The following is a 55,410-nucleotide window of genomic DNA, read 5'->3' on the forward strand; positions in this document are numbered from 1 at the left end:
CCTTCGGCTATCCACGCGAACAGCTCGCGGCTGGCACCCAGCAGCCGGTCGCGGGTCGCGACGTGGTCGAGCACAACCGGCTTGGTCAGCAGAATTTGGCCTTCATTTCGAATCCACTTCCCAGGTAACGTCCTCATGTGTCTGAATTTCGAACTGACTTCTAGCCTTACGAATCAGCTTTTGTGTAGCATGTGCACGGTGCCCCTGCTTCCAGCGGTGCGGCAGCACCCCTGACTCGCAGAACGGAAGTGGACATGAGAGACGCGGTCATCGTTGAGGCTGTGCGCACGCCGATCGGCAAGCGTGCCGGCGCCTTGTCCAGCATCCATCCGGCCGACCTGTCCGCGACGGTGCTCGAAGCCATCGCCGACAGAACCGCCATCGATCCCTCGCTCGTCGACGACGTTGTCTGGGGCTGTGTGAGCCAGGTTGGAGAGCAGACATTCGACATCGCCCGCACCGCGGTGTTGTCGGCCGGCTGGCCCGAGTCCGTGCCCGGCACCACGGTGGACCGGCAGTGTGGGTCGTCGCAGCAGGCCGTCCACTTCGCCGCCGCCGGGGTCATCGCCGGCCACTACGACCTCGTGGTCGCGGGCGGCGTCGAGTCGATGAGCCGCGTGCCCATGGGGTCGGCCGTCGGCAGCCAGTCGCCGCTCGGCGCGAAGTACGCCGCGCGCTACTCACCACAGTTCCCGAGCCAGGGCCTAGGTGCCGAGACGATCGCCGAGCGGTGGGGGCTGAGTCGCACGCAACTCGACGATTTCGCGCTGCTCTCCCACGAGCGCGCGGCCGCCGCCACCGACTCCGGTGCCTACAAGAACGAGCTCATCGAGGTCGTCCTCGCCAACGGCGAGAGGGTCACGACAGACGAGGGCATCCGTCGCGGCGGGACGATCGAGAAGCTGGCCACACTGGCGACGCCGTTCAAGGAAGACGGTGTGATTCACGCGGGCAACGCGTCCCAGATCAGCGACGGAGCGGCCGCGCTGCTCATCACGACCTCCGAGAACGCCGCACGCCTGGGGTTGACCCCGATCGCGCGGGTGCACTCGGTCGCCGTCGCGGGCAGTGAGCCCAACATCATGCTCACCGGCCCGATCCCGGCGACCGAGAAGGTGCTCCGCCGGGCCGGCCTGAAGGTCTCCGACATCGGTGTCTTCGAGGTCAACGAGGCCTTCGCCTCGGTCGTCCTCGCCTGGCTCGCCGAGACCGGCGCCGACCCCGCGTTGGTCAACCCGCTAGGAGGCTCGATCGCCCTCGGCCACCCGCTGGGTGCCTCCGGCGCGCGCCTGATGGCCACGATGGTGCATCACCTGCGGGCCAACGGAGTTCGCTACGGCTTGCAGACCATGTGCGAAGGCGGCGGCCAGGCCAACGCCACCATTCTCGAGATCATCTGAAGGAGCCAACGTGTCCGTGCCGAGTTCGCATGACGAGCGCCGTGAGGCGGCATCGCCCGAGCCCGCCTCGACCTCTGGCTGGTCTGAGTTGGTGGTGTCGGACGTGGTGTCGGTGGATGGAGGTGGACCGGCGAACGCGTTGCTGGAGTTGGAGCACGTACGGCGCGCCGGCGCGGACGTCGCGTTGGTGCGCTTCAATCGCCCGGAGTCATTGAACCCTATCGACAAAGACACTATCGCGGCGTTGGCGTGGCTGCTAGAGACATTCATGTCTCTCGACGCCGCCCTGGTGCCGGACGCGGTCGTGCTGACCGGCAAGGGCCGGGCGTTCTCGGCGGGCGGCGACCTGAAGGGGTATCAGACCTTGTATCGCGATCCAGAACGGTTCCGTCGGTTCATGGACGATTTTGAGACCGTGTGCGCGCTGCTGGAGACGATGTCCTCGGTGACGGTGGCCATGGTCAATGGCCCGTGCGTGGCAGGCGGGTTGGAGCTGGCCCTGGCGTGCGACCTGGTGACGATCGCCGACTCGGCCGGCATCGGAGATGGCCACCTGAACTTCGCGCAGTTGCCGGGCGCGGGGAGCAGCCAGCGCTTGGTGAAGGCGATCGGCAGTGCATGGGCGACGCAGTGGTTGCTGACGGGGCGGTTGTACTCGGCGGAGGAGGCCGAGCGGACCGGTCTGATCGCGTTGCGGGCGCCCGACGAGGAGCTGCTCGAGCGAACTCTGACCATGGTTGCCGATATCGCGCGGCACACGCCCCTGGGTCGGGAGAAGATGAAAAAGCTGATCTCGATCGCGGATAACTCCCCGCTCGAGGACGGTCTCAAGCTCGAGAAAGACCTGGTCTTCGACTACGCGACCACCTCCCACGACGTGGTCGAAGGACTCAACGCCTTCGCCGAGAAGCGACCCGCCAACTACCTTGGTCGATGAGTGAGTGGGTGCGATGAGCGGCTCTGCGCGGATACGTCGGTTCACGCTCCGCGTCGCGGACTCGCTGCTCGACGACCCGCCGGGCTCGAGGTGTGGGGGACGTCGCGCCCCTGGGACCTCTTCGAGGCGGCCCGGCAGGCGTTGGTGCCGCACGACCAGCCGCGCTTGCTGGAGTTCGAACGGAAGGCGGCGTCGCACGTCGCCGTTCATGTGCTCGATCCGTTGACGCTCGCGCACGGACTGGTCGACTCACCGGTCGGACTCTGCTCGTGGCTCATCGAGCGTCGGCGAGCCTGGAGGGACTGCGGCGGCGATCTCGAGTCGGTCTACACCAAGGACGACCTCATCACCACGACGATGCTCGACTGGATGGGCGACTCGGTGGCGAGCAGCTGTGTTTCTACCCGCCCGCGGTGGAACGTCCCTGGCGGCCGTCGCGCAAACCTGGACCCAGGGCCGTCAGCGCGCCGACGGGCCTGTCGACCTTCGAACACCACGCGCGCAAGCCCGGCCCGTGGGTAGAGGAGTACTACAACCTCAGATGGCGAGCGTCCCATCGCACCGGCGGCCACTTCTCGCCGGGAGCGACCAGAGCAGGTCGCGGCCGACCTCCAGCCAGCTTCGCCGCCTTCGCCTGACAACGCCCGCCTCAGCGGCGGGCCAGCACCACCGTGTCCGCGACGCAGACGGGGTTCTGCGCGGTGTCGATCTCACCGTGTGCGCTCAGCACGAGGCGCAGCCCGTGTGCGGTGGCTTCCGACGTGGCGATGCGAGCGCGGGCCCGCAGCTGCGACCCGGCCGGCACCGGCGCGATGAAGCGGACCCGGTCGAGCCCGTAGTTCACCAGCACCACGTCCGGCTCGACGTCCAGCAACTCCCCGACCAGGGTCCCCACGAGCGACAGCGTGAGATAGCCGTGGCTGATCGTGATCCCGAACGGTCCATCAGCGGCGCGCTCGGTGTCGACATGAATCCACTGGCGGTCCTCGCTCACGTCCGCGAACCGATCGATGCGGCCCTGGTCGACGAACAGCCATCGACTCACGCCGAGGTCATGGTCCTTCGCCGCCGCCAGCTGGTCAAACGACAACTTCCGCGACATGGGGTCGGGCTCCTCCGCAGATTGGATTGGGCGCTCATGACTGAATCGGATGCTGACTGCTATGATCCAGCAGCCAAAATCTGGAATTCCATTCTATCCTGCCGGATACGTTCTGTGGAGGGCACATGGGCGAAGACTTCTTGGGGCTGCGCGACGCGCCCGTCCTGCTGGCCGGCGTGGGGCCCGGCCTCGGCTCCTCCATTGCCCGCGCGCTCGCCCGAGCCGGCGCGAAGGTCACCGTTGTCGCCCGTCGGCGCGAGTCGGTCGAGCAGGCGCTCGACGCGATCGCGGGCGACGGCGGGAAAGCCACCGGCATCCAGGCAGACCTGACGTCGGCCGCCGACCGGTCACGAGTCGTCGAGCAACTTACGGGCCTGGACGTCCTCGTCTACAACGCGGCATCAATCGGTGCCAGCGCCGACATCGCCGATGCCAGCATCGACGACTGGCGCGCCCTCGCCGAGGTGAACGTCTGGAGCCCGATCGCGCTCGTCCAGCAGACGCTTCCCCTCCTGCGCACGTCCGAGCGGGCGGCCGTGGTCATGGTGAGCGCGATGACCACCCGGATGGTGTCCGCGCGGGGTCGCGGAGGCTACGCGATCACCAAGGCCGCCCTCAACCAGGCCGTCCGCACCCTGGCGTTCGAGCTCGGGCCGGAGCAGATCCGCGTCAACGCCGTTGTGCCGGGCTGGATGGAGACATCGCAGGTCCATCAGTGGCGCGACGACCCCGCCCGGCTGCCCTACATCGAGAAGGCGCTCTCCGAGATCCCCCTCGGCGCCATTCCCCACCCCGACGACGTCGCGGGGTCCGTGCTCTTCCTTGCCTCACGACTGTCCGCCTCCGTGACCGGCGAGCTGCTGGACGCCAACGGCGGCCAGTACATGCGGGGGTGACCGGGCCCAATGACCGGCTTTGAGTTCTTCACCTGATTTCTCCCAGGAGGCCCCGTCCTTCAGGACTCCGTTGGGAAAGGGACGAATTGCTGGCCGGGGGGTCACTTTGACTCACGGCCCCGCAGGTCAAGTGATCCACTCACAGCCAGAGTGCGAGCCAGAATGTCCGCCCGTCCTTTTGCCAACGGAGTCCTTCAGGGCGGGGAGGAATGGGTCCTTGGCGCGGAGCCGCGAAGCGGCGGAGTTCTCTGCATGTCCGTCGTGACCTGTGCTTTCGGCTGTTTGTCAGTGGTGGTGGTTAGGTTGATGGGGTGAAGGTCGTGGTGCAGGTGAAGCTGTTGCAGTCGCCCGAGGTGGCGGCGGCTTTGGCGGCGACCCTGCCCGTGTGCAACCGGGCGGCTGATGCCGTATCGGTGGTGGCGTACGAGCGGGGCATCACGTCCCGCAACGAGTTGCAAAAGCTCGTCTACGCCCGCCTCAAGGCCGAGTTCGGGCTCGCTGCGCAGCCGGCTGTGCGCACGGTGAAGAAGGTGGTGGATGCCTACGCCACGTTACGGGCGAACATTCGGGCGGGGAACCTTGGTCCGGCCGGGTCGAGGCGGCGCAGCCGGGCGGAGTCCAAGCCGATCGTCTTCCGCTCCGATGCGGCCCAGCCGTATGACGACCGGATCTTGTCGTGGCAGCACGACGCGCGGACGGTCAGTATCTGGACCGTGGCCGGGCGGATCAAGAACGTGCCGTACACGGGCCATCCGGGCCGGTTGGCGATGCTGGCGAAGTACCGGCGGGGCGAGTCGGATCTTGTGCACCGTGACGGCATGTGGTTCCTGGTCGCCACCTGCGAGGTGCCCGAAGCGCCGCTCAATGCCGATCCGGTGGACTGGATCGGTGTGGACCGGGGGATCGCCAACCTCGCCACCACGTCCGACGGGGACAACTACCAGGGCCGCCGTCTTGGCCGCTACCGGCGCTGGCACGCCCGCAAGCGCGCCGAACTCCAGGCGAAGCAGACCCGCTCCGCTACCCGGCGGGCCAAGCGCCGGGCGAAGAGAGAAGCCCGGCACGCCACCCACGTCAACCACAAGATCAGCAAGGAGATCGTGGCCGTCGCACAACGCACCGGACGCGGTATCGCCCTCGAAGAACTGAGTGGCATCCGTGACCGGGTACGGCCCTCCCGTGACCAGCGGGCCACGCTCTCCTCCTGGCCGTTCCACCAGCTCGAAGAACACATCCGGTACAAGGCCCGGCGGGCCGGGGTGCCGGTGATCTGGGTGGACGCCCATTACACCTCGCAGATGTGCCCAAGATGCGGGCACACGGCGAGGAACAACCGTCCCACCCGGGACGCCTTCTGCTGTCGTCGGTGCGGGCTCGCTGGCCTGGCCGACCACGTCGCCGGGGTCAACGTGCGCAACCGCGGACGCTCGGCGTGGGTTCTCGTCAACGGACCCGTACCACAAAGGACCTGAACACCTCCCTTTGCTGGTAGATGCGACCCGTGGCCGTCCTGTCGTAGGGGACAGCCGGGAGCGCGACAAGGCGTAGAAGACCGAGTCAACAAGCTCGGTCGTTCTACGGCCGAGAAGTTGACCGTGGGAACAGAGCGTCTCGTCGCGACCGTCACCATGCGTCGGCGACCGGTGAACGCCCTCACCGTCGCGATGTATGAGGAGATGAAGGCGGTCCTCGAATCCGTCGAGAAGCTCGCGCCGCGCGCCCGCGTGGTCACGGACAACAGCCTGGAGCAGGCCGCCGACGACCTGGCCCACCGCATCGCACGCCACAGCCCCGTGGAGATCAGGTTCGCCAAACGAAGCCTGACCACCATCGAGTACCTCGACCTCAACTCCGGCTACGAGTTCGAGCAGGGCGTGACCGGCGAGCTTTCGGCGTATGACGACGCCAAAAAGCCGTCCGGGCGTTCTTCGAGCGAAGGCCGCCCGAATACACGGGTCGATAACAGCCGAAGGCCGCGACAATGCTCGGCGCGGCCCCCAGCGCTGCTGAGCGTCAGCGCGACTGGCGGAAGAACGCGCGGATGTCGCGCACGACAACCCCTGGTTCCTCGGCGGCAGCGAAGTGCCCACCCGTCGGCGACTCGGTGACCTGCCGCAGGTTGAAGTAGTCGCCCATCCAGCTCATGGACGCGCCGGGCGGCAGATCCTTGGCGAACACGGTCACGGCGGTAGGCGCCTCCACCACGGGTGTGCGGTCATGGGACGGATGCCAGCCGTGCTCGGCGTTCTCGTGATAGAGCCGGGCGGTGTTGACGAACGACTCGGTGACCCAGTAGATCGTGAAGCTCGTCAGCAGGTCGTCCCGGGTGAAGGCCGACTCCACGTCGCCGTCGCAGCCGCTCCACGACCGTCGACGCTCCAGCAGCCACGCGGCCAGGCCCGCGGGCGAGTCGTGCAGCGCGTACGCGAGGGTCTGCGGATCCAGCACGTGGGCCACCACATGCCCGACCTTGCGTCGTTCATATTCGACGAACGTCTTGCGGTCACCCACCCCGGACGGAATGGCATTGGCGAACAGGTCCGCCCAGGGACGGTCGGTGTTGAACGAGTGGAGCGGCAAGGGCCGCGGCGCGAAGTGCAGGCCGAGCATGTGCTCGGCGAACTTGTGCCCCAACTGCGCGGTGACCATGACCCCGTAGTCGCCGCCGTGCGCGGCGAACTTCTCATAGCCCAGAACGTCGACCATCAGGGTCTTCCAGACGTCGGCGACCTCCCAGATGGTCATGCCCGTGCGGGTGAACGGCGTCGAGAATCCGAAGCCCGGCAACGACGGAACAATGACGTCGAAGCTGTCGTTCGGGTCGCCGCCATGGGCGAGCGGGTCGGTCAGCGGGCCGATGACGTCGTGGAAGTCCCAGAAGGTCCACGGCCAGCCGTGGGTCAGGATGATCGGAATCGGGTTGGGTCCCGTGCCCCGTTGATGGATGAAGTGGATCGGCAGTCCATCGATCTCCGTCTTGTAGTGGGAGAACTGGTTGATCCGACGTTCCTGCTCCCGCCAGTCGAACTCGCCGCGCCAGTAGCGCACCAGCTCGTTGAGGTATGCCCCGTTGACGCCGTACTTCCAGTCGTCGTTGTCGAGGTCCGGGGCGAGGCGCGTGCGGCTCAGCCGCTCACGCAGGTCGTCGAGCACCTCCTGGCTGACGTGCACGGTGAACGGCTCGGCCGGCTTCCAGGGCAACGACGCGGAACTCGCGCTCATCTGTGTCTCACCACTCACCTCACCGAACGACCATGGAACCGGCGTCAACGGCCAGAGTCGATCCCGTCATCAGGATCGCGGCGTCACTCGCGGCGAAGGCGACCACCCGCGCGATATCGTCCGGTACGGCGATGCGCCCCAGCGGCAGGTGGCGGAAGGCATCGGGATTGCCCAGCTCGACCGTTCTGCCCGCCTCGGCGGCCTTGGCGCGACTGCGTTCCCGCAGATCGGCCAAGCCCGGTGTCTCTACGACCGTCGGCGCGATGTCGAGCACCCGGATCCCGGCAGGGCCGAGTTCCACCGCCAGACCTTTGGTGATGGCGTTCACGGCCTGCTTGGAGGTCGTGTAGACGAGGGTGCCAGGGTTCGGGTAGCGGTAGGTGGCGGTGGAGGCCATGTTGATGATGACCCCCCGCCGTTCCGCGGCGACCATCAACGGTGCGACGACCCGGCTGACGTTGAGCGCGCCACGCACGTTGACCGCCATCGTGCGGTCGAAGTCCTCGTCGAGGATCTCGTCGTAGGGGGCGGGCACGGCGAGCAGCCCAGCGTTGTTGACGAGGATGTCGATCTCGCCGAGCTCGGCGCGGATCGCCTCGACGGCTGCGCGCGTGGACCGCGGCGATGTGACGTCCATCGTCACCGGCATCGCCGTCGCCCCGCCGGCGGTGAGCTTTGCCGTCGTGTGCTCCGCCGTGGACTCGTCGATGTCGGCGACCGCGACCGCGGCCCCCGCCTCGGCCAGGCGAGAGGCGATGGCCACGCCGATACCCCGCCCTCCACCGGTGACGACGGCGACTCGGCCGGCGAGCGAGTACAGGTCGGCAAGGGATCGATTCGATACGTCCGCCGCAATGACCATGGATAACTCCCCTTAGGGTCAGCTCGAGCGCGGCGCGCGCGAGTCAGTTCGTTCGAAGCCCAGCAGCGTCGAGCCGGACACCTTGTAGACGTAAGCCCTGGCCCGCGTGTCCTCGTCGAGCGGGCCGTTTTCGATCCGGCCGAAGAGCCGGACTCCTTCGGCCTCCAGCTCCACCGCCACGACGGTGTAGGGCGTGTGCCCCTTGAAGGTTTCGTCGAGTGGGTGGTGGGCGACAATCCACGAGTAGACCCGACCCTCGCCGGTGGAGACGCTGGAGTCGATGTCGGTGCTACCGCAGTGCGCGCACGCCGGGATCGGCGGGAAGAAGTGGCGCTCGCATGCCCGGCAGTGTGGGATCCTCAGCTCCCCCGCCTCCAGCGCCTCCCACCACCAGGCGGTGTCGGGGTCGAAGTCGGGAGCGACCGTGACCTCTTGCAGTGGCTGGGACACTAGGAATCCTTCCTGAGCACGATGGCGGATCCGTCAACGAGAACACCGGAGGTGGCGACGGCCGTCGCGGCACCGGACACCTGGCGGGCGCCGGCTCGACCCTGGATCTGATACACGGCCTCCGTCACCGTGTTCATGCCGTGCACGTATCCCTCGTTGAGCAGGCCGCCGTGGGTGTTGGTCGGCAGCCGGCCGCCGAGCCTCGTGTTGCCTTCCCGGATGAACGCGCCGGCTCCGCCTCGTTCGACGAATCCAAGGGCCTCCAGGCCATAGAGAACGGCCGGGCTGAAACAGTCATAGATCTCGGCGACATCGATGTCCTGGGGGCCGAGACCGGCCGAGGCCCACAACCGGTCGGCCAGCATGTGCTGGCAGTTGCGACTGAGGTCGGGCCAGTAGTGGACATCGGCAATGTCGAGCCCCGACCCGCGCCCGGTGACCCAGGCTCCTCCTTCGAGCACCGCCGGCGGGACCTTGAGATCACGCGCCCGCTCCAGTGAGGTGACGACGACCGCGACCGCAGCGTCGACCTCGACCGTGCAGTCGACCGCCCGGAACGGCTCGACGACATAGCCTCGCGCGAAGTACTGGTCCTCGGTGAGGAGGTTCCGGCGGACCGCTCGCTCGTTGAGGGCGGAGTACTCGCGCTGGGCGATGACGACGCCGGCCAGGTCCGCCTCTGTCGCCCCGGTCTCAATCATGAAGCGTCGGGACCACATGGCGATGTAGTACGGGTAGGACGAGAACCCGATCGGGTATCTGAACTGGCCGCTGGGCGACTCGAAGTGCGTCGATCCAACCTTCTTGCCCGTACGGCCGTTCAAGGCACGGTAGACGATCACCGTATTCGCCAACCCCGAGGCGACGGCCATGGCCGCGTTCATGACGGCGAATCCCGGTTGGGAGCCGCCGTTGTTCAGGTCGAGCACGTAGCTCAGGTCACCGCACCCCAGGCCGGTCGCGACCGCCTGGCTGGATACCGAGTCGTTGAACAGACTGTAGGTGATGACGCCGTCGACATCGGCCGGCGTGAGGCCACAGTCCGCCAACGCGGCTCGGGACGCCTCGAGCGCGAGACTGAGAACCGACCGGCCGCCGGACGCGGTCAGATCGGTGTACCCGACGCCTGAAAGCGCGGTCTTGCCGACGAATGCGGGACGCGTACCACAACCGCTGGTCATGTCAGGAGCTCCTTGGGTCAGAGGGAATCGGGGCCATCGCGCAGCAACTCCAGACCGTCGTCCAGCAGCCCGCATGCCGTGTGTTGGAGTGACTCGTAGATCGGGTCGTGCTTCTTGCCCCGACGGTGCAGGTTCAGGTTGTAGCCGAGGATCGCCGCGTACTTGTAGCAGGAGGCGGCGACGTGCCACGCGAACCGCGTCGGATCGACGCCGTAGATCTCCGCAAGGTCGGGCAACGAGACCTCGACGCTCCCGGTGGGGTTCGGGTCGGGTGCGTAGCGCCGGCGCATCGACGCGACGGCAAGGCAGGCGAGGTCGGTCACGGGATGCCCAACCGTCGCGATCTCCCAGTCGAGCACCGTGACAACCGACGTGTCGTCGAACAGAAGGTTGCCGTAGTGGAAGTCGCCGTGCACCACGACCGGGCTCGTCACGGCACCGGCGTCGCCCACGCGCGCCGTGAGCTCGGTCGCCAGTGCCATGCCGGGCTGGTGAAGCTCCTCCTGCGAACGGTCGATCAACGGCCCCCAACGCCTGACCTCGAACGCCGGGTCCTCCTCGTAGGGATCGCCGGACAGGCTTGTCGCGGTCACGGGCACGGCCTGGATCGCCTTCAACGCGGCAACCGCCGCCTGGGCGGTGGCGACGTCGCCAGCGACCTCGCGGAAGGTCGACCACGCGCGGCCCTCGACCAGCTCCATGACGGCGAAGGCACGCCCCGCCAGTGCCGGCTCGCTGCTGCTCGCGATGACCCGTGGCGCGGGAGCCCCGGCGGCGCTGAGCGAAGCCATGATCCTGCCCTGGCGTCCCACATCGGCCGGCCCCTTGGGTGCCACCCCGAACGGCGAGAGTCGAAGGACCATCTGCCGGCGAGACGAGTCCGTGGTCACGACGAAGGAGTACGTGTCTCCCGAGTGGCCATCGCCGTACCGCGCCAGGTCGGACACATCGACCACGGGCGTGGCGAGCGCGTCCCGTAGCACCGGCACGAGTGCGGCGGCGATGTCGGTTGTACGGAGTGTCACTGGTTCCCTCTCATCAAGGCCATTGGCCGCCAGGCCTGTTTTCTCTCCACGCGCCAGGTCAGGGGTTCGCCGGGCGCCAGGCCCTGCTTGTCCGCGACGACCGCCGCGAACTCCTCCACCGCCTCCAGGTGCGCGGCCGGTGAGTCGAGGCCCTGGCCGATGGTCCGGAAGGCGACCCGGTCGACGCCGAGTGCCGCGAGGTGATCGAGTACCGCCACGCCGAACCCGGACCTGTCACGCCCGCGCTCCTCCAGCAGTGCCGTCAACCGCCGCATGGCCAAGTCGCCCCGCTCCCCCCGGGGCAGGGTGGATGAGCCCGTCGCCGAGCCGGACGGCCCGTGCGTAGGCCCGTTCGGAACCGCCGTCGAACCAGATGCGCGGGGCACGGCCGGTCGGGGCGCGATCGACACTCGGTCGACCGGGTGGCGCTTGGTCCGCGCCGAGAGCAGCGGCGCAGGCGCCCATAGCCGGCCCGGTCGGCGAGGGTCTCAAAACCTATAACCTCCGCAGCGGAGCCCGGCAGCTCCGTTTGCGGCAGCACCACATCGATACGCATCAGGCGTACCCGCGCGGCCCGAGGATCTGGTTGATCAGTACGTTCTTCTGGACCTTGCCGGTGCTCGTCGTCGGCAGCACGTCGACGATGACCAACTGCTCGGGAAGCTTGAACGCCGCGAGGCCGAAGGCCCGCAGCGCGTCGGTCAGCTCCCGCAGTGCAAGCGTGGCTCCGGGGTGAAGTACGACGCAGGCACACGCGACCTCCCCGAGACGTTCGTGCGGCACCGGTACCACGGCGCAGGAGGCGACCTGGGGAAGCTTGACGATCAGCTCCTCGATCTCGCGAGGCGCGATGTTCAGGCCACCCCGGATGATGATCTCCTTCATCCTGCCCACGATGGTGAGGTATCCGTCCTCGTCAAGAACGCCGAGGTCGCCCGACTCGACCCAGCCGTCCGGGTCGAAGGTCTTCGCGGTGCGCTCGGGGTCGTTGAAGAATCCAACACAGGCGCTGGGGCTTCGGACGTAGATGACACCCGGCTCACCCACCACGGGCTTGCCGTCGCGGCGCACCTCGAGCTCGACGCTGTCGAACGGCAGGCCGTCGGTCTCGGTCCGCTTGACCTCGGGGCTCTCCGGACGGTTCCAGGAGCCGATGAGCACCTCGGTCGACCCGTAGAGGCGCAGCACCGTCACTCCCCGTGTGGCCGCCTTCCTGACCAGATGCGGCGGCACGGCGGCACCACCACAGGAGAACTTCCGCATCGACGACAGGTCGGCACCGACCCGTTCCGCCTCGTTGAGGAGGTCGGAGAGGAACGTGGTCGCGGCGACGGTGTAGGTGCAACGCTCGTTCTGGATGGTGCGCACCGCTTCGGCGGGATCCCACCGATCCTGCAGGCACAGCGTGAGGCCGTGATGGATCGCCATCCGCAGGCCATAGTTGAACCCGGTCGAGTGGCCCACCGGTGACGGCATCCACACAGTGTCGTCACCGGTCAGCCCGAGCGCCTCGGCGGCGGCGCGCACGCCCGACTCGGTGGTGCACTCCGTGTGCATGATCGCCTTGGGCGTCGACTCCGTGCCAGAGGTGAAGAGAAGCTCCGAGACCGCCTGGGGCTCGGTGTTGGGCGGATATGGCGTCGCCTCGTAGCCCGCGATCATGCGTGCGAACGCCGTCGGGTCCGTCGGGTCCGGCACCACGAGGTGCGCGTTGAGCTCCGGCAGCTCGGAGACGAGCTGTGCGGCCAGACCCGCGTGATCGAACTGGCGGTAGACGCCGGGCGTCACCAGAAGCTTGGTGCCCGCCGTCGAGAGCATGTGGCGCATCTCCTTGCCGCGGTAGATCGGCAACATGGTGTTGAGCACGGCGCCACGAGCGAGCACCGCCAGGTCGACCACCACCGCCTCGTACCAGTTCGGCAGTTGCACGGCCACGACGTCACCGGGCTGTACGTTCAGCTCGACCAGTGCGCCCACCATGCGACACACATCCCGGTGCAGCTCCGCGTAGCTGCGCCGGCGGTCTCCCGCGAGATCAACCACTGCCGTCTTGTCGGGGTGGTCGGTAGCGTGCTGAGCCAAGCGGTCGGCGAGGGTGTCGGCGTTCCAGTAGCCGGCGGCCCGGTAGTACTCCCGCCGCTCCGGCGGCGTCACGGTGTCACGCGGCAGACGGACTGCCTCGGGAGTGGTTGCCATCCCCGGTCACCTCTCTGGGATTGAATCCGACTGACTGGCTATCTAGTGCTCAATTCTCGAATGCCATACGATCCAACCGTACGGCAATCAAAGTAGCTCGCGCAACGGCCTCGTGCGCCCCAACTCCGGCCCCTGGAGGGCAAACCATGACGTCCTCAAACGACTCGCCGCCCGTCACACCAGCGAGGATGCCCCACGACCTCACCGGCCGGAATGTCATCGTCACGGGAGGCAACGGCGGCATCGGCCTCGGCCTGGCCCGCGGTGTGGCCCGGGCGGGCGCCCGGGTGGCGATCTGGGGCCGCAGCGTCGAGAAAAACAAGGCCGCCCTCGCGCAGCTGCACGCAGCCGGCGCCGACGCGATCGCCATCTCCGCCGACATCCAGGACGAGGATCAGGTGCGGTCGGCGTTCGCCGAGAGTGTCTCGGCACTCGGCCGGGTGGACGCCTTCTTCGCCAACGCCGGCGTGCCCGGCGAGACGGTCGCCTTCGTTGACATGACACTGCGACAGTGGCGCGACGTTCTGTCGGTCAACCTCGACGGGACATTCCTGTGCCTGCGCGAGGCGGCCCGACACATGGTGGCCAACGGTGGGGGAGCCATCATCCCGGTCTCGTCGATCACGAACTTCTACGGTGGTGCCCGCAAAGAGCACTACGCGGCAAGTAAGGCGGGCATCGAGGCGCTGTCGCGTGCCCTTGCCGTCGAGCTCGCCACCGACGGGGTGCGCGTGAACGCGCTCGTTCCCGGGTGGACCGACACCGACCTGGTCGGCCCCGGCGCGGGATTCATCGAAGCCAAGAACTACGACAAGGTGCGCGAGTACACCCGCCGGCGCACCCCGGTCCAGCGGTGGGGCACCGGGGAGGACATGGCCGCCGTCGCCGCGTTCCTCGCCGATCCCACTCTGACCTTTCACACCGGCGACGCCCTGGTCGTCGATGGCGCCTACACCCGATTCTGAGCCAGACAGTGGATGGAAAACGGTTCGACTCAGCGCTTCTCGCCAGTTGATGTCTGGAATAGTCTCCAAGAACCGGGCGGCCGTTGTTCGAGCACAAGGAGCGCGCGCATGAAGACACATCTCCTCGCCTTCGGAGACCACCTCCCGGACCCGGTCACCGGTGCCTCGACCAGTGTCGCGGAGCGTCACCGCGCCGTGATCGAGTCAGGCGTCGCCGCCGAGGCCGCCGGCTTCGACGGCTTCAACGTCGGCGAGCACCACGCCGGTCCGTTCGTCAGCGTGAGCCCGCCCATCCTCCTCGCGGCCGTCGCCGCGCGCACCTCCACGCTGCGGCTCGGCACTGGCGTCACGCTGCTGGCCAACATCGACCCCCTCCGCGCCGCCGAGGACTACGCCGTCCTCGACCTTGTCTCCAACGGCCGGGCCGAGATCTGCGTCGGCCGCGGCAACTTGTTTGCCAAGACCTACGAGCTGTTCGGCCAGAAGCTCGACGACTCACGCCAGCTGTTCGAGGAGAACGTCGAGCTCCTCCTTCGGCTCTGGACCGAGGAGTCCGTGACCTGGAGCGGGCTGTCACGCCCAGACTTGAACAACGTCACCTTGCAGCCCAGGCCGATCCAGCGGCCGCACCCGCCCGTGTCGATCGGAGGCGGCGGGTCGGTGGAGACGGCGCATCTCGCCGCCCGGCTCGGGCTCCCGCTTGTCCTGCCCAGCGGCTTCAGCACACCGGACCGCTTCGTCCCGGTCGTGGCGGCGTACAAGGAGGCGTTCCAGAGCGTGAACGGAAGCCAGCCCAAGATTGGCGCGTGCTGGCACGTCAACGTCGCTCGGACCAGCCAGCAGGCTCGGGAGCGGTGGAAGCCGCGATTCGTCGCCTACCACGACTGGTTCGGCGCGCTCGTCCAGAGCCAGACGCCGGGCTTCAAGAGTGAGCCGCTGGACTTCGAATGGACGGTCACCCACGGCTCCGCCGTCGTGGGCTCGCCCGCTGAGGTAACCGAGCGCCTGCTGTTCCTGTCCGACACCCTCGGTGTCGACACGAACCTGCTCTACCTCGACTCCGGCGGCGCCCCGCTCGGCGAGGTGCTCGACATGATCGAGATCCTCGGCCACGAAGTGCTTCCGAAGCTCAAGTAACCACACCCATCGCACTCGGAGGAACCATGAAGATCGAGATTGACCTTGACCGCTGCTGCGGCGGGGGACAGTGCGTCCTCGCCGCACCGGACATCTTCGACCAGTCGGACGAGACTGGCTTGGTCATCCTCCTGGACTCCGAGCCGGCCCCGCAGTTCCACCAGGCAGTGCGCGATGCCGTCGTCGTCTGCCCGGCACAGTGCATCGCCCTCCACGAATAGCCGACGCCCGAGAATCGAGGTCAACTCATGCCGAAGACTGTCACGCGCTTCCCTATCCAGCGCACGCTCCCGTTTGACCCTCCAGCCGAGATCAGCGACCTGCGCGAGCACGACTCCATCGCTCAGGTCGAGCTGTTCGACGGCAAGCTCGCCTGGCTCATCACCCGGTTCGACGACGTCGCGGCCGTGTGCACGAACCCCGCGTTCAGCTCCGACACCACCAAGGACGGCTACCCGGAGGTGTTTCAGGGGCGGACCCGCAAGGAGGACAAGGAAAAGTCGCTGATCAGCATGGACCCGCCCGATCACGACAACCTCCGCCGGATGCTGACGATGTGGTTCACCGTGAAGCGGGCCGAGGAAATGCGACCGCGCATCCAGGCCCGCGTCGACGGTCTCATCGACGACATGCTCGCCAAGGACGGCCCGGTCGACCTGGTGCAGGACTTCGCGTTGCCCATTCCCACCTCGGTCATCTGCTGGCTCCTCGGCGTGCCGGAGGAAGACCACCTCTTCTTCCAGGAACGTTCGGCAACCAGGCTCGGGCTCGCCACGCCGGGCAAGGACGTCGCGTCGGCGACTACCGAGCTCCTCGCCTACCTCGACGACCTTGTCACCAAGAAGATCGACAACCCGGCCGACGACATCTTGAGCGACCTGGTGCACAACCACATGCTCACGGGGAACCTCGACCGGGTGACGCTGGTCGACCTCGGCCGGCAGCTGCTCATCGCCGGTCACGAGACCACGGCAAACATGATCACGCTGGCGACCATGCTGTTGCTGGAGCACCCCGATCAGTCCGAGGACCTCAGGGCCCACCCCGAGCTGTTTCCGACAGCCGTCGAAGAGGTCCTTCGCTACCTCACCATCGCCCAGACGCTCGTGGGTCGGGTGGCAACCAGGGACGTCACGATCGGGCAGCAGATCATCCGAGCCGGCGAAGGCGTGCGGGCGCTTCTCTACGCCGCCAACCGCGACCCGCGCGTCTTCCCCGAGCCCGACCGACTCGACATCCGACGCGGCAACGTCCGTCGGCACATGGCATTCGGGTTTGGCATCCATCAGTGCCTGGGCCAGGCCTACGCCCGGGTCGAGATGCACGTCGCGCTGCAAACACTCTTCCGCCGGTTGCCGAATCTCGCGATGGCGGTGCCGCTGGACGAGGTCAACTTCAAGTACGAGAGCTCCGTGCACGGCGTCCACTCACTTCCGATCACTTTCTGACGACGGCACGGAAGGCGCTGTGATGCTGCTTCGGCACGAGGACCTGTTCCACGTGGGCATCGTCGTGGACGATCTCCAAAAGGGAATGGAGCAGTATGGCGATTCGCCTGGCCTGGCCTGGCGGGAGTGCGCCTGTCCCACCCCCGATGTCCTCACCCCCCAGGGATGCCGGAAAATGCGGGCCGGGGCCGTCTACAGCGACAACGGCCCCCTCCACTACGAGCTGATCCAGCGCGACGACGACGGACTCTGGCAGCAGGTCGGCCTGCATGACCTGGGCTACTTCACCGACGACCTCGTCGGGGACATCGAGCGACTCGCCGAGCATGGGTTCGCCGAGGAGGGCGTGATGCACCGTGACGGTCTTCCGACGGCCGCCTACGTCACGCTCGCCGGGGCCATCCGGGTCGAACTGATACCACGGTCGTCCTGCCAACGGCTGATCGGCCGCGAAGCCTGATTCTCGACCGCCGAGAGGGGTCCTTCGCATGGTGCTGCTGGGCTACGAGACAATTCAATTCGCCCCGAAGTTCGCTCCCGATCCGCCGAGCCTGGAGCGCCAGGTAGGCGCCGCTTACGCGGCGGGCTTCTCGTGGATCGCCTTCGACCGGCACTCGCTCGAGGCGTGCGAGGCGCAACCGGGCGGTCTCGAACGGCTCGCGTCGATCTGCGACCGGGTGGGGCTGCCCTGTCGCGAGATCCAGTCCCTGCGCGTCCTCGCCGAGCGCGACGAGACGTTGGCCGGTGTGCGGGCGCTATGCCGGCGGGTCGCCGTCCTGAAGCCCGATGTCGTGCCGATCGTCTTCTTCGTGCCACCGACAGAGGACTGCGTCGCGCTGACGCGGGAGTTGATCGCGCTGGTCCGTGCGGCTCACGCCGAGGTGTCGTTTGCGATCGAGTTCAGCCCCCTGTTCCCCGTCGCCGATGTCACCGCCGCCCTGCACGTCGTGGAGCGCCTTGGCTGCGAGCGAGTCGGCCTTGCGGTGGACACCTGGCACGTGTTCAACGGGTCATCGTCGCTTCAGGACCTCGCCGGGCTCACCCCGGAGCAGGTGCCGCTCATCCAGTTCAACGATCATGGTCCGCTGGCCGGCGTACCCGTCGACGTCGCCAAGGACCACCGGCTTCTTCCCGGCGACGGCGTCTTTCCCCTGCGGGGCTTCGTCGATCTCATGCTCCGCAACGGGATCGACGGGCTGGTCGGGGTCGAGATCGTCTCGCGGAGCATGCGTGCCTGGAGCCCGGAAGAGTTCGCCGAGCGGGCTTTCCGATCCGCTGCGGCGTTCTGGTCGCCCGCCGGGTGCGAGCACTCCATTACCGACCAGGTGAGGGGAGCATCATGACCCAGATGGATGCCTACCGCATCATCGGCTGGGGCAAGGGCGCTTACCAGAGTGTGCCCGTCCCCGAACCTGGTGTCGGCGAGATTCTCCTCGAGGTGAAGGGAGCCGGGCTGTGCGCCAGCGACCTGCACTTCCTGCGCCTGCCGCCGGGCGGTTGGGGGTCGTCACCGCCGTGGACCCTTGGCCACGAGAACGCCGGTGTGGTCGCCGCCGTCGGGCCCGGCGCCACCCGCTTCGGCGTCGGCGACGCGGTTCTGGCCACCGGTATTCATAGCTGTGGCAGTTGTCGCTACTGCGTGCGTGGCCACGACAACCTGTGCCCCAAGGCCACCGGTGGACGGGGAGTCGGCATCGACGGCGGGTTCGCGCGCTATGTCGTCGTGCCGGACCGTGAGCTGGTCGGCTTGACCAACCTGGAGCCGCGCGTGGCGGCCCCCCTCGCCGACGCGGGCCACACCTCCTACGGCGCGGTCGCGCATGTCATCGAGCGGCTCGCGCCGGGCGCCACCGCGTTGGTCATCGGTGCCGGCGGCGTGGGTTCCTATGCCGTGCAGTACCTCAAGGTGCTGACCTCCGCCCGCGTCGTCGTCGCCGAGCCGTCCGCGGGGCGGCGCGAGTATGTCACGGAGCTGGGCGCGGACGTCGCGATCGAGTCCGGCCCCACGACGGTCGAGGCGGTGCGGGACCTCACCGGTGGCCGCGGCGCCGACGCGATCATCGACTTCGTGGGCAACGCGTCGTCGATCCAGACGGCGCTGGCCAGCGCCGCGCCCCTGGCCAAGATCGCACTGGTGGGGATGGGTGACGCCGACGTGCGCCTCTCCTGGTCCAAGGCGCCGGCCATCGGGGCCGAGGTCTCCTGGCGGATGGGTGCGACGGTCGGCCAGCTGGAGGAGGTCGTCTCGCTCGCGGAGCGCGGCCTGCTGCGCATCGACAACGAGTACTTCGCGTTCGACCAGATCGAACGCGCGATGGAACTGCTGGGCGCGGGCCAGCTCCGCGGCCGGGCCGTGATCGAGCCCGGTCGGCTGTCGGCCTCGTAGCCGCGGGAGAACGAAGAACGAGCTGTGGAAGGGGGCGTGGTGGTGTGGCTCTGCAATGCCGATCGGTCGTGACGGGCGAGGGCTGCTGGTCGGAGGCGACACGGATCGCGGTCGCTCAGGTTGAGTTCGCCAGCAGTCTGCCTGGGACGTCGGCGTACGAGATCTACGCCGACGCGACGGAGTCCGTGCTCGTGCAGCTCGCGACGTATGTCGACGTCGAGGCCTGGCTGCGGCACAGCCGGAGCACCCCGCTCGCCGCCAGCTACATGAGGGTGGTGACCGTGCCGGGCTCTCGAGGTCTATGGCGAGAGCACCCCGGAGCTCGACGAGGTCCTGGCGAACTATGGCGCGGTGAAGCAGTTCACGAGCATGCGACCGGCCGACGATAGGTGAAGGGTTACCCATGGCACAATTCGAATTCATCCAGGTAGTCAAGCGCGGAGCCGTCCTGGACTGCTGGCTCAACCGTCCCCAGGTCCGCAACGCCTTGTCGACCGCGGTCGAGGACGAGTGGGATGACGTCCTCGAGCTGGCCGCCGGCGACGACAGCATCAAGGTGGTCACCCTGCAGGGGCGTGGTCCCGTCTTCTCTGCGGGTGCGGACATGAAGGAGTTCGCGGCCACCTTTGAGGACGCCGCCCCATCGGGGGAGCCCGATGAGTCGGGGGCGGTGGAGATCACCGAAAGGCCGCGACGCCGTCACGGCGCGAGCAAGCGGCTGTGGCCACCGCCGGCGATGCACGAGCCATCGCTGCCTCGCTCGTGGTACTTCCACAAGACGCTCATCGCCGGGGTGCACGGCTTCGTCGGGCCGTACGCCCAGCGATTGCTGGCACCCTTCGACTTCGTCATCGCGGCGGAGGGCACGCGGTTCAGCTGGGAGCAGGCGCGGATGGGCAGTCAGAACCACCCGCTGGCGATCTACTCCTTCCAGCTTCCGATGCGTGTGATCAAGCAACTGCTGCTCATGGGCAGCTGGTTCGACGCCGACACCGCGCATCAGCTCAGCCTGGTTCAGCGGGTCGTGAGTCTGGATGAGCTGCCGGGCGAGGTCGCCCGCTGGGCGGAGTCGGCCTCGGGTCTCACGCTGGAGACGATCGCCGCCTACAAGGAGGGGATTCATCGGATGTACGAGATCATGGGACTGCACGGCATGATCGGGATAGGGAACAACGTCAACGCCCACGCGGCGGGCAGCCGTGGCGGCGACTTCCACGGGACCCTGCGCGACAGCGGCATGGCGGCGGCGCTGAAGCGGCGCAACGACGGCGTGGACCCGACGGTCACCCAGATCACCGTGGGCGGTGGGTCCGATGAGTGACGAGTCGCCCAACCCGCCGGCGGCGACCGCGCGGGCCGCGGCGGGTCCCCTGGCGGGGGTGCGGGTCCTCGACCTCACGCGGGTCATCGTCGGTCCCTATGCCACGCAGTTCCTGGGCGACATGGGCGCCGACGTGATCAAGGTCGAGAGTCCCGTTGGAGACCTGACGCGTTCGGTCGGGTCGCAGCGCAACCCCGACATGTCGGCCAACTTCCTCATCTTCAACCGGAACAAGAGAAGCATCGTCCTCGACTTGAAACGACCGGAGGGCCAGGAGGCGCTTCGTAAGCTGGTCGCCCAGGCCGATGTCTTCGTCGTCAACTACCGCCCGGCCGCCCTGGCTAAACTCAACATCACCTATGAGGACCTCAAGGAGATCAATCCCGAAATCGTCTACTGCCGGGTTGTCGGCTACGGGGAGGACAACCCCAATGCGGCGAAGCCGGCCATCGATGACGTGATCCAAGCGCTCACCGGGGCGGTGGCACTGCAGGGCGCACTGACGGGCACGCCGAGCTACGTCGGGCTTCCGATGGCGGACCTGACGTGCGGCCTTTTCGCCCTCGGCGGGATCTTGGCCGCGCTGTACCGCAAGAGCGTCACCGGCAAGGGCGACGAGGTGGAGGTCCGGATGTACGACGCCATGGCGTCGTTCAACCTCAGTCCACATCTGGCCGGCGAGTCGTTCGTCCCCGCGTTGGCTCCGGCGATCTACCCACGCAGTGTCTCGTCCAACCGCAAGCCGTTCGAGACGGCGGACGGCACCATCACGGTCGCGCCCTACACCGACCGGGCATGGCGCAGCTTTTTGAAACTGATCGATCGGGCAGACCTGCTCGACGACCCTCGCTATGCCACCGTCCACGCGCGCTCGGCACACCTGAACGAGCTCTACGAGATGATGATCCCCGTGATCAAGTCGAAGTCGTCCGAGGAATGGATGCGGCTTCTCGAAGCCGCGGACGTCCCGTGCAGCCGGGTGCAGACGACCCAGGATCTCGTCAACGACCCCGCCCTGTACGACGCCGGGCTGCTCACCGAACATGACCATCCCACCGAGGGACGCATACGGTTGCTCAACAACCCGGTCCGCTTCACCAACGCTCCGAACTCGATCCGCCGACTTCCGGCCAACCTGGGCGCGCACACCCGCGAGGTCCTGCTCGAGCTCGGCTACGACAGCGCCGAGGTTGAGGCCCTGACGCAGGCGGGTGCGGCCCGGGAGCCGTAGGGTCGGCCAGAGGTGGCTCACTCCGTGGCGGGCGGAGGCACCCTCGTTCGCCGCCGCGTCGGGGACCACGCCGGGCGGGGGAGGAGTCAACGCCCCCGCGGGCACCCCGGCCTCCCGCATCAGGTTCTCGAAGCCGGCCGGCGCCGAGATCATCAGCCACCGGGCGCACTCGCTCTCCCGATGGAGTCGGCGGCTGGCTGGTGGACCATGTCGTCGAGGGTGGTGAAGGAGTCGCCCGGTCCGAGCACGACCGACACGTCGGCCGTGTGGACGCTGAGCGTGCCTTCGAGGACGTAGAACGTCTCACTTTCCCGGCTGTGGACGTGCATCGGGCCCTGAAAGCTCTCGGCCTGCATCCTCGGTCAGGGCGAACGCTCTCCCGCTGTCCTCGCCGTCGACGAGGACAGCGGGAGAGGTAGTGCGCGAAACCACGGGATACGGGCGCGCCGTACCCATGGCACCTTCCTCAGAACTCGTCCGGGCGCATGCACAGCGCTGGTGAATGGTTGGCCGCCAGCAGGTCCAGCTGGACCCGCGCGTGCGGAAGCTCGTGCAGGAAGAAGTGGGAGGCCGCGGCCAGCTTGCCACGGTGGAACGGGTCGGTGCCGCTGGCCGCGACCAGAGCCTGATCGAGCCACATCCACGCGATGACGAGGTGACCGGTGGCTTCCAGGTAGACCGACGCGTTCGCCAGCCGGGCCGCCACGTCCGGCACCGCGCGCAGACTCTCCGTCGTGCGCAGCAACCGGTCCCAGTCACCGGCCAGCGCGTCGCCCATGGCGCGCAGCTCGGGCAGCGGCGACTTCTGGGCGCGGCTGGCCGATTCGCCCACGAGCCCGGCGAGCATGCGCAGGCCTTCGGCCCCGTCACCGAGCACCTTGCGGTTGAGCAGGTCGAGCGCTTGGATGCCGTGGGTTCCCTCGTGGATCGGGTTGAGGCGGTTGTCCCGGTAGTGCTGTTCCACGTCGTAGTCGCGGGTGTAGCCGTAGCCGCCGTGCACCTGGATGGCCAGCTCGTTGGCGCGCAGGCACCACTGGGCCGGCCAGCTCTTGGCGATCGGGGTGAGCAGGCCGAGCAGGGTCGCGGCTCGCGCGCGCGCCTCGAGGTCGGTAGCCGTCTTGTGCTCGTCGAGAAGCCAGCCGCAGTAGAGCACGAGCGCGAGCGCGCCCTCGGCATAGGACTTCTGGGTCAGGAGCATCCTGCGCACGTCGGCGTGCTCGATCAGCGGCACCTGCGGGCGGTCGGGGTTGCGCTCCCCGACCGGGCGTCCCTGAGGCCGTGACTTCGCGTAGGCGAGCGACTTGAGGTAGCTCGTGTAACCGAGCGAGACGGCGCTCAGACCGACACCCACCCGGGCTTCGTTCATCATGTGGAACATGTACGCCAGCCCCTGGTGCTCCTCGCCGACGAGGTAGCCGACCGCACCGGGCCGGCCCGCGGGCGAGTGGGTGCCGTCGCCGAGGGCGAAGACGGTGTTGACGGTCGCCCGAGCCCCCATCTTGTGGTTGAGTCCGGCCACGGCGACGTCGTTGTGCTCGCCGAGGGTGCCGTCAGGATTGACCAGGAACTTGGGCACGATGAACAGGGAGATGCCCTTCGCACCTGGTCCTCCGCCGGGAGCCTTGGCCAGCACCAGGTGGACGATGTTCTCGCCCATCTGGTGGTCGGCGCCGGATATCCACATCTTGGTGCCGAAAAGGCGATAGGTGCCATCGGGCTGCGGCTCGGCGCGGGTGGTGATGTCGGCGAGGCTCGACCCGGCCTGCGGCTCGGAGAGCGCCATCGTCCCGAAGTACCGGCCCTCGACCATCGGCACGACGAAGGTCGCGACCTGCTCCGGCGTGCCGTGGGCGAGGAGCAGGTTCGCGTTGCCGATCGTCAGGAGGTTGTAGGCCGCCGTCGACATGTTGGCCGCGTAGAACCAGGCCGTGCAGCCGTTGAAGACCGACTGCGGAAGCTGGAAGCCCCCCACCGACGAGTCCATGGTCGCACCGATCAGGCCGGCGTCGGCGTACGCGCGAAGCGCGGGCTCGATCTCGGGCAGCACGTGGACTTCGCCGGCGACCAGGCGCGGCTCCTCGAGGTCGCCCTTGCGATTGTGGGGCGCGAAGTGCTCGGTCGCGATCTGCTCGCTCAGCGCCAAGACGTCCTTGAAGGTCGCGACGGAGTGCTCCGCGAATCGTTTGCGGCCGACCAGCGACCCGACGTCCAGCCACTCGAAGAGCATGAAGTCAAGGTCACGCCTGGAGATGATGGTCTCTGTCATAGCTGCCGTTCCCATTGATGTAGACATTTAATGATCTGATGGTCAGGCGACCACGGTTGCTGGCCGGATGCCGCATGTTCGTGGCAGGAGCAGGCTGGTGACCGCCGTGAGCGCCGCAGCGACAAGCAGGAGGACGAGCGCCGCCCAGAAGGAGGTGGCCGTGCGCTGTCCGCCGTCCGACGCGCTCGCGTTAAGGGCGAGCAGTGTCGCCTGAATGCCCAACGTGCCGCCCACGATGCGAATGTTGGCGTTCATACCGACCGCGGCACCCGTGTCGGCCGGGCTGACCGAGGCGATGACGAGTGCGGTGATCGCCGACTGTCCGAGACCGAAGCCCACCCCCAGCGCCGCGCACACGACGACGAAGTGCCAGCGTTGCGTGTGCAATCCGAGGAGCGCGACCAAGGAGAGCACCAGGATGGCCGAGCCGCCGATCACCGGCACGCGTGGCCCTATCCTGCGGATGATCGGGCCGGCGCAGGCCCCGAAGGCGAACATGCACATGGGCATGGGCAGGCTCAGCAGCCCCGACTCGGCGAGGGATGCGCCGAGGCCGGATCCCGTCGCGCCGGGGGCAGACTGGAGGACGACCGGCACGAAGGCGAATACACCGAACAACGCCGCGCCGAAGAAGAAGGTGGTCATGTTCGCCTGCCAGACACCGTCGGTCCGAAGGATCCGCGGGCTGATCATGGGGCTCGGCGAGTTCCGCTCCACCAGAAGCCACACCGTCACCAGCGGGAGGACGGCGGCGGCGCAGACGAGCGTCGCGGGCGAGGTCCAGCCCCATCGCCCGCCTTCCGCCGCGGCGAGCAGGATCGCGGTGATCCAGGCGACCAGAAGCAGAGCGCCAACGTACTCGATGCGGCCGGGGGCGACCGTGCCGGCCTCGGGCACCACCAGCGTGAGGATCGCCACGGAGACGGCGGTGAGGATCAGCGGGACGAGGAAGACCCACGCATAGCCGAGGTGCTCGGTGACGGGCCCGGCGAGCACCAGCCCGACCGCGGCCCCGCCGGTGGTCGTCGCGGTGAAGCTCCCGACCGCGGGCACGACCGATGGGGCCGGGAGGTGCTCACGCAGCAGCACGACGACCAGGGGGAAGATCGCGGCCGAGGTGCCCTGCAGTGTCCGGCCCGCGACCAGGACCTCGAGCGTCGGTGCGAACGCCGATGTCGCCAGCCCGACCATCAGCGCGCCCAGGGCCCAGAGCAGGACCCGTTTGCTGCCTTTGATGCCGCCGAGCCGACCACCGATGGCGGTGGTCGCGGCCGAGACGAGCAGGAAACTCGTCAGCACCCAGGAGGTCGCGCTCGGCGAGCTGTCGAACCGCTCTTCGGTGGCCAGCAGCAGTGGCGCCATCACCGACTGCAGGAAGGCGAAGGCGAAGGCCGGCATCGCGAGCGACGCCTGGAGCGCGAGCGACCGCCGTCGGGTGTGCGCCCAGGGCAGCGACTCAGCCGGAGGTGTCGACATGCGCTCGGACGTGTTCCTTTGCCTCGTCCAGCCAGCCTCGGCTGTCGGCGAAGGCGAGCATGGCGTCGAACTCTGCGTTGAGCCAGGCGCGCTCGCCGACGCTGGCTGCCCGCAGCCAGGCAGTGCGCAGGTAGGCATGGGCGCCGGCCGGGTCGGCGTAGTCGGCGTGCCAGGCGCGCAGCGCGGCGTCGAGCTCGGACCGCACCGGCTCGGGGACGCGAACCGACAGCGAACGGAAGTCGTCGGGCTGCTCGATGGCCACGGCGGGTAGCCCACCAGCGATGACGGCCAGTGTCACGATCATTGCCCCGTTCCCCTTCGGGCTGAGTAGAATTCGCTTCGAACAGTAGGTTGCCAATGCGTTGTGGTGCAACTAGATTCGATTAAATAGAATCCAATCCGAAGATCGCCGTGAGATGGGGACGATGGCCGAGAGTCCGCCCGTGTTGCAGACGGTGCTGGATGTCCAGGCGGGCGCGGGCACGAGGTTCGCCCGCATCGCTGCGCCGTGGGTCGCGAAGACCACCGGCGAGGCCGGTGTGCAGGTCTTTCTGGCGGCGTTCGACCCGAGCACCTCGCAGGCGATGTTCCTGGAGGTCTACGCCGACTCGAGAGCGTTCCTGGAGCACGCGGCCGCTGTCGACCGTGACCTGCGCGCTCGGCTCTACTCCATCGCGAAGCTGCGGGCGTTCCACGTATACGGCGACATCAGCGACGCCGCTCGGGCGTGGGTGGACGGCGCCAACCCCACATCCCACCGCATCGAAGCCGCCAACACCCCTGAGGGCGCCTCCGCGCCGGAGGCAGCTCCCTGCGACAACATCCCCCCTACGACACAGCGAGGCATCTGGCTAATGAATGCAGCCGTGGACCGTGGATCAACCGCGCTCGTCGTCGGCGACGTGCAGAACGGAATCGTCAGGAACTTCGGCAACGACGACGCCTACGTGACGCGTGTGGCATCGGCGATCAAGAGCGCTCGGGCGGCCGGGATCCAGGTGATCTACGTCCGGGTCGGCTTCCGGGCCGGGCATCCCGACGTGAGCCCCCGCAACCGTGGCTTCTCCATTGCCGCCGCGAACAACGCGCTGCTCGCCGACTCCGACGACACCCAGATCGACGCGCGCGTCGCGCCGGTCGAGGGCGACATCGTGATGGTCAAGCGACGGGTCAGCTGCTTCTCGGGCACCGACCTGAACGTCGTGCTCAGCTCTCGCGGGATTACCAGCCTCGTGCTCGCCGGCATAGCGACGAGCGGCGTGATCCTCTCCACGGTCCGGGAGGCGGCCGATCGCGACTATGCCCTCACGGTCCTGTCTGACGGGGTGAAGGACAACGACGAGGAGGTCCACCGCGTCCTGGTGGAGAAGCTGTTCCCCCGACAGGCGGATGTCGTGAGCGTCGCTGACTGGATCAGCGCCGTCGAGGCCTGACGCCCACTCCCCGCCACAAGCTCAAACCTTCAGCCCAAGGAACTGACATGGACTTCGAGTTCTCACCGCGGTGTCAGCAGCTGCAGAAGGAGCTCCTCTCCTTCATGGACGAGCACGTCTACCCGGCCGAGTCGGTCTACGAGGCGCAGAGGGCACAACTGGCCAGCCCTCATGAGAGTCCGCAGATCCTCGAGGGCCTCAAGAGCGTGGCGCGGTCCAGGAGACTGTGGAACCTCTTCCTGCCGCACAAGACCGAGTGGTCCGACGGTCTGAGCAACCTCGACTACGCCCCGCTGGCCGAAATCACCGGCCGTGTCCCGTTCGCGGCCGAGGTGCTCAACTGCTCCGCACCGGACACGGGGAACATGGAGATCCTGACCATGTTCGGCACCGAGGAGCAGAAGGAGCGGTGGCTCAAGCCGCTCCTGCACGGGGAGATCCGGTCGTCGTTCGCGATGACGGAGCCGGCCGTCGCGTCCTCGGACGCCAACAACATCGCCTGCTCCATCGTCCGTGACGGCGACGAGTATGTGATCAACGGCCGCAAATGGTGGATCTCCGGGGCGGCGGATCCGCGCTGCAAGATCCTGATCGTCATGGGCAAGACCGACCCGGCCGCCGAGACGCACCGACAGCAGTCGATGGTGCTCGTTCCGATGGAAACCCCTGGCGTCACCGTGGTCCGCAACCTTCCAGTGTTCGGTTACGTCGACCGGGAAGGCCACTGCGAGATCACGTTTGAAAACGTACGGGTGCCGGTAGGCAATCTCCTCGGCGGGGAGGGTGACGGCTTCGCGATCGCCCAGGCGCGGCTGGGCCCGGGCCGCATCCATCACTGTATGCGGACGATCGGCGTGGCCGAGCGGGCGCTGGAGCGGATGGTCACTCGCGCGCAGGAGCGGGTCACCTTCGGTCAGCCGGTGGTGGAGCGCGGTCAGGTGCAGGACTGGATCGCCAACGCCCGCATGGACATCGACCAGGCCCGCCTCTACACGCTCTATACCGCCTGGAAGATGGACAAGGAGGGAAACCGGGCCGCCGCGACCGAGATCGCCGCCATCAAGGTCGCCATCCCGAAGATGGCGCTGGAGATCATCGACCGCGCCATCCAGGTCCATGGCGGTGGCGGGGTGTCCGATGACTTCGGGCTCGCGTGGGCATATGCCCACACGCGCATCCTGCAGATCGCCGACGGCCCGGACGAGGTGCACCGCCGCACGGTCGCGCGGCGCGAGCAGCGAAGGTTGGCGCACGGATGAACACTTCTTTCGACTTCTCCGGCCGCACCGTGGCGGTGACGGGCGCGGCCCAGGGCATCGGGCTGGCCGTGGCGCGCTCGTTCCACGAGTCGGGTGCGAAGCTGGTCGCGATCGACCGTGACTCCGGCGCGTTGTCGACCGCGTGGGATGACGCGAAGGGCTCGGTGCTGACCATCGCCCTGGACGTCTCCGACGAGGAGGCCGTCACCTCGGCCGTGGCCCAGGTCGAGACCTGGTCCGGCGGGATCGACATCATGATCAACAATGCCGGCATCACCCGGGACGTGGTCGTGTGGAAGATGACGTCCGCGCAATGGCAGGCAGTGCTGGACGTCCACCTGACCGGGACGTTCCACTTCACCCGAGCGGTGATCCCCGGCATGCGGGCCAAGGGTGCCGGGCGCATCGTGAACGTCACCTCCTACACGGGCATGCACGGCATGGTCGGCCAGGCGAACTACGCGGCGGCCAAGGCCGGCCTCATCGGCTTCACCAAGGCCACGGCCAAGGAGGTCGCCCGCTTCGGCATCACCGTCAACGCCGTCTCTCCGAACGCGTCGACGGCGATGGTCGCGGCCATTCCTGCCGACAAGCTGGCGGCGTTGACCCAGTCGGTGCCCATGGGGCGTTTCGCCGAACCTTCGGAGATGTCCTCCGCGTTCCAGTTTCTCGCCTCCGACGAGGCCGCCTACGTCACCGGAATCGTCTTGCCGGTCGACGGCGGCGTTGCGATGTAAGGATGAAACACGACGATGAGTAACCCACTGACGTTTGGCCGTTGGACCATGGGTGTCGGCGACGTCTGCTTCAAGCCCAGGGTGGACAACTACGAGGCGGCGCGCCGTGCCAAGGAGGCCGGCTTCTCCCACCTGGAGCTCCACTCCTACTGGGACGACGGTGACGAGAGCCTGCTGGAGCTGCCCCTCGGCATCCGGATTGTCAACACCGGCGACCCTGATCGCGAGCTCTCCGAGGTCGTCGCCGATGACGACAAGCTCTCCGTCTGGCCCCGTGCGAAGGACGGCTGGGGATATGTACCACCGCCGGACATGCCCGGCGCCTGGGAGCACACGCTGGCCGAACTGCGCCGTGCCCCCAAGTCGCTGGTGGAGCCATGGGCCGGGTCCGTCTGCTCGACGAACGAGGTCACCAAGGAGCTCATCAAACAGATTCCAGGGCTGCGCCTGATCGTCGATGTGGGTCACCTCATCTACAAGAACGAGGACCCCTTCGAGCTGCTGCCCTATGCCGACATCGTCCAGTTGCGCGACTGCGCTCCCGGCCAGCAGCAGCTGCCCGTCGGCGACGGCGTGATGGACTTCCGCCGCCTCAAGACCGAGCTGGAGAAGCTCGACTACCAGGGCGCCATCACGTTGGAATATTTCGACCTGCACTGGGTGGGCTATCCGCTCGACACTCCATGGGAATGGACCCTGGACCTTGCCCACTACCTGGACTCACTGTGACCGACGACGGTGTGGTGATCGTAGGTGCGGGTGCCGCCGGTCTGACCGCCGCGGAGGAGCTGCGCCGGCTGGGGTTTGACCGGCGCGTCATCCTGGTCGGCGACGAGTCCCACGAGCCCTACGATCGACCACCGCTGTCGAAGGCGGTGCTCTCCGGCAAGTGGGGCGCCGAGCGCACCGCGCTGCGCAAGGCCGACCACTACGCGGCCCAGGCGATTGAGCTCCGGCTCGCGGTCACCGTTACCGCGGTCGATGTGGGCGAGCATCGGCTGACGCTGTCCTCCGGTGAGACGCTCGACTACGGCCGCCTGGTGATCGCCACGGGCGTCGCGCCCCGGCGACCGTCGTTCGTCGGCGACCTGAAGGGGGTCTTCACCGTGAAGACCATCGACGGCTCACTGGCGGTCCGGGAGGCGCTCGCCTTGGCCGAGCGTGTGCTCGTGCTGGGCGCGGGCTTCCTCGGCACGGAGATCGCCGCGACCGCCCGCACGCTCGGTCGGCAGGTCGTCGTCGTGGACGTGCTTAAGGCTCCCCTCATCCGGGGTCTGGGCCCGTGGATGGGCGGCCTCGTGCGTGAGCTGCATGCCGCCAGCGGTGTCGAGATCCGTACGGGCACCGCGGTGCAGGGCCTGACATCGCGCGACGGCCACGTCACGGGCGCCGCCCTGAGCGACGGGACCTATGTGGCCGCCGACGTGGTTGTCGTCGCGGTCGGCTCGGCTCCCAACACGCGATGGCTGGAGGGCTCGGGCCTCGAGCTCGACGATGGCGTGCTGTGCGACGAGTTCTGCTTCGCCGCACCGGACGTCGTCGCCGCAGGCGACGTCGCCCGATTTCATCACCGTGCATATGGGCGCTCGTTGCGCCTTGAGCATCGCACCAACGCCACCGAGCAGGGCCGGGCCGCGGTGGCGAATCTGCTGGCGACGCCGGAGGACCGCAGGCCGTTCGAGCCGATCCCCTACTTCTGGACCGACCAGTACGCTTACAAAATCCAGGCCTACGGCATCACGCCGCCAGACGCCGACGTGCGCGTGGTGCATGGCGAGCCGGCGACGCGCAAGTTCGTGGCGACCTACGAAGTCGACGGCCGAACCGTCGGGTTGGTGGGGTGGAACTCTCCCCGCGAGCTGCGTGACCTACGCGGCGGGCTGGAGTTCGGGAGAGTCGATGCTCGGTGATGTCGGCGCGGCCGCGGGGCAGGTCGTTCTCGTCACGGGCGCCAGCCGCGGGGTAGGCCGCGCCGTGGCCACGTCATTCGCGCGGGCCGGTGCGGCCGTGGCGATCGCGGGCCGGGACCGGGTGGCCCTGGCGGAGACTGCGGCCGGCATCGACGCGTTGAATGCCCCGGTGCACGTACTCGCCTTCGATGTCACCGACGACGACGCCTGCCGCGAGGCGGTCGCCACGGCGGGCGAGCGGTTGGGCCCGATCACCACTTTGGTGAACAACGCGGGCATCGCCGAGTCCGCCCCGTTCCTGAAGGTGTCCGTCGAGCAGTGGCGCCGGACAATGGCGATCGACGTCGAGGCCCCGTTGGTCCTCACCCAGGCGGTCCTCCCGGCGATGCTGGAGGCCAGGCGCGGTGCGGTCATCAACGTCGCCTCGATCGCCGCCAAGCGCGGTTTCGCCTATGTCACCGCCTACACCGCGGCCAAGCACGCCCTGCTCGGCCTGACCCGGGCGCTGGCGGTCGAGTTCGCGGCCAGCGGGGTCACGTTCAACTGCGTCTGTCCGTACTACATCGACACGGAGATGACCCAGCAGACGATAGACACCATCATGGCCAAGACCGGTCAGTCGAGGGCGGAGGCCATGACTCATCTGGTCAATCCGCAGGGAAACCTCGTCACACCCGACGACGTGGCCGCGCTGTGCCTCTTCCTGGCGTCGCCGGCCGCGCAGAGCATCACGGGGCAGGCCTACAACATCGACGGCGGAATGCATCAGAGCTGAACAGCGCGGGGACGGTGGAAGGGAAGTGACGGTGTGACCAGACTGGACGGAAAGGTCGTGGTGATCACCGGGGCCGCGCGTGGCCAGGGCGCGGCGCCCGCCAGCGCGTTCGTCCGCGAAGGTGCCCGGGTGCTCCTCGCTGACGTTCTCGATGCCGAGGGCCTCGCGCTGGCCGAGGAACTCGGCGACAACGTCATGCTCTGGTCAACAACGCCGGGATCGTACGCCATCGCCGCTGCGCGGCGAGGAGGTCGAGCAGTGCAGAGGGCGCTGGACGTGAACCTCACCGGCTGTTGGCTGGGCATGCGCGCGATCGCGTCACACATGTCCGGCGGTGGTTCGATCAGTAGCGTCTCGTCCAACGCCGGGCTCGTCGGGTTCGCCCAGGTCGGTGCGTATGTCCCGTCGAAGTGGGGCCTGCGTGGCCTGACGAAGACCGCCGCGCTGGAGCTCGGCGAGGCCGGCATTCGCGTCAACTCGATCCACCCCGGGGTGGTGGACGCGCCGATGCTGACGTTCGACCTCGCGACGTGGACGGCGTTCAAGACCCAACCGATCCCACGAGCCGGTCCCGCCGAGGAGATCGCCAACCTGGTGGTCTTCCTCGCGTCGGACGAGTCGAGCTACGTGACCGGCGCCGAGATCGCGATCGACGGTGGCATGGTGCCACCGTCAACGAGGGCAAAGGAGTATGGAGATGGCCAGATACTTGATGTTCGTCATGACGCATCCGGTCGAGGGCGCCGATGCCGAGTACAACCGATTCATGGACGAGGAGCACCTTCCCGATGTCCTGGCGGCCGACGGCATGGTGTCAGCGCGCCGCTTCCGGGTGGCGCCGGCACAGCCGGACTTCGGTCAACTGCCGGGCTTCGACTACCTCACTCTCTATGAGATCGAGACCGACGACGTGACGCGCACCATCGGCGCGCTGGAGAACGCCCGTGCGGGAGGAAAGTGGCGTCCGTCGGACAGCCCCTCACCCACCCGGGTCTGCGCGGTCTACGAGTTTCTCAGCTCGGCCGATGCGAGCAGCGGCGGAGCCCCGTCATGACGGACGACGGGTCGGTCTCGTTCACCGTCGATGACAACGGGGTGGCCATGGTGGAGTTCCATCGTGGCCGGGCGAACTACTTCACCGCGGCGCTGATCGGGAAGATCGCCGACGCCTACGCGGAGGCGGCAGCCAACCCGGCGTCGCGGGTGATCGTGTTGTGCGCGGCCGGGCGGCACTTCTGCGCGGGACTGGACTTCGGCACGACGGGCGACATTGAACCCTCCGTGGCGTCGATCTATGGCGAGGGGCTGCGCCTGTTTGAGCCGAGCCTGCCGGTCATCGCGGCGGTGCAGGGCGCGGCGATCGGCGGCGGACTCGGCCTGGCCATGTCGGCCGACTTCCGAATCGGCGCCCCCGACGCTCGGGTCTCGGCGAACTTCGCCCGGATCGGCATCCACCACGGCTTCGGGCTGAGCGTCACGCTTCCCCGCGCCGTGGGCGTCCAAAAGGCTTCCGACCTGCTGCTGTCGGCCCGGGCGATCGATGGCCGCGAGGCGGCGACGCTGGGGGTGTTCGACCGGGTGAGCGCTTCGGCCGCCTCACTGCGGGACGAGGCGATCGCGTGGGCCACCGAGTTCGCCCGGGCCGCGCCGCTGGCCGTGAGAAGCATCCGGCAGACGCTGCGCGGCCCTGACCTGGCCACACGAGTGCGCACGGCGCTGGAGCACGAGCTGGCCGAACAGGTTGCGCTGTTTGGCACGGGTGACTTCGCGGAGGGGGTCGCGGCCGCCGCCGAGCGGCGGCCGGCGGTCTTCCTGGGCCGGTGACCCATCGCCGAGCCAGCCGACGGGAGGCGGGATATGGTAGGCTAGGAATTCGATTCATAAGAGTGGAACTGATTTCCAGTCTCGGCGTGGAGGCTGTGGTCAGGTCCCCGTCGAATCGCCGCGGCTTCCGGCCTGGCAAAGTTGGGGAAAAGCATGAGCGTTCAGGACGTTACGGATGACGACATCAGGCCAACGTCCCTGCCCGTCAACAACAGCGCGATCGGAAAGGCCGTCGCGGTGCTCAGCGCACTCCGCAGCTCGCGAGGTCCGATGACGCTCACGGCCATCGCTGAAGCCATCGGTGTCGCCCCCAGCTCCGCGCACTCTATCTTGAGTCACCTTCTCAAAGAGTCAATGGTGCTGCAGGTTCAGGACAAGCGATACGAACTAGGGCCGCAGCTGTTCTATCTCGGTGCGGGCTACGCGGGGTCCACCGCCGTCTACCGCGCCACGTGGATGGAACTGGTGGACGCCGCCGCCGAGCTGGGCGTGACGTCCGCTGTCGCCGTGCAATGGGATGACAGCTTCCTCGTTCTGAACTCGCATCGGGCGGGTCGGGCCAACGTGGCCATGCCCTTCGCCGGGCGGGTTCCTCTGGATGCCTCGTCCTGGGGCAAGGTCTATTTCGCCTGGTCGGGCGCGAAGCTACCGACCAAGCTGACCCGCTACACAGAGGCGACCATCACCAATCCCAAGGCCTACGCCGAGGAGATCCAGCTCACCCGCCAGCGGGGTTATGCAACCGATCGCGGCGAGTTTCACGAGGGCGTCGGTGGCGTCTGCGCCCCGGTGACCAGCAGCGCCGGGTTTGAAGGACTCGCCACCTTCGTCGTGCCACTCGACCGGCTGCAGGACGCTGACTGTGAGCGTCTCGGCCAGGCGCTGGTCGCCATCACCGCTCGGGCGTCGCTGACGCTCGGCGACGTGGGCCAGGTGAAGTTCTTCGGGTCAGCCTGACCACCGCCTTGGGCCCTGGCGCGGAAGTCGGGGTCGGTGATGAAGATCCAGGAGCGGTCCTGCCAGGGCTTTAGTGCGTCCCGGGCCGCCCAGCGGCGCGGTGGAGGCGGAGACGGGGCCGGTGACGCCGCGCGTGGTGAGTTCGGCGGCCAGTTCCGGGCACGACCAGCACGCCAGCGGTACCCCGGTCCCGGCGGGCAAGTGGAGGTCAGTGCTTGGGCCACGGCCCCCTGCAGTGCCGTGTACGGCGGCGGCCGCCCCGACCGCTCGCGGCCGGTCTGACCAGCGAGACCACGGCCGGCGAACCCGCCGCGCCGGTACCGGACTGTGTCCAGGTGCAGGCCGGTGGCGCGGGCGATGCGCGCGTTGGAGCGTCCGCGTGCGGCGTGCAGCACTACCTGCGCACGCATCCGCAGCAGGTGCCCGGTCGCAGCTGCGCGGCTTTGTGCCTGCGTCCGCCAATCCCGGCCGCAAGATTTCCTACTGCGATGGCGGGATAGCCGCCACCGGCGATGCTTCGGCTCGGCTGTCGTGGGCGGCAGGATCACCGCGGTGGAGGACTAGGATCCGGTGTAGCGGGGCTCCCGCTTGTCGAAGAAGGCGGCCACCGCCTCTTTGGCGTCGCCAAACCGTGACAGCTCACCGGTGAATTGCTGTTCCTTGGCGTATCCGTCGTGCAGGTCCATGTACTCGATGGCGTTGAGGCTGCGCTTGGCGATCCGGATCGCCACGGGACTGTGGCGAGCGATCGACCGGCCGACCTGTCGAGCCGTCGTCACGAGGTCTTCGGGTGTGGTGATCGCCGCGATGCCGCCGAAGGCGGCAAGCTCTCGGGCATCGACGAGGTCGGCCGTGTAGAACATCCGCCGCACGACACCTTGGGGGACCAGGCGAGACAGATGTTTCGCGCCGCCCATCGCTCCGACCGAGATCTCGGGCAGCCCGAAACGTGCACGGTCGGACGCGACCACAAGGTCGCATGATCCGGCGATGGCCAGACCGGTTCCGGCGGCGACACCGTCCACCGCGGCGATTACCGGAACCGCACACTGGTAGATGGCCCAGAACGCGGCATGGACGACCGCCATGCGCCCGGCAACGTTGTCCGGGTTCATCGTCATGAACTCGGTGAGGTCGTTTCCGCCGCAGAAGTGCCGTCCCTGGCTGGTGAGGATGACCACGTCAACGTCGGGCAGATGGACGTCGGCGTGCCCGAAGAGGTCGGCGATCTGGCCGTACATCGACTGATCGATCGCGTTGACAGGTGGACGATCCATCGTCACCACGGCGATGCGCTCGTCCGTGTCGATGGTCAGATTGTCGAACACAACGGTCCTTTGTGGTCAGCGGGGCCCGGGCGGGCGCCGGAACTCGAAGATGCCTACGGGCCGGCCGGCCTGTACGAAGTAACATTGGCCGCTCTGTGGTGTGTTGGCGGCAGCGACGAGGGCGTCGGCCACAGCCGACGGCGCCAGTATCGGTGCGCCGTCCGCCTCGAGCCTGGCGCGGATTCCGGCCAGGATGGGCGTGTCGGTGAACGTGGGGCACACCGCGTTGATCGTGATCCCCCTGGGCAACACCGAGCCCAGCGATCGCACCAGCCCGACAACCGCGTGTTTGGTTGCGCTGTAGACCGGGTCGGTGGGTATGCCCATCATTCCCGCGAGGCTCGCGGTCACCACGATGGCGCCGCGACCGCGCTGCCGCAGCGCGGGCAATGCGGCGTTGACACCGAACACCACCCCGTCGAGATTGATCGCGACCGCGCGCCGGTAGTGCTCGATGTCGATGCGTTGGTCGAACCGGACGCTCTCGCTGGTGACGCCGGTATTCAGGAAGAGAGCGTCGAGTCGGCCGGTGGATGATGTGGCGTACTCGACGGCGGCGTCCAACGACTCTTGGACCGTGACGTCGGTGCGCACGAAGCCGAGATCGAGCCCGCCGCGAGGCGGCACGAGATCCGCGACGACCACGCGGTAGCCGGCCGCTACCAGAGAAGTGCAGAGGGGCGTTCCGATTCCTCCTGATCCGCCCGTTACCAGCGCAGTCCCGCGTCCCAGTGTCACGGTGCCTCCGGGATTCGAGTTGCATCGAAGTCGATTCTAAGAAAAATCGCGCGTAGAGTCAAAAGGCAAATACGGATTCGATTATGGAGTTGTGGCGATGCGGGATGCGGTCGTCGTGTCGGCGGTGCGGTCCCCGATAGGCAAGCGCAACGGCAAGCTGTCCAAGTGGCTCGCGGGCTGGTCGATCAGCGCCCATATGCGTACCGGGCTGGTCACCGACGCGCTCGAAGCCGCCGCCCGCACCCGTGGCGGCAGCCTGGACGGGGCGATCTTCCACAGCGACAACGGAGCGCCGTGCGTGTCGAAGAAGTTTGCGAAGGTGTGCCGCCAACTCGGTGTGACCCGCTCGCGCGGAGCGGTCGGCACCAGCGCGGACAACGCCGCCGCGGAGAGCTTCAACGCGACCTTGAAGAGGGAGACCCTGCAAGGGAAGAAGCGTTGGTCAGGAGCGAGCGATGCCCGACTCGCAGTGTTCCGGTGGGTCACCCGCTACAACACCAGACGCAGGCACTCAAGGCTTGGCTACATCGGCCCGATGGCCTTCGAACAGCGATCAGTTACGCTGGCCGCTGCCGCACAGCAAACGGTGTCCACGCTTCGGGGGAAGCCCCCTACGTGATCCTGGACAACCTGTCCGCCCACAAGGGCACCGACATCCGCCGCTGGGCGAACAAGAACAAGGTCGAGTTGTGCTTCACCCCGACCTACGCCTCGTGGGCGAACCCGATCGAGGCGCACTTCGGGCTGCTGAGGCAGTTCACCATCGCCAACTCCAACCACCGAGACCACACCGTGCAGACCCGGGCCCTGCACGCCTACCTGCGCCGGCGCAACGTCAGCGCCCGCCACCCCGACGTCCTGGCCGCCCAGCGTCGCGAACGTGCCCGCGTCCGCAGCGAGAAGGGTGTCCGCCGGGGCGGACGCCACCTCACGACGGCGGCCTGACCGCCAACCTGGTGGACCTTCCCGGCGCAGGCATGCGAAAGCTATGACCGGGGCGTGCCGTGCCAGCGCCATGTGGTGAGACGAGGGTGCCCGGGCAGTTCGGCGCGTCCGGTGGTCTGCTCCAGCCGGCTCACCAGATCCGCGATCTGCCCGACCATCGCCGCGATCTGCGCATTCTGACGTTCGATCACCGCAGCCTGCTCACGCGCGAGCGGTCGGCAGGTGATCAACTAAGGGCAATATCTGAATGACATTCGATCCGCGTGAGCCCTTGACGGCAGTTCTTGGAACAGTATTCTGAGTGACGCGTCAACCTGCGGAGTGATCGAAAGTCGTGCGAACAAGGAGAACCGATGCTTGACGCCGTACAGTTCGCGCTCCTCGGGCTCGGAACCGGCGCGACATACGCGCTGGTCGGCCAGGGCGTCGTGTTGATATACCGCGCATCCGGCATCTTGAACTTCGCGCAGGGCGCTCTGGCGATGGTCGGCGCGTACACGTTCTTCGAGAGCACGAAGGCCGGTCTCGCAAAGCCAGTGGCGCTGCTGATCGCGGTTGTCCTGCTCGCGATTCTGGGTGCGGCGATCTACTGGCTGCTCATGAAACCGCTCCGTCAGGCCTCCCCGTTGGTGCGCGTCATCGCAACCCTCGGCGTCCTGCTCGTGCTCCAGGCGATCGCAAGCATTCGCTACGGCGCTGCCACCGTCTTTGTCGACTCGTGGGTGCCGACCACCTCGTTGCAGTGGGGCCCGCTGTTGGTGCCCCAGGACCGGCTGTGGCTGACTGGTTTCGCGGTCATCTTGACCGTGCTCTTGTATGCGGTGTCGAAGGCCACGAAGTTCGGCCTCGCGACGACTGCGGTTTCCGAGAACGAGCGGGCCGCTGCGTCGGTCGGTTGGTCGCCGGATCTGTTGAGCGCCGTCAATTGGGCGGCCGGAGCCGCACTGGCGGGGGTCGCGGGCATCCTGATCACGCCCCTGACATCACTGTCGGGCACCTCGCTGACGTGGATTGTCGTGCCGGCGATGGCGGCGGCGCTCATCGGCGGGTTTTCGTCGTTCGAACTTACTCTGGTCGCTGGGCTGGCGATTGGGATCCTGCAAAGTGAGATAACGCACTACTACCCCGAACAGGGATTCGCACAGTCCGTTCCGCTGCTGCTCATTGTGCTCGTTCTGGTCGTACGAGGCCGGTCGCTTCCACTTCGCAGTCATCTGATCGAGCGACTTCCGGCATTGGGCAGCGGTGTCATTCGGATTCGTTACGCGGGCCCAGTGGCCGCAATCGCGCTCGTGATGATCGTGCTGTTCCCGTTCAACTGGGTCGTGGCGCTATCGTCGTCTTTGAACGCGGGCATGATCCTGCTATCGATAGTCGTGCTGACCGGATTCGCCGGGCAACTCTCGCTCGCCCAATACACGATCGCGGGCGTCGGTGCGCTTGTCGCATCGCAGCTGGTTATCGCTGGCTGGCCGTTCGGTTTCGCAATACTGGCCGCCATTGGCGGTGCTGTGCTGGCCGGTCTCGTCTTCGCCATTCCGGCCCTGCGAGCGCGAGGGGTGAATCTGGCGATCGTCACGCTTGCGCTGGGCCTATCACTTCAGTACACGGTGTTTACGAATACCAGCATCGCCGGCGGAACCGACGGACTCGAAGTCGGCTCCCAGCACTTGTTCGGTATCGACCTCGATACCTTGGCGAGTCCACGCGAGTACGCCGTCCTGTGCCTCGTGGCGCTTGTCCTGGTGATCTGCATCGTGGGGAACGTGCGACGAAGCCGGACCGGTCGCCGGCTGATCGCCGTCCGCACCAACGAGCGCGCTGCGGCATCCTTGGGGATCGATGTTCTCGGCGCCAAGTTGTATGCGTTCGGGCTCTCGGCCGCGATCGCCGGCCTGGGCGGAACACTTCTCGCGTTCATGAACCCCTCAGTGTATTTTTCGATATTCGATCCCGTGCGGTCGATAACCGCGGTACTCCTGGCGGTGGTCGGCGGCGTCGGCTATATCATCGGCGCGCTGTTCGGAGCGACCTTGGCCGATGGCGGTTTCCCGGGTGGCGTGATCGTCCAGAACTTCAGCGGCCACGAATGGCTCACGCTGATCGGCGGCGTGGCCGTGCTGCTCATCCTCTTGCAGGACCCGAACGGAATGGCTCGGTCGCAGTCCGTAGCCGTCAAGCACTTGCTCGCGCAGATATCGAAGCGGATCGGTCGGAGTGGTTCCGCGGCGAAGCAGCGCAATTACTGGAACGAGGATGCGCTCGACGCTCATGAGCGAGCCGAGGAGTCGACCCTCGCGATCCAGAATCTCAGTGTCCGCTTCGGAGGTGTGATCGCCTTGAACGATGTCAGCTTCACACTGCGGACCGGGGAGGTCCTTGGCCTCATCGGCCCGAACGGTGCGGGCAAGACAACCTTGATCGACGCCGTGACCGGATTCGTCAAGCCGTCGGGGGGTGAAGTCGTCCTCGGTGGTCAGTCCGTCACGGGGTGGCGTGCGCACCGGCGGGCACGCGCCGGGTTGTCGCGCTCGTTCCAATCGCTGGAACTGTTCGAAGATATATCGGTGCTCGACAACATCCGGGCGGCCGAGGACAGACATGACGGCTTGGCTTACCTGACCAGCCTTTTCTACCGAGGCGAATCATCGCTCAGCGCCGCCGCGGTCGCTGCGATCAAGGCGTTCGGTCTCGAGGAGGATCTCGACAAGCGGGCGGATGAGCTCTCTTTCGGTCGCCGTCGACTCGTGTCGATCGCCCGCGCAGCATCGGCCGCACCTAGTTTCCTGTTGCTCGACGAACCTTGTGCGGGCCTGAGTGAGACCGAGACTCGCGAGACCGGCTTGCTGATCCGCGAATTGGCTGATCGATGGGGCGTCGGGATCGTTCTCATCGAGCACGACGTCTCGATGGTCATGTCGACCTGTGACCGAGTCATGGTGCTCGACTTCGGTAACAAGATTGCTGAGGGTTCTCCGGACGACGTTCGTGAAAACGAAGCAGTCAAAGAGGCTTATCTCGGCGGGTCACGAGTTCAGGCCCGTCAAGGTGAGTGAGTAGCTCGTCATCCCCTCTGAGATTGGAAGTCCAGCACATGACGACGTTGATCTCTGCGAACGGAATCAGCTCCGGCTATGGCGACGTTCAAGTCATCAGAGACGTGAGCCTGAAGGTCGACGCCGGGAGTGTCGTCGCTTTGCTCGGCCCCAATGGTGCGGGCAAGACGACGACGCTGCTCACCCTTGCCGGCGAGTTGCCGACCACCCAGGGAACAGTCGAGGTTGACGGCGTTGTCACCCGGGCGCCACTGCATCGGCGGAGTCGGGCCGGCCTGTCCTACGTGACAGAGGAGCGCTCGACCTTCACGAAGATGACGGTGGCCGAGAACCTACGGGTCGCCTCGGCCGACAGCGACTACGCCTACGAACTCTTTCCGGCGTTGAAGCCGATCGCGGGCCGTCGAGCCGGCCTGCTCTCGGGTGGTGAGCAACAGATGCTGGCGTTGGCTCGGGCCCTGGCCCGCCGGCCGCGCGTACTTCTCGCCGATGAGCTGTCCCTCGGCCTGGCGCCGCTCATCGTCGACCGGCTTCTGATGGCGGTGCGGCGGGCGGCCGACGACCAAGGTGTGGGAGTCCTGCTCGTGGAACAGCACATCAGCAAGGCGATGGCCCATGCCGATTATCTCTATGTCATGCGGCGAGGCTCCGTTGTGCTGGAGGGTGTCGCGGACGAGATGCGGGGCCGAATGAACGAGGTGGAGGCTTCTTATCTCGCGGGCGCATCCACAACGTCGCTTGCCTAGACAGCTGATGCCATCTGCCGACGTGGAGGTGACGTGCGGTCAGGTGCCTTGATTTGAAGGTCCGCCGGACTGCTTGGCGGTTCGGGGGCATGGGTCTTGAGGGAAGAGCTGGAGCTTGACGGCCGTATCCGTAACCCGTGAACAGCCACATCGTCAGCACGAAGTACACCGTCAGCCGCGCGGGCAGCGACCGCGTGCGCTCCGGCCTCGTCGACCACAAAGTCAGCCAGCTCGGGCGTGAAGGTCCGTGACAGCAAACCCATCCGCTGTCCTCCACTGTTCAATAACCTATCCGAACAGGAGATTCGCAGAAATGACATTCAGACCGGCGCGACGTGCGGCAAGACTAGTCAGTGCGGGATTGGCTCTCATGCTGATTCTGTCGGCTTGCAGTTCGTCGAAACCAAACGCCAGCGGATCAAAGTCAACCGCTGCTTCGTCCTCGGTGCCGGCGTTGTCGGGCGACCCAATCCTGCTGGGCCAGATGGCCCCGACCGGGACGCCCACCTTGGATTACGCCGACATGAAGGCTACCGCCAAGGCGGCCGTCGACGGCATCAACAAGTCCGGTGGAATCAATGGACGTCCGCTGCAGGTGTTGTTCTGCAACGAAAATGCCAATGCCAATGACGCGCTGGCCTGTGCCCGCGAGTTCGTCAACAAGAAGATCATCGCCTACGTCGGAGGCCTGTCGGTCACAGGCGAAGCGCAGATCGCGCAGCTCATGGCCCAGGCGGGAATACCGATGATTGGGAATAACGACTTGAGTGCCAACTACAAGTCGGCCGATAGCTTCCCGGTCGTCGGTGGTCACGCGCTGTCGACATATGCTTCGGTCCCGGCCTGTGCGCAGGAAAACAAGAACAAGATTTCAATCGCCGCGGTTGACGACGCGCTTTCGCAGACGTTCATCAAGTTGTGGGAGGACTCCATTGCGAAAGCCAAGGGTGTGACGCTGGTCAACCAGCCGATCACCATCCCGGCTGACGCCACGGACCTGACAGCGCAAGCCCGTGCGTTGATGAACAACGGCACCGAGTGCATCGTCACCAGTCTGCGTGAAGCGTCGACCGTGCTCCTGATGCGGGCGTTGTCGCAGTTCGGCTACACCGGCAAATTGCTGTTCAGTGGCGCCGTTTTGAGCGCGAACAGCCTGTCCCAGCAGGCGGACAACCTCAACAAAATCGGACTCGCCATTCAATGGTTCCCGCCGTTGACGGCCGCGTCGCAATACGCGTCGTTGCGGCAGCTGCAGGCCGATCTTACGGCCGCCCGGGCTGGCGGCGACAACAACGCCCCGTCGCCGGATGACTTCATCCGCGATCCGGCCATGCTCGCGTGGGTTGCCGTGCAGGCGGCGGCGGCGGCGATGAAGCAGACGAAGGCATACACGGCTGCCGACCTGGCCGCGGCGCTGCCCACCTTGAAAGATGTGCAGGTCGTCGACTTCCTGCCACCGTGGACGCCGGCCAATCCGGGTGGTACGCCTGGTTACGTCCATTTGCCGGCGGAGATCGTCTATTACACCGTTGGCTTCCAGGCCGGCAAGGGAGTTCTGGTTCCACCGAACCAGGTCAACATCCGGCCGTTCTTGCCAGTGTCCTAGCAGCACCGAGACAGCGCCGGGGCGGCTCTCTGAGCGTGGGGTGATCGTCAACGCCGCGTCTGTCGCGGCGTTCGACGGTCAGATCGGCCAGGCCGCGTACTCGGCGTCCAAGGGCGGCATCGCGGGGATGACCCTGCCGATCGGCCCGCGAGCTGGCCGACCACCAGATCCGCGTGGTGACCATCGCGCCGGGAATGTTCGAGACCCCGTTTGCTCAGCCTGCCCGAAAGGGCTCAGCAGTCCCTCGCGCAGCAGGTGCCGCACCCCAAGCGGCGGGAAAGCCGGTGGAGTTCGCCGCTCTGGTCGCGCACATCGTGGACAACGCGATGCTCAACGGAGAGATCGTTCGACTTGACGGCGCCATTCGCATGGCGTCCCGGTAAGAAGCGGAGTACGACCAGATGTCGGCAGCGATCGCGCAGGTCAAGACGCTGGATCGAGTGGTGATCAGGTTCGCGGGTGACTCCGGTGACGGTATGCAGCTGACCGGGGACCGGTTCACCTCCGAGGCAGCGGCGTTCGGAAACGATTTGGCCACTTTGCCGAACTTTCCGGCGGAGATCCGCGCACCGCGGGGCACCCTGCCCGGCGTGTCCAGCTTCCAGCTGCACTTCGCCGACCACGACATCCTCACCCCCGGAGACCGGCCGGACGTGCTGGTGGCCATGAACCCGGCGGCGCTCAAGGCCAACATCAAGGACCTGCCGCACGGGGGCATCCTGATCGTCAACACCGACGAGTTCACCAAGCGGAACCTCGCCAAGGCCGGCTACGCCGCCGACCCGCTGGCCGACGACTCGCTCACCACCTACCAGGTACACAAGGTGCCGATGGCCACGCTGACCCGGGGAGCCCTGGAGGGGACAGGTCTGTCCAAGAAGGACGCGGAGCGGTCGAAGAACATGTTCGCCCTCGGGCTGCTGTCCTGGATGTACCACCGGCCGACCGAGGGCACTGAACGCTTTCTGCGGGAGAAGTTCGCCCGCAGGCCCGAAATCGCCGAGGCGAACATCCTGGCCTACCGGGCGGGCTGGAACTACGGGGAAACCACGGAGGCGTTCGCCGTCACCTACGAGGTCGCCCCGGCCGGACTGGCTCCGGGGACCTACCGGCAGCTGACCGGGAACACCGCGCTGGCGTACGGGATCGTGGCCGCCGGCCAGCAGGCGGGGTTGCCGGTGTTGTTGGGCACCTACCCGATCACCCCGGCCTCGGACATCCTGCACGAGCTGGCCAAGCACAAGAACCTCGGCGTGACCACCTTCCAGGCCGAGGACGAGATCGCCGGCATCGGCGCTGCCCTGGGAGCGTCCTTCGGCGGCGCGCTGGGCGTGACGTCGACGTCGGGGCCGGGCGTGGCACTGAAGTCGGAGATGATCGGGCTCGCGGTGATGACCGAGATGCCATTGGTCGTCATCGACGTGCAGCGCGGCGGCCCCTCCACCGGGCTACCCACCAAGACCGAGCAGGCGGACCTGCTGCAGGCCATGTTCGGCCGCAACGGCGAGGCGCCAGTGCCGATTGTGGCCCCGCAGTCCCCGGCCGACTGCTTCGACACCGCCCTGGAGGCCGCACGGATCGCGCTGACGTACCGCACCCCGGTGCTGCTGCTGTCGGACGGATCGATCGCCAACGGCTCCGAGCCATGGCTCGTCCCCGATGTCGGCGACCTCCCCGACCTACAGGTCACCTTCGCGACCGATCCCAACGCCCCTGACGGCTCGGGGGAGTTCTGGCCGTACCTGCGTGACCCCAAGACCCTGGCCCGGCCGTGGGCGGTGCCGGGCACGCCGGGGCTGGAACACCGCATCGGCGGATTGGAGAAGGCCGACGGCAAGGGCGGCATCTCCTACGACCCGGACAACCACGACCGCATGGTGCGGCTGCGCCAGGCCAAAATCGCCGGAATCGACGTGCCCGACGTCACCGTGGACGACCCGTCCGGTCAGGCACGGGTCCTGGTGCTCGGCTGGGGCTCCACCTTCGGCCCGATCGGCGCGGCCTGTCGGCGAGTCCGCCGCCAGGGCATGCACATCGCCCAGGCACACCTGCGCCACCTCAACCCGTTCCCGCGCAACCTCGGCTCTCTGCTCCGGGCGTACGACCGGGTGATGGTGCCCGAGATGAACCTCGGCCAGCTCACCACGCTGTTGCGCGCCCGCTACCTGGTCGACGCGACCGGCCACACCAAGGTCGCCGGACTGCCCTTCAGAGCTGAAGAGTTGCAGGCCGTGCTCACCGACGTCATCAAGGGGATCGAGACATGACAGCCATCGAGCTGGGTTTGCCGGCCATCGGCGGACTGGACGGCGTACCCACCACGGACGGCCGCCAGACCGCCAAGGACTTCACCACTGACCAAGAAGTACGGTGGTGCCCCGGCTGCGGCGACTACGCGGTCCTGGCCGCTGTCCGCTCCCTTCTCCCCGCACTGGGGATACGCCGGGAGAACATCGTCTTCATCTCCGGCATCGGCTGCTCCTCTCGTTTCCCGTACTACATGAACACCTACGGAATGCACTCGATACACGGCCGTGCCCCCGCCATCGCGACCGGGCTTGCCGTGGGCCGCCCCGACTTGTCGGTGTGGGTGGTCACGGGCGACGGCGACGCGCTGTCGATCGGCGGCAACCACCTCATTCACACGCTGCGGCGCAATGTGAACCTGAAGATCCTACTGTTCAACAACCGCATCTACGGCCTCACCAAGGGCCAGTACAGCCCCACTTCGGAGACCGGCAAGGTCACCAAGTCCACCCCGATGGGATCCCTGGACCACCCCTTCAACCCGGTGTCCCTGGCCCTGGGCGCGGAAGCCACCTTCGTCGCCCGCGCACTGGACTCCGACCGCGGGCACCTCACCGAGGTGCTCAGGGCCGCGGCCGAGCACCGGGGCACCGCACTGGTCGAGATCTACCAGAACTGCCCGATCTTCAACGACGGCGCGTTCGACGTACTCAAGGAACCCGACGAGCGGGAACGGCGGATCATCCGGCTGCGCCACGGTGAATCCATCCGGTTCGGCCCCGACGGCGAGTACGGACTGATCCGCGACTCCGCGACCGGCTCGCTGCGGGTGGCCGAGGTGGCCGAGACCGGCGAGGACTCCCTCGTTGTGCACGACGCCACCGCCGAGGACCCCACCCTGGCGTTCGCCCTCTCCCGCCTCGGCGGCCAGGACCTCGACCCCGCCGTCACCGGCATCTTCCGCTCCGTCGCCCGGCCCGCCTACGACGACCTCGCCCGAGCCCAGGTACGGCAGGCCGTCAACGCCGGCCCCGGGGACCTGCAGGCGCTGCTGCGCGGCAAGGACACCTGGACCGTCATCTGAGGAAGGGCCTGTACCGTGACATACGTGATCGCCGAGCCATGCATCGACGTACGCGACAAGGCCTGCGTCGAAGAGTGCCCCGTCGACTGCATTTACCAGGGCGAGCGAATGCTGTATATCCAGCCGGACGAATGCGTTGACTGCGGCGCCTGCGAACCGGTCTGCCCCGTCGATGCGATCTTCTACGAGGACGACGTCCCGGACGAGTGGGCGGCGTACATCAAGGCCAACGCCGACTTCTTCGCCGAATTCGGCTCACCGGGCGGTGCCTCGAAGACCGATGGTCCGGGTGCGGACACTCCTTCCGTCTCGTCACTGCCGCAGAGGACGGGATGAACCGTGATGGTCAGAAACGACTCTCGGTCAGCCAACACCCGCGCCCGATCAGCTGGACCGGAGCCACAACGGTGTGCGACCAGGGCCGTTCGGCTTGGCTGGAGGTGGGTGGGACTTCCAGACCGTGGGCGAAGCGCAGGACGTCCGCTTCCTAGTCCCGCAGGACGTCCAGGAGGTTGAGAGCGGTGCGCTGACTGGAGTCGCGTCGTGGCCGAGAGTTTCGGACAGGCCGATGCGCACGCCGTGCCGGAAGCTGGTGGTCAGCCGGGCGAGCACGTCCTGGCGCAGGTGTGTGTGGTGTGCGCGGCGGGCTTGGTTGGTGCGGTGGATCAACTCGCGCAAGGCGTCGGAGATCTGGCCGGGCCAGGCCGCATCAGGGTAGGGACTTCCCCCGAAGCGTGGACACCGTGTGCTAAGCGGCAGCGGCCGAGGCCAGATCGCGCAGCAGATGGGCAGTGTTGACTTGGTGGGTCAGGGTGCCCAGCCGGGAGCTGTCGTAGTTGATGTAGCGGTCGTGGACGATGACCGCGCCGACGCGCAGGTCGCGGTAGACGAACTGGGTGAAGGTGTCCATCGAGCGGTCGCCGAGCAGGTAGTGGGTGTAGAGCTCGGTGCAGGCCACGTGCAGGTACTGCTCGGCCTTCTTGCGCCCTTCGGCTGGGGTGGCGGGACCGGACTCGATGGGTGTCTCGTCGCAGCAGACCGCGTAGGCGAGCGTGATCAGGGTGCGGATCAGCGGTTGACCTCGTACAGCACGGTGGCGGTGGAGGTGAGCAGGCCGTGCACGAGCCCCGTCGAGGGGCGGACTCCGGTGAAGGACTCCAGCGCATCGCAGCACCGCTCGACGGGCAGGTGACGCATCACCATGAGGTAGACGGCCAGGGCTTTGAGCTGCGGCCCGTACTCCACCCGGACGGCCCCTGCGCCCTCGGGGCGGGGAGCGGTATGGACCTGCCCGCACCCGGTGCAGGAAACCGCGTGCTGGTCGTACTGGGTCACGGTCACCGCGACAGGGGTACCTCGTGCTGCTGGAAGCGGTCCACCACACCCAGGTCCACAGCGCCGTCAGGGGCCCTGCCTCAGACGCAACCACCCTGTGGGAAAAGGTCCTTGACGTCGTCCGGGTCCTCGGTCCACCGCAGCTGGCTTCCCGGCGCCCGCTTCTGCCTGCGCTTCTTGCGGCCACTGGCCGACGTGCGGCGCGGCTTGGCCGGCGGCGTGTTTCCGTTCGGCGTGCCCTCCTTGGAGGAGGGGGAAGTTGGAGCTCGAGCTGTTACGGGACAACAAGTGCTCCAGCCGGGCCAGCTTCCCGGTGGTCGTTCCAGCCGGCCCATCAGATCCGCGATCTGCCCGGCCATCGCCGCGACCTGCGCATTCTGACGCTCGATCACCGCAGCTTGCTCATGCGCGAGCTCGATCAGCTCACCCCGCGACAACGACTCCAGATCCGGCACACGAAGTGGCACAGGACGACCAGCACGACTGGTGGCGCGGTAGCAGCACTTACTCGGAACGACATGCGAACGCTGAGCCCTAGCACTCCAAATATCGGCATGGCATACGGTCCGCGCTCATCAGACGGTAGAAAAGTCGAGTCACTTTCGACTTAGACCTTGACTGACCCTGGCGGCCTAACTAGGCTCCAGAAAGTGAAAGCCGGGTCAAGCTCTCGCTGTTGAGGAGATTCAATGCAGCTGAACGTTGACTCTGAGGAGTGTTTCGGCCACGGGCGCTGCTACACGCTCCATCCAGAGCTGTTCGGAGATAACGAAGAAGGATTCGCCTACGTGAAAGCGCTTGACGTCCCTGAGCAGCAGCAGGGCGCCGCTGTTGACGCTGTCCACAATTGCCCAGAGAGCGCGATCCGAATTGTCGACTAGTTCGCGAGCGCCGGAGCGCGACCGTGTTGGGACCCGGAGAGGCACCGTATGAACGGGGGAGACGGCACCGTGGGTACGAAGCGAGGATGCCCCTACAGCTCGGCCGAGTTGCATGAGCGAGCCCGGAACTTCACGTTGTTCGATCCCGCCGTCCCGGACTACTTCGACCTCTTTGCTGGGTTTCACGACGAGCTGCCGGCCTTCCATAGCGAGCAGTTCGGTGGCTTCTACGTCTTCACGAAGTACGAGGACTGCCGAACGATCTTGAAGGATTCCGAGACCTTTTCTTCTCGGCAGATCTTCATACCGAAGGTCGAGATCGTAGGCGCCGAGGGCGGCCTCATTCCCGAGGAAGTCGACCAACCTGATCACGGCAAGTACCGCGCGGCGCTCAACGCGGCGCTTGGTCCGCGCCGGGTGAGGCCGCTGTATGACGACGCTCGTCGAATCGCTGACGAATACCTGGCCAAGATCGTGCAAGCAGGTTCGGCGGACCTGGTCGCCGACTTCTGCGTTCCGTTCCCGGTCTACACGTTCCTCTTGATGCTCGGCGCTCCGGCCGATGACGCCCCCCAGTTGCTCTATTGGAAGGAGCGGATGCTGGGTGACGGGCTGGGGGGAGACGAGATCAAACGCGCCGAGGTGCAGAACGAGGTTCTCCCGGCCATGGTGTCACACTTCGAGCAGATGCTCGCGGCGCGACGAGGGTCGCCCGACGCGCCGGACGATCTGTTGACTGCGCTGGCCAATGCGACCATCGATGGGCGGCCGTGGAGTCAGTCGGAGCTCAGGCGCGCCACGATGCAATACCTGATGGCCGGCCTCGACACAGTGACGAGTGCGCTGTCGAGCATGCTCTATTTCTTGGCTACCCACCCTGAGCATCGTCGCGACCTTGATGAGAATCGGGACCTGATTCCCAATGCTGTCGAAGAGATGTTGCGCTACTGCGGTTTGACCGGACCGGCCCGCTACGTCACTCGGGACACTGAAGTCGGTGGAATCCAGCTACGCGCGGGCGACCTGGTCCATTGCATCTTGCAGGCTACTGGCCGCGACCCCGACGAATTCCCCGACGCCGACGTCGTCGACTTCAGAAGGCAAACAAATCGTCACCTGGCCTTCGGGGCCGGGCGGCACCGCTGCCAGGGATCGCATCTCGCTCGGATGGAACTCGCGGTGGCACTCGAAGCCGTTCTCGATCACCTGCCTGACCTTGCGTTGGCACCGGGCGCCAACCCAGTGCCTCGATGGGGCTACGTCTTCGGGTTTTCCGAGCTGCCGATCGTGGTCAAGTCGCGGAGCTAATCGGCCTGACTGCAGAGCTGTAGTGAAGATAACCGTCGACTACGACCTGTGTGAAGGTCGCGGCGTCTGCGTTCAGGTCACGCCCGCTGTCTTCGATCTCGACGAGAACGAACTTACAGCTTGCGGATTTCCGGACCCGACATCGCGACCACCGGTCGAACAGGCGGTCCGTAGTTGCCCGGACCGCGCGTTCTCACTCGACTCAACATGTGTGAGCGCGTGCCGGGTCGAGGTAGTCGAAGTCTGGACGGAGGTGGCTGCTCATGCCAAGCGGTGCAGTAGATATCGTGCGGGCGTGGATCGATTGCGTCCAGAGGCGCGACATCGAAGGTATTCGGGCCGGCGTCGCGCCGGACTACGTGATCGTTGAGCCGATTCCGCTCACCTACGCGGGAACCTATCGCGGCGCTGATGGTTACACCGACTTCATCACCAAGTTCCGGGCGGCCTGGGGCGAGTTCGAGGCCAAAGAGGAGATCTTCAGCGAAGTCGCACCCGGTGTCGTGCTGGTCAAGATCGTCTTTCGGGCGACCGCGTGTGCGACGGGGACACCCTACGAGGGGGGCGTGGTCGAATTCATCCACGTCAAGCACGACCTCATCACCCGCAGCGAGATCTTCTACGAAGACCCGGTCGGCGCGGCGGCGGCGCTCGGAGTCCATCACGTTTCGGCCGACGCCTGACCTCGGAACAGGGCAGTGCGGCTGCTCTGGTCCGCTAGGAGACCTCGTGGCATCAGACCTTCCCGTGCTCGAGACGGTTCATTGCGAGCCGATCTGGTTCCAGCACTACCTCACCCATGTTCGGCTCGACAAGGAAGCGACCGGCGGAGAGTTTGCGCTGATCGAGATGCACGCGGCGTCGTTTGCCTCACCGCCGCACATTCATCACAACGAGAGCGAGTCCTTCTACGTCATCGAAGGTCAGCTGGAAGTGCACAAGGAAGGACGGGCCTTCACTCTCGGTTCTGGAGACGCGATCCACACACCGCGGGGTGTACCACACATGTACAAGGTCGTCTCCGACACCGCGCGCTGGCTCGTTCTGGTATCGCCGGCCGGTTTCGAGGGCCTCATGAGGCGCGTCTCCCGTCCCGCCGAGTCCAACACGATCCCCCCGGGATTTGCCGGACGAATCATGCCTCTGCCGTCGACCGACTCGCTGGCTGCCGGGGGCATCGAGATCCTCGGCGCCGAGGGCGAACTACCACCCGAGCTTTAACGGATCGGCCTCATCGGAGGAGTAGTCATGCGTTGCTTGAGCACCAACGGGGAAGGCGGCGTCGTCTTCAAGGACGTGGACGAGCCGAGTCCGGCGGCGAACGAGTTGGTGATCGAGGTATCTCACTCGTCCCTCAACCGTGGTGATCTGCTCATGATCAAGTCAGGTCAGGCCGGGCACGTCCGTGGCTTGGATGCGGTCGGTGTCGTTACTCGGGCGGCCGCTGATGGAAGCGGCGCACCAGTTGGTACTCGAGTCCTTGCCTATTCGCGTTTCGGGGGCTGGTCCGAGCGCGTCGCGGTCTCGACCGAGAAGGTCGTGCCTCTCCCGGATACGGTGTCATCATCGGACGCGGCTGTTCTCCCCGCGGCCGGACTGACCGCGCTCCGAGCTCTGCACTACGGCGGCTTCCTTCTTGGTGTACCGGTGCTGGTCACTGGAGCGACCGGCGGGGTCGGGTGCTACGCCGTACAACTCGCTCGCGAAGCCGGTGCGCACGTGACCGCAGTGGTTAGTTCGCCGGATCGGCAGGAGTTCATCGACAAGCTCGGCGGCATCGGTGTCGTGGCCGGCGACAAGTTCGACGGCCCGTATGACCTCATTCTCGACGGAGTGGGCGGCAAGGGGCTCAACCGGTCGTTCGATGTGGTTTCAGACCGGGGAACAATAGTCATCTACGGGGAATCCGATCGGACTCCCATTCAGGTCCCTTCGGAATGGTGGTACAAGAAGCCGGGCGCGCGAATGGTCGGCATGGTGGTGATCGACGAACTCGCCCAGCACAACGCGTGGAACTCCGATCTTCGCCTTCTCGTCTCGCTGGTCGAGAACGGCCGTCTGGACCCTCTCGTCTCGGGCTCATATCCGTGGACGCACATCGAGGAGGCATTGGCCGCGATGGAGGACCGGAAGGTCACGGGCAAGATTGCCATCTCGGTGGGTGACGAGTAGTGCTCGCCTGATTTCATGTGTCTCAGCAACATTCCGATCACCAAAAATCGTGAGGTGCTCATGAATACGCGCGAAATGCAGGACCGACTCGAGATCATGGAATTGCTGGCCGTGTACAACCGGGCCTGCGTAGAGGTCGATTCAGAGGCCTTCGCTGATTGCTTCATTCCGGACGGACGTTACATCGGAGTGAACGCCGGTTGGATCGCAAACGGACGTGAAGAGCTCAAGCGGGGCGTGGACGACACCGATGACGGCGGCGGCATTCAACACACCACGTGTGACCACATCTTCGACATTCAGGGTGATTATGCGAAGCTGCGCGTCTCGATGATGCTCTATATGCGCGAGACCACCTCGGGTCCTAATCACGTCTGGGCCACCGGGTTCTACCACGACCAGCTCCGACGGACTGCGGATGGCTGGCGCTTCATCGAGCGGATCTCCTTCATCGATCGCAAGATCGACGCCTACGTCGTCACCGCGCTTCAAGGCATTGTGCTGCAACGTCCGGCCGTGCGTGCTGCGGTGACTGACCTGCTTGGCGTCGATGGTGTGTCGCTCGATGAGGCAATCGCCTCGGGAAAGCTGCTGAGCGAGATCGCCCGATCCCAGGGCGTCGAACCCCGGACGATCACCGTGGCACTCGCAAAGCAATTCCAGGAGCTGGCGCCGGCGGCGAACCCGCTCGAAAACGAGACAGCGCTTGGCATTGCACACGTGATGGTCAACGGCCAGCCGGTCGGCGCTGACCTGGAAAAGGAGTTTCGGAGCGCAGCCGCTTAAGCCGGCAACTGGTAACGACTACGGATATGGAGCGATCATGAGTGTGATTCGTGCCCGGTGCGTGATGAACGTGCCTGCAGAGAACGCGGCGGAGTTCGAGGCCATTGCCAGGGCGATTACCGACGCCGAGCGAGCAAGCGGACGCAAGCCAATCGCCTATGATTACTACCGGAATGAATCCGATGGCACTTACGTGCTCCATGAGCACTTCGGTACCGCGGAGGAGTACATCGAGCACGCCAACCTCGTTGATCCAGCGATTCTCAAGCGTCTCTTCGAGATCTCGAGTGTCGCGTCGCTTGAGATCTGCGGAGAACTTTCACCTGAGGTACGCGCCATCGCGAGTCAATGGGGTGCTGTTTTCTGTACGCCCGTCGCGACGACCTGGACTGGCTGAACTCCCATCATGAAATGAGTGGCGGGCCCAACGAGGCGGAGATCGTGGAGCTTAAGGCGACCTATCTCCGCACGTTGGACGCGCAGGACCGGACAACGTACCGGAGCGTATCCGCCGGCGACCTTGTCTATGGCGGCGGGCCCCGATATCGACGCCGGTCGATCTCGAGCCGACTCGACGCGCTGATGCGTTTGTCGCTGCTGCGGCCCAGCGTCTCAACGAGCTGAAGAGCCCATGTTGCCACGTCGCCCCTCCTCGAACAGCCTCAAGCCAACGAACCTCCCGGCGTGTGGTTCTCCATGACGACGTTCGACGCGTATCGGTGATCGCTCGAATGGCAAGGAACGGGTCAGTACCTCGATCGGTACCTCAAGGCGGCGGACGGGCACTCGAGCGGCTAACGCAATCGGCCAGGATCCAACCCGGCAGTACCTCAGCGCACGTGACGCAGGACGGAAGCCACAGATGAAGCTCGACTCAGTCGGGGTCTATTGCTGGCAATTACGATTCATCGAGCCCCATGCCGCCAACGACATCGCTCAAGAGATCGAAGACCTCGGATATACGGCCATCTGGCCGGCCTCAGCCCACAAGCCGGGCGTGGTTGCGCAGTCCCGTGAACTCCTCAACGCGACCGAGAGCATCAAGGTCGCGACCGGAATCCTCACGATCTGGGAGCAGGAGCCCGAAAGCGTCGCGGCCGAGGTCGGCCAGATCGAAGCCGAGCAGCCTGGTCGATTCCTGCTCGGGCTGGGGGTGAGTCACAGCGAGAACCTAGGACCCGCCGAACAGCAGAAGATGCAAGATCCGGTTCAGGCGCTCAACGACTACCTGGACACTCTGGAACGCACGAGCGCAACCTTGCTGAAGGACAACGTACTCCTGGGCGCGCAAGGGCCGAAGATGCTCGAGCTGGCCCGGACCAGAACGGCGGGCGCCTGCCCCTACAACGTGACGGTGGCGCACACCAAGTCGGCCCGCGAGCTACTCGGACCCGACGCGTTACTGGCAACCATGGTCCCGGCGATCTTTCGAACCGACACCGACGAGGCCCGTACGATCGCCCGGGCCGCGCTCGCGCCCTATCTCGACTACCGTAACTACCTGAATAACTGGCGCCGCCTCGGCTTCGGCGAACAAGACTTCGCGGACGGAGGCAGTGACGCGCTGATCGACGCCGTGTATGCGTACGGCACACCGGACGAGATCGCGGCGCGGATCAACGAGCACTTGACCGCCGGCGCGGACCACGCCTATGTCCAAGTCCTCACCGAGGCGGCCTGGCCGAACGTCGACCTCTCAGAGACTCGAGGTCTCTGGCGCGATCTCAGCCTAGCGCTTGCCTTGTCAGCCTGAGACCATCCACGACTTCAAGGTAGTGAGGTCTTGCAGGAGGAGCACGCGCAGCGGGCGCTGTCAGGATGCGCTCCTTGCGCTGTTCCTCCGTCGGCTCCGCCCGGGAAGGCCAGCCCGCATCCGGTTATCTGGCCCTGCCGCTGACAATCACTCGGTCCCCGAACCGGCTGAAGGCCGCCAAAAAGAAGCCTTCTTCTGCCTCTACATCCCCGTAAGGAAGACCGTTTATCGGGAAAACCGCCCGTAGTGCTCCACCTCCTGGTTACGGTCTGTGCTCATGCGGTTTCTGCACACTTCTGACTGGCATCTGGGCCGCCGGTTCCACGGAGAACACCTGATCCATGCCCAGCACAAGATCCTCGACCACATCTGTGTCACCGCCCACGCCGAGCGGGTAGACGCGCTGCTGGTCGCGGGCGACATCTACGACCGGGCCATCCCGAGTCTGGACACACGGTCGACTTCGACGCTCTGTCCGCCGACGGCCTGTTCCTTCTCCACGGCGACACCAGCGCCGGTAAGAGCACCCTGTTCGCCGCCATCTGCTTTGCCCTCTACGGCGAACCGCCCACCGACGGGCGCACCGTGCAACTGCGCAGTGACCACGCGCCCGGCGATCTGCTCACCGAGGTGACGCTCGAGGCCACCCTTGCCTGCAAACGGCTGCGCATCCGCCGCATCTCCGCCCAGCCCAAGCCCAAGGTCCGCGGAGAAGGCACCACACCGTGCAGACCGAGCGTCTGGGCTCGATTCAACAAGTCAGGAGCCTGGCCAGAGGCCCCCTCACTGTCCTGTCTGCCCCATCCGGCCGGAGTCACCTCCGGTGAGGAAGGCATCTCCAGCATGACAGGAACAGACACTGCGGACGCTGTTGAGGAGATAGTGGTCGGCGGGGTGGACTCGCACGCCGACACTATTCACGTCGGTGTGGTCACGCGGTGGGCATCTCGCCGACGCCGAGTTTCCCACAACGGCCGCCGGCTACAAGGCTGCGATCGCTTTCCTGACCGCACACGGCACCGTTGCCGC

58 protein-coding genes and 6 pseudogenes are annotated in these 55,410 nt (G+C 66.7%); 44 read left to right on the forward strand and 20 right to left on the reverse strand.

From position 1 onward, the window contains the following. Nucleotides 1-254 precede the first annotated feature (254 nt). Nucleotides 255-1,400, forward strand: coding sequence for a thiolase family protein (locus AB0M62_RS29045; protein WP_366077275.1), 1,146 nt, complete (start codon nt 255-257; stop codon nt 1,398-1,400). A 10-nt stretch (nt 1,401-1,410) separates the two neighbouring features. Then, on the forward strand, nt 1,411-2,337 hold the full coding sequence (locus AB0M62_RS29050) for an enoyl-CoA hydratase/isomerase family protein (RefSeq protein ID WP_366077276.1): 927 nt from the start codon (nt 1,411-1,413) through the stop codon (nt 2,335-2,337). A 649-nt stretch (nt 2,338-2,986) separates the two neighbouring features. On the opposite strand, the gene AB0M62_RS29055 is transcribed toward AB0M62_RS29050, so the two are convergent. Next, complete coding sequence (locus AB0M62_RS29055) at nt 2,987-3,439, reverse strand: MaoC family dehydratase (protein WP_366077277.1); 453 nt, start codon at nt 3,437-3,439, stop codon at nt 2,987-2,989. 125 nt (nt 3,440-3,564) lie between these two features. Between AB0M62_RS29055 and AB0M62_RS29060 the strand changes: the two genes are divergently transcribed. From AB0M62_RS29060 to AB0M62_RS29070, 3 genes are all read left to right on the forward strand, one after another. Then, entirely contained in the window at nt 3,565-4,335 is a 771-nt protein-coding gene (locus AB0M62_RS29060) for an SDR family oxidoreductase (protein ID WP_366077278.1), read from the forward strand. A gap of 311 nt (nt 4,336-4,646) precedes the next feature. After that, on the forward strand, nt 4,647-5,807 hold the full coding sequence (locus AB0M62_RS29065) for a transposase (protein WP_366077279.1): 1,161 nt from the start codon (nt 4,647-4,649) through the stop codon (nt 5,805-5,807). Nucleotides 5,808-5,978: 171 nt separating this feature from the next. Further along, complete coding sequence (locus tag AB0M62_RS29070; RefSeq protein ID WP_366077280.1) at nt 5,979-6,443, forward strand: hypothetical protein; 465 nt, start codon at nt 5,979-5,981, stop codon at nt 6,441-6,443. Here AB0M62_RS29070 and AB0M62_RS29075 read toward each other — a convergent pair. From AB0M62_RS29075 to AB0M62_RS29105, 7 genes are all read right to left on the reverse strand, one after another. Further along, nucleotides 6,349-7,557, reverse strand: coding sequence for an epoxide hydrolase family protein (locus AB0M62_RS29075; protein ID WP_366077281.1), 1,209 nt, complete (start codon nt 7,555-7,557; stop codon nt 6,349-6,351). The genes AB0M62_RS29070 and AB0M62_RS29075 overlap by 95 nt on opposite strands. A gap of 19 nt (nt 7,558-7,576) precedes the next feature. Beyond that, nucleotides 7,577-8,419 (reverse strand): glucose 1-dehydrogenase, encoded by an 843-nt coding sequence (locus tag AB0M62_RS29080; RefSeq protein WP_366077282.1) that lies wholly within the window; start codon nt 8,417-8,419, stop codon nt 7,577-7,579. A gap of 18 nt (nt 8,420-8,437) precedes the next feature. Further along, the gene (locus tag AB0M62_RS29085) at nt 8,438-8,869 is read right to left on the reverse strand and encodes a zinc ribbon domain-containing protein (protein ID WP_366077283.1); all 432 of its coding nucleotides are present in this window, start codon (nt 8,867-8,869) and stop codon (nt 8,438-8,440) included. Continuing rightward, nucleotides 8,869-10,050 (reverse strand): lipid-transfer protein, encoded by a 1,182-nt coding sequence (locus tag AB0M62_RS29090; RefSeq protein ID WP_366077284.1) that lies wholly within the window; start codon nt 10,048-10,050, stop codon nt 8,869-8,871. The genes AB0M62_RS29085 and AB0M62_RS29090 overlap by 1 nt, the downstream gene beginning before the upstream one ends. Before the next feature lie 17 nt (nt 10,051-10,067). Continuing rightward, the gene (locus AB0M62_RS29095; protein ID WP_366077285.1) at nt 10,068-11,075 is read right to left on the reverse strand and encodes a phosphotransferase family protein; all 1,008 of its coding nucleotides are present in this window, start codon (nt 11,073-11,075) and stop codon (nt 10,068-10,070) included. Next, complete coding sequence (locus tag AB0M62_RS29100; protein ID WP_366077287.1) at nt 11,072-11,350, reverse strand: hypothetical protein; 279 nt, start codon at nt 11,348-11,350, stop codon at nt 11,072-11,074. The genes AB0M62_RS29095 and AB0M62_RS29100 overlap by 4 nt, the downstream gene beginning before the upstream one ends. Nucleotides 11,351-11,630: 280 nt before the next feature. After that, nucleotides 11,631-13,271 carry an AMP-binding protein gene (locus AB0M62_RS29105; protein ID WP_366077288.1) on the reverse strand — a complete coding sequence of 547 codons (1,641 nt, stop codon included), beginning with the start codon at nt 13,269-13,271 and terminating at the stop codon, nt 11,631-11,633. Nucleotides 13,272-13,417: 146 nt separating this feature from the next. Between AB0M62_RS29105 and AB0M62_RS29110 the strand changes: the two genes are divergently transcribed. The 9 genes from AB0M62_RS29110 (at nt 13,418) to AB0M62_RS29150 (ending at nt 21,759) form a co-directional block, all read left to right on the forward strand. Continuing rightward, nucleotides 13,418-14,236 carry an SDR family NAD(P)-dependent oxidoreductase gene (locus AB0M62_RS29110; RefSeq protein ID WP_366077289.1) on the forward strand — a complete coding sequence of 273 codons (819 nt, stop codon included), beginning with the start codon at nt 13,418-13,420 and terminating at the stop codon, nt 14,234-14,236. A gap of 108 nt (nt 14,237-14,344) precedes the next feature. Next, entirely contained in the window at nt 14,345-15,373 is a 1,029-nt protein-coding gene (locus AB0M62_RS29115; RefSeq protein WP_366077290.1) for an LLM class flavin-dependent oxidoreductase, read from the forward strand. Between the two features lie 26 nt (nt 15,374-15,399). Next, a complete protein-coding gene (locus AB0M62_RS29120; protein ID WP_366077291.1) occupies nt 15,400-15,594 on the forward strand; it encodes a ferredoxin in 195 nt (64 codons plus the stop codon). 27 nt (nt 15,595-15,621) lie between these two features. Then, on the forward strand, nt 15,622-16,821 hold the full coding sequence (locus tag AB0M62_RS29125; RefSeq protein ID WP_366077292.1) for a cytochrome P450: 1,200 nt from the start codon (nt 15,622-15,624) through the stop codon (nt 16,819-16,821). Between the two features lie 22 nt (nt 16,822-16,843). Beyond that, a complete protein-coding gene (locus AB0M62_RS29130; RefSeq protein WP_366077293.1) occupies nt 16,844-17,281 on the forward strand; it encodes a VOC family protein in 438 nt (145 codons plus the stop codon). 28 nt (nt 17,282-17,309) lie between these two features. Further along, on the forward strand, nt 17,310-18,164 hold the full coding sequence (locus AB0M62_RS29135; RefSeq protein WP_366077294.1) for a TIM barrel protein: 855 nt from the start codon (nt 17,310-17,312) through the stop codon (nt 18,162-18,164). After that, complete coding sequence (locus AB0M62_RS29140; RefSeq protein ID WP_366077295.1) at nt 18,161-19,207, forward strand: alcohol dehydrogenase catalytic domain-containing protein; 1,047 nt, start codon at nt 18,161-18,163, stop codon at nt 19,205-19,207. The genes AB0M62_RS29135 and AB0M62_RS29140 overlap by 4 nt, the downstream gene beginning before the upstream one ends. A 403-nt stretch (nt 19,208-19,610) precedes the next feature. Beyond that, nucleotides 19,611-20,528 (forward strand): enoyl-CoA hydratase-related protein, encoded by a 918-nt coding sequence (locus AB0M62_RS29145; RefSeq protein WP_366077296.1) that lies wholly within the window; start codon nt 19,611-19,613, stop codon nt 20,526-20,528. Beyond that, nucleotides 20,521-21,759, forward strand: coding sequence for a CoA transferase (locus AB0M62_RS29150; RefSeq protein ID WP_366077297.1), 1,239 nt, complete (start codon nt 20,521-20,523; stop codon nt 21,757-21,759). Before AB0M62_RS29145 ends, AB0M62_RS29150 begins: the two co-directional genes overlap by 8 nt. Before the next feature lie 152 nt (nt 21,760-21,911). Here the strand turns inward: AB0M62_RS29150 and AB0M62_RS29155 are convergent, their stop codons facing one another. The 4 genes from AB0M62_RS29155 to AB0M62_RS29170 all read right to left on the reverse strand — a co-directional run bounded on the left by AB0M62_RS29155 (nt 21,912) and on the right by AB0M62_RS29170 (nt 25,805). Then, nucleotides 21,912-22,115: a cupin domain-containing protein gene (locus tag AB0M62_RS29155; protein WP_366077298.1), complete on the reverse strand. Its 204-nt coding sequence runs from the start codon at nt 22,113-22,115 to the stop codon at nt 21,912-21,914. 110 nt (nt 22,116-22,225) lie between these two features. Further along, the gene (locus AB0M62_RS29160) at nt 22,226-24,025 is read right to left on the reverse strand and encodes an acyl-CoA dehydrogenase (protein WP_366077299.1); all 1,800 of its coding nucleotides are present in this window, start codon (nt 24,023-24,025) and stop codon (nt 22,226-22,228) included. 42 nt (nt 24,026-24,067) lie between these two features. After that, a complete protein-coding gene (locus AB0M62_RS29165) occupies nt 24,068-25,501 on the reverse strand; it encodes an MFS transporter (protein ID WP_366077300.1) in 1,434 nt (477 codons plus the stop codon). Further along, nucleotides 25,482-25,805, reverse strand: coding sequence for a hypothetical protein (locus tag AB0M62_RS29170; protein ID WP_366077301.1), 324 nt, complete (start codon nt 25,803-25,805; stop codon nt 25,482-25,484). The genes AB0M62_RS29165 and AB0M62_RS29170 overlap by 20 nt, the downstream gene beginning before the upstream one ends. A gap of 139 nt (nt 25,806-25,944) precedes the next feature. Here AB0M62_RS29170 and AB0M62_RS29175 point away from each other — a divergent pair, with 139 nt between their 5' ends. The 10 genes and pseudogenes from AB0M62_RS29175 to AB0M62_RS29220 all read left to right on the forward strand — a co-directional run bounded on the left by AB0M62_RS29175 (nt 25,945) and on the right by AB0M62_RS29220 (nt 34,396). Further along, entirely contained in the window at nt 25,945-26,934 is a 990-nt protein-coding gene (locus AB0M62_RS29175; protein ID WP_366077303.1) for an isochorismatase family cysteine hydrolase, read from the forward strand. Nucleotides 26,935-26,981: 47 nt separating this feature from the next. Continuing rightward, nucleotides 26,982-28,193 (forward strand): acyl-CoA dehydrogenase family protein, encoded by a 1,212-nt coding sequence (locus tag AB0M62_RS29180; RefSeq protein WP_366077304.1) that lies wholly within the window; start codon nt 26,982-26,984, stop codon nt 28,191-28,193. Beyond that, on the forward strand, nt 28,190-28,930 hold the full coding sequence (locus AB0M62_RS29185) for an SDR family oxidoreductase (protein ID WP_366077306.1): 741 nt from the start codon (nt 28,190-28,192) through the stop codon (nt 28,928-28,930). The genes AB0M62_RS29180 and AB0M62_RS29185 overlap by 4 nt, the downstream gene beginning before the upstream one ends. Nucleotides 28,931-28,945: 15 nt before the next feature. After that, nucleotides 28,946-29,659 (forward strand): TIM barrel protein, encoded by a 714-nt coding sequence (locus AB0M62_RS29190; RefSeq protein ID WP_366077307.1) that lies wholly within the window; start codon nt 28,946-28,948, stop codon nt 29,657-29,659. Continuing rightward, the gene (locus AB0M62_RS29195) at nt 29,656-30,840 is read left to right on the forward strand and encodes an FAD-dependent oxidoreductase (protein ID WP_366077308.1); all 1,185 of its coding nucleotides are present in this window, start codon (nt 29,656-29,658) and stop codon (nt 30,838-30,840) included. The genes AB0M62_RS29190 and AB0M62_RS29195 overlap by 4 nt, the downstream gene beginning before the upstream one ends. Next, nucleotides 30,830-31,615, forward strand: a complete 786-nt coding sequence (locus AB0M62_RS29200) for an SDR family NAD(P)-dependent oxidoreductase (RefSeq protein WP_366077309.1) — start codon at nt 30,830-30,832, stop codon at nt 31,613-31,615. Before AB0M62_RS29195 ends, AB0M62_RS29200 begins: the two co-directional genes overlap by 11 nt. A 60-nt stretch (nt 31,616-31,675) precedes the next feature. Next, a pseudogene (locus AB0M62_RS29205) lies at nt 31,676-32,266 on the forward strand (SDR family oxidoreductase); the annotation flags it as partial. Between the two features lie 46 nt (nt 32,267-32,312). Continuing rightward, the gene (locus AB0M62_RS29210; protein WP_366077336.1) at nt 32,313-32,669 is read left to right on the forward strand and encodes a hypothetical protein; all 357 of its coding nucleotides are present in this window, start codon (nt 32,313-32,315) and stop codon (nt 32,667-32,669) included. Next, nucleotides 32,666-33,439, forward strand: coding sequence for an enoyl-CoA hydratase/isomerase family protein (locus AB0M62_RS29215; RefSeq protein WP_366077310.1), 774 nt, complete (start codon nt 32,666-32,668; stop codon nt 33,437-33,439). The genes AB0M62_RS29210 and AB0M62_RS29215 overlap by 4 nt, the downstream gene beginning before the upstream one ends. A gap of 153 nt (nt 33,440-33,592) precedes the next feature. Continuing rightward, nucleotides 33,593-34,396, forward strand: a complete 804-nt coding sequence (locus AB0M62_RS29220) for an IclR family transcriptional regulator (RefSeq protein WP_366077312.1) — start codon at nt 33,593-33,595, stop codon at nt 34,394-34,396. 263 nt (nt 34,397-34,659) lie between these two features. Here AB0M62_RS29220 and AB0M62_RS29225 read toward each other — a convergent pair. From AB0M62_RS29225 to AB0M62_RS29235, 3 genes and pseudogenes are all read right to left on the reverse strand, one after another. Next, nucleotides 34,660-34,806 (reverse strand): annotated as a pseudogene (locus tag AB0M62_RS29225) (helix-turn-helix domain-containing protein); the annotation flags it as partial. Between the two features lie 150 nt (nt 34,807-34,956). After that, nucleotides 34,957-35,724 carry an enoyl-CoA hydratase-related protein gene (locus AB0M62_RS29230; protein WP_366077313.1) on the reverse strand — a complete coding sequence of 256 codons (768 nt, stop codon included), beginning with the start codon at nt 35,722-35,724 and terminating at the stop codon, nt 34,957-34,959. Between the two features lie 15 nt (nt 35,725-35,739). After that, entirely contained in the window at nt 35,740-36,462 is a 723-nt protein-coding gene (locus tag AB0M62_RS29235; RefSeq protein WP_366077314.1) for an SDR family NAD(P)-dependent oxidoreductase, read from the reverse strand. A 169-nt stretch (nt 36,463-36,631) separates the two neighbouring features. Here AB0M62_RS29235 and AB0M62_RS29240 point away from each other — a divergent pair. Further along, nucleotides 36,632-37,081: pseudogene (locus AB0M62_RS29240) on the forward strand (integrase core domain-containing protein); the annotation flags it as partial. Continuing rightward, nucleotides 37,075-37,407: pseudogene (locus tag AB0M62_RS29245) on the forward strand (transposase); the annotation flags it as partial. The pseudogenes AB0M62_RS29240 and AB0M62_RS29245, both read left to right, overlap by 7 nt. Nucleotides 37,408-37,448: 41 nt before the next feature. Here the strand turns inward: AB0M62_RS29245 and AB0M62_RS29250 are convergent. Continuing rightward, complete coding sequence (locus AB0M62_RS29250; protein WP_366077315.1) at nt 37,449-37,598, reverse strand: hypothetical protein; 150 nt, start codon at nt 37,596-37,598, stop codon at nt 37,449-37,451. A gap of 162 nt (nt 37,599-37,760) precedes the next feature. Between AB0M62_RS29250 and AB0M62_RS29255 the strand changes: the two genes are divergently transcribed. Then, entirely contained in the window at nt 37,761-40,463 is a 2,703-nt protein-coding gene (locus AB0M62_RS29255; protein WP_366077316.1) for a branched-chain amino acid ABC transporter permease/ATP-binding protein, read from the forward strand. Nucleotides 40,464-40,501: 38 nt separating this feature from the next. Beyond that, nucleotides 40,502-41,209: an ATP-binding cassette domain-containing protein gene (locus AB0M62_RS29260; protein WP_366077317.1), complete on the forward strand. Its 708-nt coding sequence runs from the start codon at nt 40,502-40,504 to the stop codon at nt 41,207-41,209. On the opposite strand, the gene AB0M62_RS29265 is transcribed toward AB0M62_RS29260, so the two are convergent. Then, on the reverse strand, nt 41,097-41,378 hold the full coding sequence (locus AB0M62_RS29265; protein ID WP_366077334.1) for a hypothetical protein: 282 nt from the start codon (nt 41,376-41,378) through the stop codon (nt 41,097-41,099). The genes AB0M62_RS29260 and AB0M62_RS29265 overlap by 113 nt on opposite strands. A gap of 201 nt (nt 41,379-41,579) precedes the next feature. On the opposite strand from AB0M62_RS29265, the gene AB0M62_RS29270 reads away from it, so the two are divergent. From AB0M62_RS29270 to fdxA, 5 genes and pseudogenes are all read left to right on the forward strand, one after another. Next, the gene (locus tag AB0M62_RS29270; protein WP_366077318.1) at nt 41,580-42,815 is read left to right on the forward strand and encodes an ABC transporter substrate-binding protein; all 1,236 of its coding nucleotides are present in this window, start codon (nt 41,580-41,582) and stop codon (nt 42,813-42,815) included. Nucleotides 42,816-42,846: 31 nt separating this feature from the next. Continuing rightward, a pseudogene (locus AB0M62_RS29275) lies at nt 42,847-43,198 on the forward strand (SDR family NAD(P)-dependent oxidoreductase); the annotation flags it as partial. 18 nt (nt 43,199-43,216) lie between these two features. Further along, nucleotides 43,217-45,082: a 2-oxoacid:acceptor oxidoreductase subunit alpha gene (locus tag AB0M62_RS29280; protein ID WP_366077319.1), complete on the forward strand. Its 1,866-nt coding sequence runs from the start codon at nt 43,217-43,219 to the stop codon at nt 45,080-45,082. Further along, nucleotides 45,079-46,146, forward strand: coding sequence for a 2-oxoacid:ferredoxin oxidoreductase subunit beta (locus AB0M62_RS29285; RefSeq protein ID WP_366077320.1), 1,068 nt, complete (start codon nt 45,079-45,081; stop codon nt 46,144-46,146). Before AB0M62_RS29280 ends, AB0M62_RS29285 begins: the two co-directional genes overlap by 4 nt. A 15-nt stretch (nt 46,147-46,161) precedes the next feature. Further along, the gene (fdxA, locus tag AB0M62_RS29290; RefSeq protein ID WP_366077321.1) at nt 46,162-46,482 is read left to right on the forward strand and encodes a ferredoxin; all 321 of its coding nucleotides are present in this window, start codon (nt 46,162-46,164) and stop codon (nt 46,480-46,482) included. Nucleotides 46,483-46,894: 412 nt separating this feature from the next. Here fdxA and AB0M62_RS29295 read toward each other — a convergent pair whose 3' ends face one another. The 3 genes from AB0M62_RS29295 to AB0M62_RS29305 form a co-directional block, all read right to left on the reverse strand. Then, nucleotides 46,895-47,320 (reverse strand): transposase, encoded by a 426-nt coding sequence (locus AB0M62_RS29295; protein ID WP_366077322.1) that lies wholly within the window; start codon nt 47,318-47,320, stop codon nt 46,895-46,897. Then, the gene (locus AB0M62_RS29300; RefSeq protein ID WP_366077323.1) at nt 47,215-47,487 is read right to left on the reverse strand and encodes a hypothetical protein; all 273 of its coding nucleotides are present in this window, start codon (nt 47,485-47,487) and stop codon (nt 47,215-47,217) included. Before AB0M62_RS29300 ends, AB0M62_RS29295 begins: the two co-directional genes overlap by 106 nt. Before the next feature lie 74 nt (nt 47,488-47,561). Continuing rightward, the gene (locus AB0M62_RS29305) at nt 47,562-47,936 is read right to left on the reverse strand and encodes a hypothetical protein (RefSeq protein ID WP_366077324.1); all 375 of its coding nucleotides are present in this window, start codon (nt 47,934-47,936) and stop codon (nt 47,562-47,564) included. A gap of 234 nt (nt 47,937-48,170) precedes the next feature. Between AB0M62_RS29305 and AB0M62_RS29310 the strand changes: the two genes are divergently transcribed. The 11 genes and pseudogenes from AB0M62_RS29310 to AB0M62_RS29360 form a co-directional block, all read left to right on the forward strand. Continuing rightward, nucleotides 48,171-48,362 carry a ferredoxin gene (locus AB0M62_RS29310; protein ID WP_366077325.1) on the forward strand — a complete coding sequence of 64 codons (192 nt, stop codon included), beginning with the start codon at nt 48,171-48,173 and terminating at the stop codon, nt 48,360-48,362. Between the two features lie 69 nt (nt 48,363-48,431). Next, on the forward strand, nt 48,432-49,670 hold the full coding sequence (locus AB0M62_RS29315) for a cytochrome P450 (RefSeq protein WP_366077326.1): 1,239 nt from the start codon (nt 48,432-48,434) through the stop codon (nt 49,668-49,670). Between the two features lie 22 nt (nt 49,671-49,692). Next, the gene (locus AB0M62_RS29320; protein ID WP_366077327.1) at nt 49,693-50,040 is read left to right on the forward strand and encodes a (4Fe-4S)-binding protein; all 348 of its coding nucleotides are present in this window, start codon (nt 49,693-49,695) and stop codon (nt 50,038-50,040) included. After that, entirely contained in the window at nt 49,934-50,353 is a 420-nt protein-coding gene (locus AB0M62_RS29325) for a nuclear transport factor 2 family protein (protein WP_366077328.1), read from the forward strand. The genes AB0M62_RS29320 and AB0M62_RS29325 overlap by 107 nt, the downstream gene beginning before the upstream one ends. A gap of 46 nt (nt 50,354-50,399) precedes the next feature. Next, entirely contained in the window at nt 50,400-50,891 is a 492-nt protein-coding gene (locus AB0M62_RS29330) for a cupin domain-containing protein (RefSeq protein WP_366077329.1), read from the forward strand. Between the two features lie 75 nt (nt 50,892-50,966). Continuing rightward, nucleotides 50,967-51,842, forward strand: a complete 876-nt coding sequence (locus AB0M62_RS29335; protein ID WP_366077330.1) for a zinc-binding dehydrogenase — start codon at nt 50,967-50,969, stop codon at nt 51,840-51,842. A 15-nt stretch (nt 51,843-51,857) separates the two neighbouring features. Continuing rightward, nucleotides 51,858-52,628: a nuclear transport factor 2 family protein gene (locus tag AB0M62_RS29340; protein WP_366077331.1), complete on the forward strand. Its 771-nt coding sequence runs from the start codon at nt 51,858-51,860 to the stop codon at nt 52,626-52,628. 37 nt (nt 52,629-52,665) lie between these two features. Next, the gene (locus AB0M62_RS29345) at nt 52,666-53,025 is read left to right on the forward strand and encodes a hypothetical protein (RefSeq protein WP_366077332.1); all 360 of its coding nucleotides are present in this window, start codon (nt 52,666-52,668) and stop codon (nt 53,023-53,025) included. Between the two features lie 465 nt (nt 53,026-53,490). After that, nucleotides 53,491-54,381, forward strand: a complete 891-nt coding sequence (locus tag AB0M62_RS29350; protein WP_366077333.1) for a TIGR03620 family F420-dependent LLM class oxidoreductase — start codon at nt 53,491-53,493, stop codon at nt 54,379-54,381. 277 nt (nt 54,382-54,658) lie between these two features. Beyond that, nucleotides 54,659-54,829, forward strand: a pseudogene (locus tag AB0M62_RS29355) (metallophosphoesterase); the annotation flags it as partial. 38 nt (nt 54,830-54,867) lie between these two features. Next, a partial coding sequence (locus tag AB0M62_RS29360; protein WP_366077335.1) for an AAA family ATPase occupies nt 54,868-55,410 on the forward strand: 543 nt, incomplete at its 3' end.

The organism is Streptomyces sp. NPDC051219 (genome assembly GCF_040682335.1).
GTDB lineage: Bacteria > Actinomycetota > Actinomycetes > Streptomycetales > Streptomycetaceae > Streptomyces.

What these genes read in the sequence shown, in the direction of transcription:
- AB0M62_RS29190 (WP_366077307.1), top strand. Translation starts at nt 28,946, where the DNA reads ATGAGTAACCCACTGACGTTTGGCCGTTGGACCATGGGTGTCGGCGAC.
- AB0M62_RS29060 (WP_366077278.1), top strand. Translation starts at nt 3,565, where the DNA reads ATGGGCGAAGACTTCTTGGGGCTGCGCGACGCGCCCGTCCTGCTGGCC.
- AB0M62_RS29075 (WP_366077281.1), bottom strand. Translation starts at nt 7,557, where the DNA reads ATGAGCGCGAGTTCCGCGTCGTTGCCCTGGAAGCCGGCCGAGCCGTTC.
- AB0M62_RS29350 (WP_366077333.1), top strand. Translation starts at nt 53,491, where the DNA reads ATGAAGCTCGACTCAGTCGGGGTCTATTGCTGGCAATTACGATTCATC.
- AB0M62_RS29120 (WP_366077291.1), top strand. Translation starts at nt 15,400, where the DNA reads ATGAAGATCGAGATTGACCTTGACCGCTGCTGCGGCGGGGGACAGTGC.
- AB0M62_RS29100 (WP_366077287.1), bottom strand. Translation starts at nt 11,350, where the DNA reads ATGCGGCGGTTGACGGCACTGCTGGAGGAGCGCGGGCGTGACAGGTCC.
- AB0M62_RS29130 (WP_366077293.1), top strand. Translation starts at nt 16,844, where the DNA reads ATGCTGCTTCGGCACGAGGACCTGTTCCACGTGGGCATCGTCGTGGAC.
- AB0M62_RS29115 (WP_366077290.1), top strand. Translation starts at nt 14,345, where the DNA reads ATGAAGACACATCTCCTCGCCTTCGGAGACCACCTCCCGGACCCGGTC.
- AB0M62_RS29145 (WP_366077296.1), top strand. Translation starts at nt 19,611, where the DNA reads ATGGCACAATTCGAATTCATCCAGGTAGTCAAGCGCGGAGCCGTCCTG.
- AB0M62_RS29310 (WP_366077325.1), top strand. Translation starts at nt 48,171, where the DNA reads ATGCAGCTGAACGTTGACTCTGAGGAGTGTTTCGGCCACGGGCGCTGC.
- AB0M62_RS29200 (WP_366077309.1), top strand. Translation starts at nt 30,830, where the DNA reads ATGCTCGGTGATGTCGGCGCGGCCGCGGGGCAGGTCGTTCTCGTCACG.
- AB0M62_RS29255 (WP_366077316.1), top strand. Translation starts at nt 37,761, where the DNA reads ATGCTTGACGCCGTACAGTTCGCGCTCCTCGGGCTCGGAACCGGCGCG.
- AB0M62_RS29105 (WP_366077288.1), bottom strand. Translation starts at nt 13,271, where the DNA reads ATGGCAACCACTCCCGAGGCAGTCCGTCTGCCGCGTGACACCGTGACG.
- AB0M62_RS29220 (WP_366077312.1), top strand. Translation starts at nt 33,593, where the DNA reads ATGAGCGTTCAGGACGTTACGGATGACGACATCAGGCCAACGTCCCTG.
- AB0M62_RS29325 (WP_366077328.1), top strand. Translation starts at nt 49,934, where the DNA reads ATGCCAAGCGGTGCAGTAGATATCGTGCGGGCGTGGATCGATTGCGTC.
- AB0M62_RS29185 (WP_366077306.1), top strand. Translation starts at nt 28,190, where the DNA reads ATGAACACTTCTTTCGACTTCTCCGGCCGCACCGTGGCGGTGACGGGC.
- AB0M62_RS29110 (WP_366077289.1), top strand. Translation starts at nt 13,418, where the DNA reads ATGACGTCCTCAAACGACTCGCCGCCCGTCACACCAGCGAGGATGCCC.
- AB0M62_RS29160 (WP_366077299.1), bottom strand. Translation starts at nt 24,025, where the DNA reads ATGACAGAGACCATCATCTCCAGGCGTGACCTTGACTTCATGCTCTTC.
- AB0M62_RS29150 (WP_366077297.1), top strand. Translation starts at nt 20,521, where the DNA reads ATGAGTGACGAGTCGCCCAACCCGCCGGCGGCGACCGCGCGGGCCGCG.
- AB0M62_RS29170 (WP_366077301.1), bottom strand. Translation starts at nt 25,805, where the DNA reads ATGATCGTGACACTGGCCGTCATCGCTGGTGGGCTACCCGCCGTGGCC.
- AB0M62_RS29155 (WP_366077298.1), bottom strand. Translation starts at nt 22,115, where the DNA reads ATGCAGGCCGAGAGCTTTCAGGGCCCGATGCACGTCCACAGCCGGGAA.
- AB0M62_RS29270 (WP_366077318.1), top strand. Translation starts at nt 41,580, where the DNA reads ATGCTGATTCTGTCGGCTTGCAGTTCGTCGAAACCAAACGCCAGCGGA.
- AB0M62_RS29215 (WP_366077310.1), top strand. Translation starts at nt 32,666, where the DNA reads ATGACGGACGACGGGTCGGTCTCGTTCACCGTCGATGACAACGGGGTG.
- AB0M62_RS29340 (WP_366077331.1), top strand. Translation starts at nt 51,858, where the DNA reads ATGTGTCTCAGCAACATTCCGATCACCAAAAATCGTGAGGTGCTCATG.
- AB0M62_RS29055 (WP_366077277.1), bottom strand. Translation starts at nt 3,439, where the DNA reads ATGTCGCGGAAGTTGTCGTTTGACCAGCTGGCGGCGGCGAAGGACCAT.
- AB0M62_RS29165 (WP_366077300.1), bottom strand. Translation starts at nt 25,501, where the DNA reads ATGTCGACACCTCCGGCTGAGTCGCTGCCCTGGGCGCACACCCGACGG.
- AB0M62_RS29045 (WP_366077275.1), top strand. Translation starts at nt 255, where the DNA reads ATGAGAGACGCGGTCATCGTTGAGGCTGTGCGCACGCCGATCGGCAAG.
- AB0M62_RS29125 (WP_366077292.1), top strand. Translation starts at nt 15,622, where the DNA reads ATGCCGAAGACTGTCACGCGCTTCCCTATCCAGCGCACGCTCCCGTTT.
- AB0M62_RS29090 (WP_366077284.1), bottom strand. Translation starts at nt 10,050, where the DNA reads ATGACCAGCGGTTGTGGTACGCGTCCCGCATTCGTCGGCAAGACCGCG.
- AB0M62_RS29135 (WP_366077294.1), top strand. Translation starts at nt 17,310, where the DNA reads ATGGTGCTGCTGGGCTACGAGACAATTCAATTCGCCCCGAAGTTCGCT.
- AB0M62_RS29210 (WP_366077336.1), top strand. Translation starts at nt 32,313, where the DNA reads ATGGCCAGATACTTGATGTTCGTCATGACGCATCCGGTCGAGGGCGCC.
- AB0M62_RS29280 (WP_366077319.1), top strand. Translation starts at nt 43,217, where the DNA reads ATGTCGGCAGCGATCGCGCAGGTCAAGACGCTGGATCGAGTGGTGATC.
- AB0M62_RS29285 (WP_366077320.1), top strand. Translation starts at nt 45,079, where the DNA reads ATGACAGCCATCGAGCTGGGTTTGCCGGCCATCGGCGGACTGGACGGC.
- AB0M62_RS29260 (WP_366077317.1), top strand. Translation starts at nt 40,502, where the DNA reads ATGACGACGTTGATCTCTGCGAACGGAATCAGCTCCGGCTATGGCGAC.
- AB0M62_RS29180 (WP_366077304.1), top strand. Translation starts at nt 26,982, where the DNA reads ATGGACTTCGAGTTCTCACCGCGGTGTCAGCAGCTGCAGAAGGAGCTC.
- AB0M62_RS29080 (WP_366077282.1), bottom strand. Translation starts at nt 8,419, where the DNA reads ATGGTCATTGCGGCGGACGTATCGAATCGATCCCTTGCCGACCTGTAC.
- AB0M62_RS29345 (WP_366077332.1), top strand. Translation starts at nt 52,666, where the DNA reads ATGAGTGTGATTCGTGCCCGGTGCGTGATGAACGTGCCTGCAGAGAAC.
- AB0M62_RS29140 (WP_366077295.1), top strand. Translation starts at nt 18,161, where the DNA reads ATGACCCAGATGGATGCCTACCGCATCATCGGCTGGGGCAAGGGCGCT.